At 49.2% G+C, this 57,671-nt stretch carries 53 protein-coding genes; 21 read left to right on the top strand and 32 right to left on the bottom strand.

From position 1 onward, the window contains the following. Positions 1–314: 314 nt before the first annotated feature. Both ACRJJO_RS12000 and ACRJJO_RS11995 read right to left on the bottom strand, forming a co-directional pair. A complete protein-coding gene (locus ACRJJO_RS12000) occupies positions 315–632 on the bottom strand; it encodes a hypothetical protein (RefSeq protein WP_431065969.1) in 318 nt (105 codons plus the stop codon). Further along, positions 629–964: a type II toxin-antitoxin system RelE/ParE family toxin gene (locus ACRJJO_RS11995; protein WP_431065968.1), complete on the bottom strand. Its 336-nt coding sequence runs from the start codon at positions 962–964 to the stop codon at positions 629–631. The genes ACRJJO_RS12000 and ACRJJO_RS11995 overlap by 4 nt, the downstream gene beginning before the upstream one ends. Positions 965–1,368: 404 nt before the next feature. Between ACRJJO_RS11995 and ACRJJO_RS11990 the strand changes: the two genes are divergently transcribed. The 7 genes from ACRJJO_RS11990 (at position 1,369) to ACRJJO_RS11960 (ending at position 6,296) form a co-directional block, all read left to right on the top strand. Beyond that, positions 1,369–1,623, top strand: a complete 255-nt coding sequence (locus ACRJJO_RS11990) for an AbrB/MazE/SpoVT family DNA-binding domain-containing protein (protein WP_431065967.1) — start codon at positions 1,369–1,371, stop codon at positions 1,621–1,623. Further along, positions 1,623–1,940: a type II toxin-antitoxin system PemK/MazF family toxin gene (locus ACRJJO_RS11985; protein WP_431065966.1), complete on the top strand. Its 318-nt coding sequence runs from the start codon at positions 1,623–1,625 to the stop codon at positions 1,938–1,940. Before ACRJJO_RS11990 ends, ACRJJO_RS11985 begins: the two co-directional genes overlap by 1 nt. A 312-nt stretch (positions 1,941–2,252) precedes the next feature. Then, on the top strand, positions 2,253–2,495 hold the full coding sequence (locus ACRJJO_RS11980) for a type II toxin-antitoxin system Phd/YefM family antitoxin (RefSeq protein ID WP_431065965.1): 243 nt from the start codon (positions 2,253–2,255) through the stop codon (positions 2,493–2,495). Further along, complete coding sequence (locus tag ACRJJO_RS11975; protein ID WP_431065964.1) at positions 2,492–2,737, top strand: Txe/YoeB family addiction module toxin; 246 nt, start codon at positions 2,492–2,494, stop codon at positions 2,735–2,737. The genes ACRJJO_RS11980 and ACRJJO_RS11975 overlap by 4 nt, the downstream gene beginning before the upstream one ends. Before the next feature lie 539 nt (positions 2,738–3,276). Next, positions 3,277–3,366 (top strand): DUF2283 domain-containing protein, encoded by a 90-nt coding sequence (locus tag ACRJJO_RS11970; RefSeq protein ID WP_431065963.1) that lies wholly within the window; start codon positions 3,277–3,279, stop codon positions 3,364–3,366. Positions 3,367–3,708: 342 nt separating this feature from the next. After that, entirely contained in the window at positions 3,709–5,454 is a 1,746-nt protein-coding gene (locus tag ACRJJO_RS11965) for a 2-oxoacid:acceptor oxidoreductase subunit alpha (RefSeq protein ID WP_431065962.1), read from the top strand. Further along, entirely contained in the window at positions 5,451–6,296 is an 846-nt protein-coding gene (locus tag ACRJJO_RS11960) for a 2-oxoacid:ferredoxin oxidoreductase subunit beta (protein WP_431065961.1), read from the top strand. Before ACRJJO_RS11965 ends, ACRJJO_RS11960 begins: the two co-directional genes overlap by 4 nt. A gap of 109 nt (positions 6,297–6,405) precedes the next feature. Here ACRJJO_RS11960 and ACRJJO_RS11955 read toward each other — a convergent pair whose 3' ends face one another. From ACRJJO_RS11955 to ACRJJO_RS11945, 3 genes are all read right to left on the bottom strand, one after another. Then, the gene (locus tag ACRJJO_RS11955; RefSeq protein ID WP_431065960.1) at positions 6,406–6,999 is read right to left on the bottom strand and encodes a DUF308 domain-containing protein; all 594 of its coding nucleotides are present in this window, start codon (positions 6,997–6,999) and stop codon (positions 6,406–6,408) included. A gap of 775 nt (positions 7,000–7,774) precedes the next feature. Next, entirely contained in the window at positions 7,775–9,484 is a 1,710-nt protein-coding gene (locus ACRJJO_RS11950; protein ID WP_431065959.1) for a GGDEF domain-containing protein, read from the bottom strand. A 365-nt stretch (positions 9,485–9,849) separates the two neighbouring features. Next, positions 9,850–10,656 (bottom strand): hypothetical protein, encoded by an 807-nt coding sequence (locus ACRJJO_RS11945; protein WP_431065985.1) that lies wholly within the window; start codon positions 10,654–10,656, stop codon positions 9,850–9,852. 166 nt (positions 10,657–10,822) lie between these two features. Between ACRJJO_RS11945 and ACRJJO_RS11940 the strand changes: the two genes are divergently transcribed. Beyond that, entirely contained in the window at positions 10,823–11,269 is a 447-nt protein-coding gene (locus ACRJJO_RS11940) for a sigma D regulator (RefSeq protein WP_431065958.1), read from the top strand. Between the two features lie 218 nt (positions 11,270–11,487). Here ACRJJO_RS11940 and ACRJJO_RS11935 read toward each other — a convergent pair whose 3' ends face one another. The 5 genes from ACRJJO_RS11935 to ACRJJO_RS11915 form a co-directional block, all read right to left on the bottom strand. Next, on the bottom strand, positions 11,488–14,139 hold the full coding sequence (locus ACRJJO_RS11935; protein WP_431065957.1) for a UPF0182 family protein: 2,652 nt from the start codon (positions 14,137–14,139) through the stop codon (positions 11,488–11,490). A 1,032-nt stretch (positions 14,140–15,171) separates the two neighbouring features. After that, positions 15,172–17,820, bottom strand: a complete 2,649-nt coding sequence (gene pepN, locus ACRJJO_RS11930) for an aminopeptidase N (RefSeq protein ID WP_431065956.1) — start codon at positions 17,818–17,820, stop codon at positions 15,172–15,174. A gap of 233 nt (positions 17,821–18,053) precedes the next feature. Beyond that, positions 18,054–18,431 carry a DUF423 domain-containing protein gene (locus tag ACRJJO_RS11925; protein ID WP_431065955.1) on the bottom strand — a complete coding sequence of 126 codons (378 nt, stop codon included), beginning with the start codon at positions 18,429–18,431 and terminating at the stop codon, positions 18,054–18,056. Between the two features lies 1 nt (position 18,432). Beyond that, positions 18,433–18,951, bottom strand: a complete 519-nt coding sequence (gene moaB / locus ACRJJO_RS11920; RefSeq protein WP_431065954.1) for a molybdenum cofactor biosynthesis protein B — start codon at positions 18,949–18,951, stop codon at positions 18,433–18,435. A 265-nt stretch (positions 18,952–19,216) separates the two neighbouring features. Next, positions 19,217–20,572, bottom strand: coding sequence for a DegQ family serine endoprotease (locus tag ACRJJO_RS11915; protein WP_431065953.1), 1,356 nt, complete (start codon positions 20,570–20,572; stop codon positions 19,217–19,219). A 269-nt stretch (positions 20,573–20,841) separates the two neighbouring features. Here ACRJJO_RS11915 and ACRJJO_RS11910 point away from each other — a divergent pair, with 269 nt between their 5' ends. Continuing rightward, positions 20,842–22,212, top strand: coding sequence for a cyclic nucleotide-binding domain-containing protein (locus ACRJJO_RS11910; protein ID WP_431065952.1), 1,371 nt, complete (start codon positions 20,842–20,844; stop codon positions 22,210–22,212). Positions 22,213–22,292: 80 nt separating this feature from the next. On the opposite strand, the gene rpmG is transcribed toward ACRJJO_RS11910, so the two are convergent. Next, positions 22,293–22,448 carry a 50S ribosomal protein L33 gene (gene rpmG / locus ACRJJO_RS11905; protein ID WP_014150284.1) on the bottom strand — a complete coding sequence of 52 codons (156 nt, stop codon included), beginning with the start codon at positions 22,446–22,448 and terminating at the stop codon, positions 22,293–22,295. A gap of 11 nt (positions 22,449–22,459) precedes the next feature. Continuing rightward, complete coding sequence (gene rpmB, locus ACRJJO_RS11900; protein ID WP_014150285.1) at positions 22,460–22,696, bottom strand: 50S ribosomal protein L28; 237 nt, start codon at positions 22,694–22,696, stop codon at positions 22,460–22,462. Between the two features lie 321 nt (positions 22,697–23,017). Between rpmB and gshB the strand changes: the two genes are divergently transcribed. The 9 genes from gshB to ACRJJO_RS11855 all read left to right on the top strand — a co-directional run bounded on the left by gshB (position 23,018) and on the right by ACRJJO_RS11855 (position 30,247). After that, positions 23,018–23,965: a glutathione synthase gene (gene gshB, locus ACRJJO_RS11895; protein ID WP_431065951.1), complete on the top strand. Its 948-nt coding sequence runs from the start codon at positions 23,018–23,020 to the stop codon at positions 23,963–23,965. Between the two features lie 402 nt (positions 23,966–24,367). After that, entirely contained in the window at positions 24,368–25,249 is an 882-nt protein-coding gene (locus ACRJJO_RS11890; RefSeq protein ID WP_431065950.1) for a TonB family protein, read from the top strand. Positions 25,250–25,434: 185 nt separating this feature from the next. After that, a complete protein-coding gene (locus ACRJJO_RS11885) occupies positions 25,435–25,998 on the top strand; it encodes a YqgE/AlgH family protein (protein WP_431065984.1) in 564 nt (187 codons plus the stop codon). Further along, on the top strand, positions 25,991–26,437 hold the full coding sequence (ruvX, locus tag ACRJJO_RS11880) for a Holliday junction resolvase RuvX (protein WP_404358454.1): 447 nt from the start codon (positions 25,991–25,993) through the stop codon (positions 26,435–26,437). The genes ACRJJO_RS11885 and ruvX overlap by 8 nt, the downstream gene beginning before the upstream one ends. A gap of 8 nt (positions 26,438–26,445) precedes the next feature. Beyond that, positions 26,446–26,964, top strand: coding sequence for a bifunctional pyr operon transcriptional regulator/uracil phosphoribosyltransferase PyrR (gene pyrR / locus ACRJJO_RS11875; protein WP_431065949.1), 519 nt, complete (start codon positions 26,446–26,448; stop codon positions 26,962–26,964). A gap of 3 nt (positions 26,965–26,967) precedes the next feature. Further along, positions 26,968–27,930, top strand: a complete 963-nt coding sequence (locus ACRJJO_RS11870; RefSeq protein ID WP_404358450.1) for an aspartate carbamoyltransferase catalytic subunit — start codon at positions 26,968–26,970, stop codon at positions 27,928–27,930. Further along, entirely contained in the window at positions 27,930–29,219 is a 1,290-nt protein-coding gene (locus ACRJJO_RS11865; protein WP_431065948.1) for a dihydroorotase, read from the top strand. The genes ACRJJO_RS11870 and ACRJJO_RS11865 overlap by 1 nt, the downstream gene beginning before the upstream one ends. Continuing rightward, on the top strand, positions 29,212–29,514 hold the full coding sequence (locus ACRJJO_RS11860) for a c-type cytochrome (RefSeq protein WP_431065947.1): 303 nt from the start codon (positions 29,212–29,214) through the stop codon (positions 29,512–29,514). The genes ACRJJO_RS11865 and ACRJJO_RS11860 overlap by 8 nt, the downstream gene beginning before the upstream one ends. A 4-nt stretch (positions 29,515–29,518) precedes the next feature. Then, on the top strand, positions 29,519–30,247 hold the full coding sequence (locus ACRJJO_RS11855) for a TIGR00730 family Rossman fold protein (protein WP_431065946.1): 729 nt from the start codon (positions 29,519–29,521) through the stop codon (positions 30,245–30,247). A gap of 167 nt (positions 30,248–30,414) precedes the next feature. On the opposite strand, the gene ACRJJO_RS11850 is transcribed toward ACRJJO_RS11855, so the two are convergent. The 11 genes from ACRJJO_RS11850 to ACRJJO_RS11800 form a co-directional block, all read right to left on the bottom strand. Beyond that, entirely contained in the window at positions 30,415–31,986 is a 1,572-nt protein-coding gene (locus ACRJJO_RS11850; RefSeq protein WP_431065945.1) for an FAD-binding oxidoreductase, read from the bottom strand. A gap of 969 nt (positions 31,987–32,955) precedes the next feature. Next, positions 32,956–34,971, bottom strand: coding sequence for a hypothetical protein (locus ACRJJO_RS11845; protein WP_431065944.1), 2,016 nt, complete (start codon positions 34,969–34,971; stop codon positions 32,956–32,958). Positions 34,972–34,999: 28 nt separating this feature from the next. Then, positions 35,000–36,241 carry an ATP-grasp domain-containing protein gene (locus tag ACRJJO_RS11840; RefSeq protein WP_431065943.1) on the bottom strand — a complete coding sequence of 414 codons (1,242 nt, stop codon included), beginning with the start codon at positions 36,239–36,241 and terminating at the stop codon, positions 35,000–35,002. Between the two features lie 561 nt (positions 36,242–36,802). After that, positions 36,803–37,495 (bottom strand): hypothetical protein, encoded by a 693-nt coding sequence (locus ACRJJO_RS11835; RefSeq protein WP_431065942.1) that lies wholly within the window; start codon positions 37,493–37,495, stop codon positions 36,803–36,805. 239 nt (positions 37,496–37,734) lie between these two features. Next, a complete protein-coding gene (locus ACRJJO_RS11830; protein ID WP_431065941.1) occupies positions 37,735–39,042 on the bottom strand; it encodes a sensor histidine kinase in 1,308 nt (435 codons plus the stop codon). Next, the gene (locus ACRJJO_RS11825) at positions 39,039–40,868 is read right to left on the bottom strand and encodes a DUF1295 domain-containing protein (RefSeq protein ID WP_431065940.1); all 1,830 of its coding nucleotides are present in this window, start codon (positions 40,866–40,868) and stop codon (positions 39,039–39,041) included. The genes ACRJJO_RS11830 and ACRJJO_RS11825 overlap by 4 nt, the downstream gene beginning before the upstream one ends. Beyond that, positions 40,861–41,406, bottom strand: coding sequence for a DUF2878 domain-containing protein (locus ACRJJO_RS11820; RefSeq protein ID WP_431065939.1), 546 nt, complete (start codon positions 41,404–41,406; stop codon positions 40,861–40,863). The genes ACRJJO_RS11825 and ACRJJO_RS11820 overlap by 8 nt, the downstream gene beginning before the upstream one ends. Further along, entirely contained in the window at positions 41,393–42,658 is a 1,266-nt protein-coding gene (locus ACRJJO_RS11815; RefSeq protein WP_431065938.1) for a class I SAM-dependent methyltransferase, read from the bottom strand. Before ACRJJO_RS11815 ends, ACRJJO_RS11820 begins: the two co-directional genes overlap by 14 nt. A gap of 16 nt (positions 42,659–42,674) precedes the next feature. Then, positions 42,675–43,442, bottom strand: a complete 768-nt coding sequence (locus ACRJJO_RS11810; protein ID WP_431065937.1) for a DUF1365 domain-containing protein — start codon at positions 43,440–43,442, stop codon at positions 42,675–42,677. After that, entirely contained in the window at positions 43,439–44,680 is a 1,242-nt protein-coding gene (locus ACRJJO_RS11805; RefSeq protein ID WP_431065936.1) for an NAD(P)/FAD-dependent oxidoreductase, read from the bottom strand. Before ACRJJO_RS11805 ends, ACRJJO_RS11810 begins: the two co-directional genes overlap by 4 nt. Further along, positions 44,677–45,615, bottom strand: coding sequence for an acyl-CoA desaturase (locus ACRJJO_RS11800; RefSeq protein WP_431065935.1), 939 nt, complete (start codon positions 45,613–45,615; stop codon positions 44,677–44,679). The genes ACRJJO_RS11805 and ACRJJO_RS11800 overlap by 4 nt, the downstream gene beginning before the upstream one ends. Before the next feature lie 353 nt (positions 45,616–45,968). On the opposite strand from ACRJJO_RS11800, the gene ACRJJO_RS11795 reads away from it, so the two are divergent. Together ACRJJO_RS11795 and ACRJJO_RS11790 are read left to right on the top strand one after the other, a co-directional pair. Further along, positions 45,969–46,517, top strand: coding sequence for a nuclear transport factor 2 family protein (locus ACRJJO_RS11795; protein ID WP_431065934.1), 549 nt, complete (start codon positions 45,969–45,971; stop codon positions 46,515–46,517). Next, positions 46,490–47,044, top strand: coding sequence for a chalcone isomerase family protein (locus ACRJJO_RS11790; protein ID WP_431065933.1), 555 nt, complete (start codon positions 46,490–46,492; stop codon positions 47,042–47,044). The genes ACRJJO_RS11795 and ACRJJO_RS11790 overlap by 28 nt, the downstream gene beginning before the upstream one ends. A gap of 334 nt (positions 47,045–47,378) precedes the next feature. Here the strand turns inward: ACRJJO_RS11790 and ACRJJO_RS11785 are convergent, their stop codons facing one another. The 4 genes from ACRJJO_RS11785 to ACRJJO_RS11770 all read right to left on the bottom strand — a co-directional run bounded on the left by ACRJJO_RS11785 (position 47,379) and on the right by ACRJJO_RS11770 (position 50,406). Further along, positions 47,379–48,191, bottom strand: a complete 813-nt coding sequence (locus ACRJJO_RS11785) for a hypothetical protein (protein ID WP_431065932.1) — start codon at positions 48,189–48,191, stop codon at positions 47,379–47,381. A 30-nt stretch (positions 48,192–48,221) separates the two neighbouring features. Continuing rightward, a complete protein-coding gene (locus ACRJJO_RS11780; protein ID WP_431065931.1) occupies positions 48,222–48,554 on the bottom strand; it encodes a hypothetical protein in 333 nt (110 codons plus the stop codon). Then, on the bottom strand, positions 48,538–48,771 hold the full coding sequence (locus ACRJJO_RS11775) for a hypothetical protein (RefSeq protein WP_431065930.1): 234 nt from the start codon (positions 48,769–48,771) through the stop codon (positions 48,538–48,540). Before ACRJJO_RS11775 ends, ACRJJO_RS11780 begins: the two co-directional genes overlap by 17 nt. 534 nt (positions 48,772–49,305) lie before the next feature. Continuing rightward, positions 49,306–50,406, bottom strand: a complete 1,101-nt coding sequence (locus tag ACRJJO_RS11770; protein ID WP_431065929.1) for a hypothetical protein — start codon at positions 50,404–50,406, stop codon at positions 49,306–49,308. A gap of 151 nt (positions 50,407–50,557) precedes the next feature. On the opposite strand from ACRJJO_RS11770, the gene ACRJJO_RS11765 reads away from it, so the two are divergent. Beyond that, positions 50,558–51,802: a mechanosensitive ion channel family protein gene (locus tag ACRJJO_RS11765; protein ID WP_431065928.1), complete on the top strand. Its 1,245-nt coding sequence runs from the start codon at positions 50,558–50,560 to the stop codon at positions 51,800–51,802. On the opposite strand, the gene ACRJJO_RS11760 is transcribed toward ACRJJO_RS11765, so the two are convergent. The 5 genes from ACRJJO_RS11760 to ACRJJO_RS11740 form a co-directional block, all read right to left on the bottom strand. Continuing rightward, on the bottom strand, positions 51,799–52,578 hold the full coding sequence (locus ACRJJO_RS11760; protein ID WP_431065927.1) for a methyltransferase domain-containing protein: 780 nt from the start codon (positions 52,576–52,578) through the stop codon (positions 51,799–51,801). The two genes, ACRJJO_RS11765 and ACRJJO_RS11760, sit on opposite strands and share 4 nt — an antisense overlap. Positions 52,579–52,600: 22 nt before the next feature. Further along, positions 52,601–53,329 carry a response regulator transcription factor gene (locus tag ACRJJO_RS11755; protein ID WP_431065926.1) on the bottom strand — a complete coding sequence of 243 codons (729 nt, stop codon included), beginning with the start codon at positions 53,327–53,329 and terminating at the stop codon, positions 52,601–52,603. Between the two features lie 62 nt (positions 53,330–53,391). Then, entirely contained in the window at positions 53,392–54,378 is a 987-nt protein-coding gene (locus ACRJJO_RS11750; protein WP_431065925.1) for a Tim44 domain-containing protein, read from the bottom strand. Between the two features lie 559 nt (positions 54,379–54,937). Further along, complete coding sequence (locus tag ACRJJO_RS11745) at positions 54,938–56,302, bottom strand: hypothetical protein (RefSeq protein ID WP_431065924.1); 1,365 nt, start codon at positions 56,300–56,302, stop codon at positions 54,938–54,940. Between the two features lie 128 nt (positions 56,303–56,430). Then, a complete protein-coding gene (locus ACRJJO_RS11740; protein WP_431065923.1) occupies positions 56,431–57,066 on the bottom strand; it encodes a BPSS1780 family membrane protein in 636 nt (211 codons plus the stop codon). Positions 57,067–57,671 lie beyond the last annotated feature (605 nt).

The raw sequence follows: 57,671 nt of genomic DNA, 5'->3' as shown, positions 1-57,671 counted from the left end.
TACATAGCCTTTTTTGAAAATCCCGGCACGGTAATTCCGCGCGCCCGGATTTATGAAAGGGAACTAACGGGTAACTGGCTGTTCTAACTTGATGATTAGAATGCAATACTTGACCCCGCTGCCCCCAATTAGACTCGCCCAAATTAGTTTGGCCGACTGAATGGGCAACGGAAATGAAACCAGCGAAACAAAAAGGTACGTTGGCTGATATTTTTTGTTTGTGAAGTCCGTAAATCGCAATTGGTAGGGCGTCAAACGGCCAAGCCGTATGGCGCCATAGGTTTTAACCAATCTCGGCCGGAAGTCACCGCGCTCTAGTGCACGGCTCTGACTTCAAGGTGAACGCCACTTTGGGTTTGAAGCTGAGAGATAACAGCAAAGAGATTTCTAGCTTGTGGATTGCCTTTCTGGCTAAACATGCGCATCAGGCTTTTGGGCGGGGTATTTGTAACTTCGCCAAGTCGTTCAAAGCCAATCGTTGCGTTGATATAGTCACGTAAAACGGCCTTGCCTGTGTCCACATCCCCGGATAAAAGACATTCAATTCCTTCGCGTAGCAAAGCGTCGCGAAACTCTGTGTCCTGCTCGATACGCGCTATTATGGTATCTTTGAAACTGCGTGTTAACGTCATTTGTCACCTCTCTGGCGTTTTCGCCGCTTGTAATCGTTCCATCTAGTTTGTGCATCCTCAATGTCGCGTTGCTGCCGTTTCTTTGTGCCGCCAGCCAGCAGGATCACAAGTCGCTCGCCGTCTTTGCCAAAATAAATTCTGTAACCCGGTCCAGAATCGATGCGAAATTCTAATACGTCGGCACCGACACCTTTTGCATTCGAAAAATTCCCCTGTTCCAGCCGAATAATCGCTGTTGCTATCTTGGCGGCACTAGATGCATCAAGATGATTAAACCAATCCGCGAAAGGGCTGCGACCATTCGTATCTGTATATTCATGAATCTGAATCATGCCTGATAGTAACCTATAAGTTACTGACGATCAATGACAATATTTTTCCTTCACGGTAAATGTCAACTTAGTTGTCGCATGAGTTGAAAATCCCGAATCCCGGCACGGTAATTCCGCGCGCCCGGATTTGTGTGTGGAGCTACCGGGTAACTGGCTGTTCTAACTTGATGATTAGAATAGAATACGCAACGGGGTCAGGTCTAGTGCGACAAGCTTCGCTTGTCGCACTAGACCTGACCCCTAGCCGTTTGCTAGCCGCCCTAGCCGGACCTGACCCCGTAGCCTCTCGGCTGGAAGCTTGCCGTTAGGAGCTCAAAAACCATCAGTCTCTCAAGTTTATGGAAAATTCGACGTAATTACATTATAGTTACGATAAATTCAGTAAATAATAGGAGTGCAGTCAAATGACTCAGCTAGTACGAATAGGGAATTCTCAAGGCATAAGAATACCTAAGCCTTTGATTGAACAGGCTCGTTTGGAAGGAAAAGAGCTCAAATTACAATTGGTTAACGGTGGCCTCCTCATAACTCCGGAGAATGGAGTTAGAGAAGGATGGAAAGAAGCTATAGAACAAACAATTTCGGCTCAGGGGCAAGAGTCGCTAGATGATGAATGGTTGGATTTCCCTCTCGACTCAGATGATGAGCTGGACTGGTAATGATAAAGCGATTTGAAGTTTGGCTCGTTGACCTTAATCCCACAAAAGGAAGAGAGATCAATAAAACACGCCCTTGCGTTGTAATTTCCCCCAATGAAATGTCAGCTCTGTCTACGGTCCTTATGGCTCCAATGACGACTAAGGGTTTTGAGTTTCCTTGTCGTGTTCCATGTAAGTTCAAAGAAAAAAGTGGTCTGATCCTGCTGGATCAAATTAGGGCAGTTGATAAATCAAGGCTTGTTAAAAAGCTTGGGGCAGTGAGTGCAAAGACACAAAAAGAACTGTGTTCGTGCTTAAAAGAAATGTTCGAGTATTAAATGTAGCTAACAATGCAAATTCACTCGGACAAAAGCAACGGGGTTTCGAGTAGGACAGGCACTCCCAGCGAGGTAGGGTGATGTTGGTTTTCTCCGTTTGCCGCCTGGTTTCCCGGCGGTGCCACAATATCTCACCCATAACGCAGGTTGATCCAGCAAAAAAGGGGTCACAAAAAAGGGGTCACACAAAAAAGGGGTCAGGTTAGTTTTATTACCGACTTCTTTTTAGCTGAAGCCATACATGGCGTTCGTCTTAACGTACGCACTAAAAAATGTACACTGGAGAGAATTGGAACACAGCCGAAACTGGTCATGACCGGAATAACTGCAACTGAGGCGCGCAGCAACCTTTATCGGTTGATTGATGAAACCGCCGAATCCCACCAACCAATCGTCATTACGGGCAAACGAAATAATACTGTTCTGGTTTCCGAAGAAGATTGGTCTGCAATTCAGGAAACGCTTTACCTGCTATCCGTGCCAGGCATGCGTGAGTCTATTCGAAAGGTTATGGATACCGCTGTGGGTGAATGCAATGAGGAACTCGGCTGGTGACATGGAAGCGGGTTTATACCAAGCAAGCTCAGAAGGATGCAAGGAAGTTGGCCGCCAGCGGCCGCCTGAAATTAATGAAATTAAAAGCGAAGGAATTGCTGGAGCTGATAGCAGAAGATCCGTATTGTAAGCCACCTCCGTTTGAGAAGCCTATCGGCGATCTTACGGGGACCTATTCCCGCCGGATCAATATTCAGCATCGCCTAGTGTACCATGTACTTGAAGACGAACGGAGTCGTTAAAGTTCTTCGGCTCTGGAGCCACTACGAATAATATATAACCGTAAATTCGGCAGGGCCGTCGGTCCGATTGGTGAAACGCAATCGGACGAACAAACTACACCTTTCGCACTTCAAATTTCGGCATTGCCCGAGGAGGCGCCGGGGTGTCCGGTCGGTTTTCGCTCCTGCAAAATCGACATTCACGCCATCCATGGCGTTCACAAAGGCTTTGCCAGCATGGAGCTGGCATAGAGTATACAGGGACGTATTCACGGCGTTCTTTGGCGGACACCCCTGCGCCGAATTTTGATCTACGACGGGTATAATTGTTTCTCAAAGCACGCTTCGCTATTTGGAGCTACGCGTACTGCTGGTGATCAGGGAGTTACTCCCTTTATACTCAAAAATTAGCTAACTTTATGAAGGTATGGGGTGTGGCTAACGAGGATGTCGGCAGCAGGAAGCTGCCGTCAAGCCCCCATGGAAGGGTTTACGGCGGTCCTTGATAGACACATCCCATATTATTCTTAGACGGTTTTTCAATCAAAAGGGAGTAACCAATGAAACTGAGTTACGACCCAAAAACGGACTCTCTTTACATTCATTTAGCAGACCGGCCTTCCGTCGATTCGGACGAAGTCCGTCGATAGCCTTGTTTTGGATCTTGATGAAAACGGCGCTTTGGTCGGTATCGAAGTCCAGCATGCCACTCAAAATGCTGATATTCAGAAGTTGTCATTGCGAAATAAAGGGGTGGGGGTTATTTTATAATTCAATCTAACTAACCCTTTTTCTCGCCTTTTTCTCCCGCTTGACGGCATTATTTCCCCAGATCATAATCAGATCGGAATGCGCGATTAGGCGTATTGGACTTCTTATGCGTAATCCCACACAGCAGTACCGCCCCCTCCTGCAAGCTGTCGGGACTCGCCATGCAGAGAATAAATCATGAACATTTTAAGAACGAATAAGCCTGACGGAGCCAACCTGCGATGATCGAGGCACAAGAAAAACCGCCCGTGGACAGTTGCTCGTTGGCTCTGATCGGCAGCGGCGGAGCCGGAGTAATGACCGCCGGGCAGATCCTTTTGGATGCTGCTGCCGAGGCTGGTTATTTCGGCTTGATGACTCGTTCTACCGGTCCACAGATTCGTGGGGGCGAAGCCGCCGCAGTGCTTCGACTCGGCGTGACGCCTGTCGGCTGCCAGGATGATCGCATCGATCTTTTAGTCGCGCTGGACTGGGGCAAGGCCGAGCACTTTTCCGATGAGCTGGTGCTGGATGCCGATAGCGTGGTTATTGCTGATTCTGCTGAAGGCGAGCCACCCGTTTGGGTGACGGATTCGGGTGCTCGCCACTACGCGGTAAGACTTAGCGAACTTGCGCGCGAACATTCCGGCTTACGCGCCAATATCATTGCTGTGGGCATCGTCGGGGCGCTTGTCGGTCTCGATTTCGAGTGCGTGAAGAATACTATCCGGCGCCGATTCATCGCCAAAGGGAATCAGTTGATCAATGTCATACAGGCTGGACTGCAGGCAAGCATTTCCGCGGCCGATTCGCTCCAATGTGCCTGCAAGCTCGCGCCGCCTCAACCGCAACCGCGTTGGCTGTTGACCGGTAACGAAGCCGTCGGCATGGGTGCGCTGCGCGGCGGGGTGCGGTTCTGTGCCGCCTATCCGATCACGCCTTCCACTGAGATTCAGGAATGGTTGGCTAGACGGCTCCCCGAGGTAGGCGGCTGCCTGGTACAGGCCGAAGACGAACTCGCCTCGATCAACATGTGCATTGGCGCCTCGTTTGGCGGGGTGCCGGCCATGACAGCCACCTCGGGCCCGGGGTTATCTCTGATGGTCGAGGCGCTGGGGCTGGCGGTGGCGACCGAGACGCCACTGGTTGTGGTTGACGTTATGCGTGGCGGCCCGTCTACTGGCATTCCCACCAAGTCCGAGCAGGCCGATCTCGCCATTGCCGTTTATGGCGCGCACGGCGATGCGCCTCGGCTGGTGTTGGCGCCCAACGGCATTGGCGATTGTGTGACAACTACCCAGTGGGCCGTATACCTGGCCGAGGCGCTGCAATGTCCGGCTGTGGTATTGAGCGATCAATTTCTGGGGCAGTCACGTGCTGCCATTACGCCGCCGAAGGATCGCGAGTGGCACGCCGAACGGCGCAGGGCGCCGGCGGATATCGCGGATTTCCAACGTTTCGGGGATTCCAGCGACGGCATCTCGATGATGGGCATTCCCGGCACGCCGGGCAGCGAATACACAGCTACGGGTTTGAGCCATAAAACGTCGGCGCGTCCCTCGGCCATGCCCGCCGACCATCGCCTACAGTTGGACAAGCAACGCCGTAAGCTCGAGCAATTCGATTACGGCGATGACTGGGCCGACATCGAGGGCGCTGGATCTCTTGGGTTGCTGACCTGGGGGTCCACCACCCAAGCGGCTCGAGAAGCCGTCGCGCAGGTTCGTGCCGATGGATCGGCGGTAAGGCTCGTGTCGCTAAGGCTGATCGCCCCGCTTGATCCTATCCGGCTCGCTAGAGCTTTGGAAGGTATAGATCGCCTGTTGGTGGTCGAACAAAGCCACGGAGCGCAGTTTTTTCGCTATCTGCGGGCCGTCTGCGAACTGCCGCCGCACACTCGCCGCCTTGCCGAGCCCGGCCCCCTGCTCTTGCTGCCGGGCCGGATCGCCGCTGCGCTTCGCGTACTAGAGATGGAGCAGGTCAAATGAGCAGAGAACATCAAGTCAAGCCCCGCGCCCTCGCGCACAAAGATTACAAGTCGAGCTACAAGCCCGTATGGTGCGCAGGTTGCGGTGATTACGGCGTGCTCAACGCGCTCACGAAGTCGCTCTCAGCACTGGAAATTCGCACTGAACAGGTTGCTCTGATCTCCGGTATCGGTTGCTCATCTCGGCTTCCGGCCTATACCCGGGCCTATGGTTTACACGGCGTACACGGCCGTGCATTGCCTGTGGCCGCAGGGCTAGCCATCAGCCGGCCGGAGCTTACGGTCATCGCCGTAGGCGGCGACGGGGACGGTTTCTCGATCGGCGGCAACCACTTCATCCATGCTTGCAGGCGTAACGCCAATTTTAGTTATCTGGTGATGGACAACGCGGTTTACGGCATGACGAAGGGACAGGCTTCGCCGACCACTGAGAGTGACTGGACCGGTTCGAAACTGGCCCCGCAAGGCACACATCAACCGCCCTTTCAGCCGCTGGAAATGGCGCTGGCTGCCGGGGCACCGTTCATCGCACGGGCCTTTTCGAATGCCCCCAACGAACTCGCACGGATCATCCGCGAGGCCATCGAATTTCCCGGTTTCGCTTTTGTGCAGATATTGAGTCCGTGCGTTACTTTCCGTCCGGAACAGCTTAACTGGAAGAAACAGGTACAAGAGGCTTTTTCGCCGACCGCCGACAAGCGCGAGGCCTATCTCAAACTACTTGACGATGATGGCATCGGCACCGGGATTCTTTATCGTGCCCCTCGACCCTGCTTTCAACCCGATACCGCCACGCCCCGAAGCCTGGCGGCGATCGCAACCGACTTCGAGGTCTCCGCATGAGTATGCTAACGACGGTCCTCGGTAGACACATCCCGTACCTTTTATTCTTTGACGGTTTTACGATCAAAAGGGAGTAGATGAAGTCGTGAGAACAATGCCTGTAGATCATTCATCCTGCTTTATTGAGTTTGTATTGGGTTTTGAGCCAAATGCCGAACCTAGTCAAAGCCCAGCCACGGGTCATGATGTCAACGCTCAAACAAAAACTAATAAACCACATTGATGTGCCGAGCCATTCCTGCCAAAGTATCAAGCCCATGAGTACTGAGACCAGGCCGCCAAAGGTGGCTGCGGTAAAGTGGGAAAATCGCACGCTATAAGCCGCGAATATCCGAAAAATACCTTTTATCAGCAAATACGCCGCGGCCAATAAGATGAGCTTATCCGAGGACTTATTTAGCTCGGTCAGGACGATTAAGCCAAACACGGTATCTAAGACCCCGATTTGCAAGTTTACATAGAATTCCTTGGTTTGACGCTGTAAAAAAGTATCGTAACAGGCCATAAAACCGGTTACCAAAATCACGATCGATACTATCGGCAGCCAGGAGCTGTTTTGATTCATGATACGCACTCCAGGGGCCAATGCGGACAAAACGGTCAGTAGTATGCCGGCAATCGACAATGCCAAGCCTCGCACTAATAGCGTATTGCGCTGATTGAGAAAATGGTCGAATTCGGTTTTCGATTCGGTTGAAATCATTTCTTTCTCCTTTTTAAAACAAAATTTTAGATAGGAAAATCACAGCCTTTCAATAATTTATGCCTCGAGCGGGCGCGCGTTGTTAAACCAGTTCGGGCAATGGCATAATCATATTGGTTTCCTTGGTTCGGACCAATAGTTATTGCTAAAACAAGATGCCCGGATTTCGGTAAAAAGGTTACCATATCATGAAAACGATCGGTAAAGGGGCATTAGCGCCTACTCTATGACGCATTTGAGTGGTTAACGTTCTCCGGTTCTGGAGTCACTGCGAATAAAACAGTAATAAACGGGGCAGTAATTCTATTCGCCCCCTAGCCCTTGTGATTCCAGCAATTCCCAATTTGGGGATAAAAAAGGGTGCGGGGTGTGCTTGGCGAGGATGTCGGCGGCAGGGCAGATTTTTGCTCCTGCAAAATCTGCATTCACGCCATCCTTGGCTTTCGAGCCGCCGTCAAGCCCCCATGGATGGGTTCACGGCGTTCCTCGACAGGCATACCCCGCATCCTGAATACGGCGAAATTTCTCAAACTGGGAATTGCTGTTGTGATTCTAATTTGAGACTTTAGCAGGAAGGGGTTGCAACTTTGCCCTAAACGTTTCGACCGTGGCCAAAGGAAATTGAAATGTTCGGGGCGGGTTGAATAACCCGCCCCACGAGAGTGACCGAAGCAAATAGTGGGAAAAACACTGCCAAGTTTTGCTGTCAGGCATCTATAGCTAAATTGGACGATTGCTATCTGTTTAAATATTCGAGTTAAATCAAGCCCGAAAATCATACAAAACAACATCTGTTTCGCCCGCTATGCTTGGCTTCATAAAGCGCACGGTCGGCTCTTCTGATCAGTTCATCGATAGACTGTGTTTCGGGGTTCAGACACGCAATACCCAAACTAGCGGTAATTGTTTGCTCGATACCGGGAAGACTCAATTCGGCGATAGTCTCACGAAGTCGCTCTGCAAATTTAAGCGCGCTATGCGAATCCGCCTCTTCCAGAAGTAAGACAAATTCCTCGCCGCCGAAACGCGCGGCAAAATCGCTGTCTCGGCAACTTTTTCGAAAACAATCGGCGATCATAACCAATACTTGGTCGCCGACTGCGTGACCATAGATATCGTTGAAGCGTTTGAAGTGATCGATATCCAGCATGATGACCGACAGGTTCCGTTTGTAACGCTGGGAGGCGCGAAATATCGGTTCGCCTTTTTGATAGAATGCGCGCCGGTTAAAAATATTGGTCAACGGGTCTCTTGTTGCTAATAATTCAAGCTCCCGTGTGCGGTCTTTGACTTTTTGTTCTAGCGTTGCGTTGAGTCGCTTTAACTCGGTTTGAGTTTGTACGAAGTGATGTAACGAAATGGCGATCAATGCCAATGAAAAGCTTAACAAGCCCCAGGCTAGCGGTATTCGCCGCCAAGGTAGAATGCTGTGTGCCACAGCCATGTCGAGCAATAACAATAGACCGAAAAAAGCAAATGTGACGATGATGACTTTTTGCTCATTGTTGACATGACGAAATCTCGAGAAAGCCACTGCAAACAATAGCGACAGGCTGATCGCAAATAAACCGTCAAAAACGAAATACATTCTGGAAATTGCGCTATAACCGAGCAATGGCAATATATTGGCGCCTACTGCATAGGCTAAATGAAATCGCCATAGCGCACCGATCAATTTTTGATACTTAATTCCGGCGCACCATTCCCCGAACAATAAAGCCATCGCGACCGGCAATAAAAAATAGCCGGTCGCAGCCAGATGATCCCAAAACAACGGTGCGTTGATCAACCACAATTTGACTTGGCTCTGACCGAAAACCATCAAGGCGGAAGCCAAGGCGAACAATGCTAGATAATAAAAACTTCTCCGTTCGGCTTGCAGTAACGCGAAAAAAAAGGCCAAACCGGCGATCAGCAAGGAAAAGCCGCTAACGACAATTTGTTCCACCGAATGATCGAGAATCAATTTGATCAAATCGAGTCGTTCCATCAACCTGACCTCGCCCCATAGGCCGATGTCGCTATAGTCGGAAAACACCCGAAAATAAAGAAACTTGCCCGCAAAATCGGCAGGCAGTTGGATCATGTGCCAAGGCCAACCTTCGAAACGTCCATGACCGTTATGATCGAAATAGCCGTACTGATAGATTTTTTGCCCATCCAGATAAGCTTGAACAATTAAGTCGACACTGTAGATATAAATGACCGGGTCGTGCCAATTGCCATTCGGTAAAGCAGTACGGAACCAAGCATTGGTCTGTCCGTCGCGTCCCGGAGGGTTGGAAGGAAAGTCGATTGCTTGCCATGCTTCGCTAGAGTTGTCTTGCAAAGCCCACTCCGGCCGTCCTTGAACATCGAAAGGCGAGTCGCCCCAGCGGTATTGCCAGTCGTTATGCAATTGCAGGGGTGATTCATGTGCTTGGAGACAGACCGTAAAAAGTGACAGGCAAAGCAATAAGCCGCCTTTCAGTCGGTGTTCCGTCACAAGATCTATGAAGTAAGCGACTAATCGTGTAAGCAACTGTATCAATCGGCCTGATAATAGAGATTGACGGGAAAATCGAAGATTGCGTTGGGTAGATAATTTATTTCACACCCGTTTTTTAACCAAAATGTATAAATAAGGCTTTGCATAAGTCTCATGGCCGAAGTATAGCAGCGTAACGCTTCGGAAAATGGTCATGTTTCACAAGCCGGTATAAGCGATTCATTAAATTATTCGAATCAAGGTAGTTTGTTTCTCCATCCGTGTCGGGGCTGCAATCCAGACACGAACGTTTCAAGCTAAGGTGATTTATGACAATCGTTTTGGACGGGTTGATAAAACCCGTCCGGCGGCGAGATGGTAGCCTAAAACTCATACTTTATCGTGCTAAGCCGGCTTTCCAAGGCCGCCAACAACTCTTTTCCGGATTTGACCGTTCCAAAATCGGCCGGCTCTAGGCTTTTGCCGGTTAATACCGAGAATCGTGATAACAAATTCTTTAGGCGGTTTTGTTCGCTAACGGTAAAACGATATTGCTGAATCCAATACTCGAAGTTAGGTACTTCGGGGGAGTTAACAAGCTTGGCGCGTTCTTCGAGCTTTTCGAGCAGGAGGTCCAGAAGGCCGATGTTGTCTCTTATCAATTTCTCGACGACCTTCGGATCGAGATTGCGTCCCGGCTCCAAACGGTTATCCGAAACGACTTTTAAACACTGGATCAATTCCCCAGTCGAAAATCGCGCCGCCGTCTCAAAGAATGCCGAGGCTTCCATGTCGCATAAATGCTCATGATTGTAATCGAACTGAGGTTTTGACGCCGTCAAAAGGGATGTCGTAGCGCATGGCAAGCCGTAGATAGGCATCGGATAGTAATTTCTACCGGTATCGGCATCGCTGATTTTATTGATTGTCCAAGCGCTACCGATATCATGCATCCTGTGACCCGCAACACCAACATTGACGAATAGCGCATTTTCAAGGCCGGCACTAACGGCTTGCGTATAGGCCAAACCTGCCGCCATTGCGCTTTTTCCCGGTCCCGTTACGGTTAAATAAACCGTTTCATTACGATACATAGCAAAAGCGCGCACCGTAGTGTCTTTTTTCAAATCGAAGTGCGCAACTAGCGGTTTCGCCTCGCAGGGCAGTGCCACCGCAAGAAAAATATTCACTGCCAAAATAATCAACCCTTCTGTATCTTTGTTGCAAAGATACAACAATTAAATGGTAAATCTTGATCGATTTCACAAGAAAGTTTCATAATAATTAATAGATTGTTGCATTATATTAAATTTTGGATTAGATTTGCATTACAACAACAAAAACGAGGATCGACTGATGAGCGCTGTTATGCAAACCTTTCCAGAAAGACGCCGGGGAACGGCAGCTTTAATCGATGAATTAAGAAAAGAACGACATGAAGTGTGGGCAATGTATTGCCGTATTGCCGAGCTGAAGCCGTTTTCGGCAGGTAAAAAAGTTCAAACTCGGCTGTCTGAATTTTCGCAATTACTAGTCGATTATGTGTCGCTGTGGCACTTCGGTATTTATGAACGATTACTGTCCGGTAACGAAAAACGCCAAGCGTTGTTATCTTTTGCGAACGAACTCTATCCCGAGCTATCGAGAACCACCGATGCGGCAATCGTTTTCAACGATAAGTACGAACACGCCAAAAACCATCTAACGCCCAGCTCTCTCGAGCAAGATTTATCCGTTCTAGGCGAGCATTTGGCCATCCGCATGTCCCTGGAAGACAAGCTTTGCAATATGCTGCTAAATTAATCCAGCTTTAACATTTGCCGGACATATAATATTGAAAATTAAGGAATAAAAAATTTATGGCATTACAATACCATTTTTGGCGGATTTTTTAACTCTTATACTTCAATGGTTTAGACCGTAGGCACTAGATTTGTTAAGGCTGGGTTAAATGATAAAAATTTATGCTCTATAAAAAATAAGCCGCTGTCGGGTAATTCGATAGCGGCTTTTTTGTCCTCTTATTTTGCCCTATCATTATCCGGATCGAAAGTGGTTCCGGTGTCGTCGTCTTGTACCTTAATAAAGCGCTCTCTCAATCGTGAAAATGCACTCCATAGCGTGGTGTCCATGACGACCTCATTGCCGATTGACACGATAACTCTAGCCAATTCCGGTATGCTCGTTTTATTTGCGATCAAATAAAGCGGCTGGACATACAGAATCGAGTGTTCCATCGGCAAAATAATCATCCGCCCCATTCTCACCCGAGAACCGCGCTGGTCCCAGAGCGTAAGCTGGGCAGAGATATCCGGGTCTTGCTCGATCAATGCCTCGACTTGTGCCGGCCCGTTGACTTGAACTTCCTTCGCAAATTGGTAAACCGTGATGCTTTTTTTGAAGGCGTCACCGCACTTTTCTCTATCCATCACGCTGGCGACGCCAACCATGCTCAAGTTCTGATTGTTGATCGGCGTCATCGGATTGATCATGACGAATTCTTCCTTGCCGCCGCAATGGCCTAAGTCTACCGTTTGGTAATAAGGCCTGACCTCTTTATCTCTCACTTCCGCAAAATTCCAAGTCTCGGCCTGTTGATAGAATAATGCGGGGTCACGCTGATGATATTTGGCATAGACTTTCATTTGCAAATAGAACAGGTCGCGCGGAAAACGCAATTGTCGCTTTAATTCGGTCGGCATTTCGTCGATATCGCGGAATACGCCGGGGTAAGCCCTGTCGTAAGCCTGAATGATCACATCCGACGGATCGGAAACATAAAAACGAGTTAAACCGCTGTAAGCATCGACGGTGATCTTGACCGAATTGCGGATATAGTTGAATTCCTTGCTACCGACTAAAAAATCATCCTCGGCCGATTTCGATACCGGATACCAATTCGACAAGGTATAGGCGTCTTGCACCCAATAGAATCGGTTTTTCGTGACGACCAGATAAGGGTCTTTGTCTAAATGCAGAAATGGCGCCAGGTGACTGATTCGGTCGACGACATTCCGACGAATCAATAAGCGGCTCTCTCGAGAGATATTGGTCGAGAAAAATATTTTTTCGTCTTTGAAAAAAAACGAAAACAATGCCTTTCTGAACAGCGAAGGAATAGGTATTCCGCCGCTGCCGGTATAAACCGCGTCGATCGCGGGATCCGGCTGAGTTCCCGAAAGCGCAACTACGTCGAGCTTATTCGGTACAATTGCGTACTTATAATTCTCCATTCCGTAATAGATATCGGGGTGTTTGACTTCTAAACCGACATTAGAGCTTAAATCCAAGTCCCGCAAAAACCAGCGAATCGGGTTGCCCGCATCTTGCGCCGCCGGTGTCACCACCGCTCCGTAACCATGTGTAAAACGCAAATGCGTGTTTTCCCAGTTTTGTGCCTCCTTAGGGAGTTTGGAGATATTCATTTCCCGTGCGGCAAGATTGACCTGACGCTTGAAACCGTCGATGAAATAACGGCCTTCGTCGACATCGAGAAAATGATAATACGGTCGGATGCTTTGAATTTGGTTGTAAACATCGCTCAAAAATTCGCGATCCCAAACCGGAATATTTTCGAAACGTCTACGGGTGCTCCATGCTTCGATATCCTTGGTCGGGTCGAGATTCACCGTAAAATCGACGATATCGATATTTTTTAAATCATAAGCATCGAGCGTCGCGACAATATTGTGATCGATAAACGGGCGCTGCGTCCTAACCGGATTAGGCTTGACGATAAATTTATCGATCAATTCAGGTATGAATTTGACTTCTTGCAGTCCTAACGCGCTGACAAAAACTACCAATGAAATCAAAAACGGGACTTTGGTCCGCGTCGTTTCGGAGAAATAATAAAACAGCAATGAAATCGCAGCAGCCAGAAACCCCAGAATCGAGAGCCAAATCAACGGTAGTTGATAGCGTATTTCGACGAAGCCCGGCCCTGAAAACACGGGCTCGTGTCGGTCGACATAAAGCAGCGAAAACCGGTACAGCATAAAGCCCCAAACGACGAACAACACGACAAAGCCGAATAATACCGCCAGATGAACTTTAGCGGCCTTCGGAAATTCTTTGGCTTGACTTGGGATAAACGTATGCTGTACCCAGTATTGAAAGGCGACCATTAATAAAATAATGACCGCGGTAGCTAGTAGCTCTTCCTGGATAAGTAAATAAATCGGATAAGACAGCAAATAAAAGCCGATATCCTGTCCGTAAACGGGTTCAACGACCCCGGATGACCCGCCAAAGAAATACAGCAGTCCCATTTCCCATTGATGGTAAAAGGGCATCGCAATCGCAATGGCTAAAATCAATGCGACCGGCGTCGAAAATTTGATCGACAAGCTCATGAACAGATCGGCTAGGCTCTCGAAGCGCTTGCGCTTGGTCGAATCTTGCAATACATCTTGATTAGGGTTGAACCCCAGATAACGGGCTGCCAACCAAAAATGCAAAAAGAAAATCGAAAAGAAAACTGCGGTGACCGCGCCCGAAAGAAAAAAGCGGTAAAGCAATCTCAGCCAAAAATAGCCTTCATACCTTAATGCTTGAAACCACCAATAATCGACGATCAGATCGAGAAATACGAAATAGAATGCGACATAAACGACAAGCAATATGCCGAGGGTTGCCGCAATAATCTTGGTTAAATGTCTCGGAATCCGCATAGTTTCCTCATTAAATCTATGGCTTTACGCATTGTGCTTGTCGAAATGCATGTATTCTAACATCCATCACCGAATTTGCCTCGTTATCGTGTCAAGGCCTAGGTATCTATATATCTCAATTTAACACAGCTCGGGCAAGCCGAAACCAGAGAGAAAATCATTTTCGTAAAGAGACTAATTGCTGGTTTTTCTGTCATTGGAAAAGACAGAGTATGAGCATCCATATTTTTGTTATTCCTATCGCGCTTCGAATTTCGGTATTAGCGCATGAAGGCGTATGCGTTGGCTCCCAAGGTCCTCCATGGATACCCATACCTTAGCTGCGGATGCAAGATCGGTATGTATTCCCACGCTGGAGCGGTGGGAACGAGGAAGAGTCTGAATGCCGGTAATCCTTCGTCATATAGCGGTTTAACTTAGGGTTTCGTGATAAATAACGTCCGGGAGCTATGAGCTTTGTTGAGGGTTCGGTAACTCGCTTGACAGGACGCCGTGAACCCAGCACCTAAATTATGCAAGATAGTTACTATAGCCAAAGGGCTATGGAATTTAGGTGCTGGGTGAATACGTCCGTGTAGGCTTCACGGCGGCGACTGATTGCCAAGGATGGCATGAATGCAGATTTTGCATTACGCCATGGATGGCGTGTATTAGGGCACCAACAGTAGGCGCTTTAGGAGATGCAGGGCAGAAAAATGCTCCTGCATTTTCTGCATTCGTTACATCCTTGTAACTCAGCAATTGCCGAGGAGCAAAAATCTGCAAACGCCATGGATGGCGTGAATGCAGATTTTGCAGGAGCAAAAATCTGCCCTGCCGCCGACACCTGCCAATCGAGCAACCGAACCCTCCGTAAAATAGGGAAGTTATTTACGACCAAGTCCTTATATCCATCGTAGATCTAAATCGGCACCTGGGGCCTGTCAAAGAACACCGTGGATACATCCATGTAGATTCTTTGCCAGCATTTATGCTGTAAAGGCTTGGCCGAGCAACCCGGAGCCGAAATTTGAGTCGCAAAGGGTCAATCTTTCATGCCAAGCTTTTGCTTGCTACTTCATACACATCCTTGGAAATCGCCTCGGTCGACATGATGCGTTCGAGCTCGCCTTTCATCAAAGCTTGCCGGGCATCGTCATAACGTCGCCATTGCGTCAGTGCGCCAACCATCCTCGATGCGACTTGAGGGTTGAGGGTATTCAACTCAATAATCCTGTCGGCTAAAAATCGATAACCTTGCCCGCTGGCTGCATGAAAATGTAATGGATTGGCCTGGCTAAAAGAACCGACCAACGCACGAACGCGGTTAGGATTCTTTAAATCGAAGTCGGGGTGTTTCAACAGGCGTTGCACCGCTTCGAAAGTATCCGGCGGAGTTGCTGTTGCTTGCAAGGCAAACCACTTGTCCAAGACCAGTGCTTCGTCGCGCCATTGCCGGTAGAAAGCATCCAAGCAAGTTGCGCGGGCCGGATGCGGCGTATTAACGATGACGCCCAATGCGGCGATTTGATCGGTCATATTTTTGGCCGTATCGAATTGCTTGAGCGACCAACGCTGTATTTCGGTATCGTCCAGCTTACTCAAATAGCCGAGACACACGTTTTTAACGCGGCGTCGACCGATAGCTTTGGCATCGAAACAACCCGATTCGTCTCGGTGATTATCCAGATATAAGCCTCTTAGATCGTCTTCAAGGTGCTTTGCAATTTGACCGGCAACAAATTCGCGTGCCGTATGAATCGCTTCAACATCAATGACTGGCATTTGTTCGGCCAGATAAGTTTCTGAAGGTAGACTTAACAACAAGGCGAAATACGACAAATCTAGCCAGCAGTTTTGAACGATTTTTCGATAGGCTTCGATCAAGACCGGATTAATCTCAAGCGAACGACCGTTTTGCAAATCGTCGATCAGTTCGGCGATGACGCGACCGGCCAATTGCTGCCCGGCTTCCCAGCGATTGAACGTGTCCGGATCATGGCTCAACAAGAAAGCCAGCTCCTCAAGAGAGCGTTGCATCTTAAGTTTCACCGGCGCTGAAAAACCGCGCAACAATGAAATCACCGGCTTTTGCGGCAATTGCTCGAATACAAAAGTTTGCTCTGTCTCGGTCAATTCGAGCACAATTTTATGACTGACTTGTTCGCTACCTTGCAATCGGCATTGCGCCAGATTACCGTCCGGCAGGATCAATCCGGTTTTAATCGGTATATGCAGCGGTTCCTTGCGAGGCTGGCCGGGTGTCGGCGGGTTGTCTTGCTTAATGGTCAGTGATAATGTTTGCGCGTCGCTATCGTAATGTTCCGAAACGGTCAATACCGGCGTGCCCGCCTGTGAGTACCAGCGTCGAAATTGGGTCAAGCCGACATCATTGGCCGCTTCCATCGCATTGACGAAGTCGTCGCAGGTCACAGCCTGACCGTCGTGACGCTGAAAATACAGATCGCAGCCCTTGCGGAAACCTTGTGGACCGAGCAGCGTATGCAGCATGCGCACGACTTCCGCACCTTTTTCATAGACCGTCAAGGTATAAAAGTTATTGATCTCGATATAGGCGTCGGGCCGGATCGGGTGTGCCAGCGGCCCCGCGTCCTCGGCAAACTGACGAGTGCGTAGCGCGTTAACGTCTTCGATGCGTTTGACCGCTTTCGAGGTTTGATCGCCGGTGAACTCCTGATCGCGGAATACAGTAAAGCCTTCTTTTAAACTCAACTGAAACCAATCCCGGCAAGTCACGCGGTTGCCGCTCCAATTATGGAAATATTCATGCCCGATCACGCCTTCGATATGCTCGTAATCGCTGTCGGTAGCTGTATCCGGGCGCGCCAGGACGAATTTAGTGTTAAATATGTTCAAGCCTTTGTTTTCCATTGCGCCCATGTTGAAATGGCCGACCGCGACGATCATGTACAAATCCAGATCGTATTCGAGTCCGTAAGTCTTCTCGTCCCAGCGCATTGCATTTTTTAGTGATTGCATCGCATGATCGCACTTATCGAGATCGTGGGCTTCGACAAAGATTTCAAGCGCTATTCTTCGCCCCGATTGCGTGGTAAAGCTATCTCTGACGCATTCCAACTGTCCCGCCACCAGCGCAAACAAATAACATGGCTTATTAAACGGGTCCTCCCAGGTAACCCAGTGTTTATTACCGGGCAATTCGCCTTGAGCCTTTTTGTTGCCGTTCGACAGCAATACCGGATATTTATCCTTGTCGCCGACTAGCGTGGTCGTGAAGCGGCTCATCACATCGGGTCGGTCGAGATAATAAGTAATCTTGCGAAAGCCTTCCGCTTCGCATTGCGTGCACAGCATGTTTTTGGAGAGATACAAGCCTTCAAGTGCCGTATTTGCCTTGGGATTGATCGTGTTTTCAATCGTGACGACGAATTTTTCGTGCTGCGGCACGTCGTGAATGACTAAGGCTTCGGATGTTTGCGCATAGCGATCGGGGTTTAATGTATCACCATTCAGCTGAACGCCGAGCAAGGTCAGATTTTCGCCCAGCAATGTTAAGGCACTGTCATCGGCTTTCGAGGCCGGATTTTTGCTCATCGTCAATGTGGCAACGACACGCGTGCTTTCATTATCCAGCGTGAAATTCAAGTCGGTATCGTGGATCAGATATTCCGGCGGTTTGTAGTCTTTGAGATAGATAGTTTGGGGAGAGGCGTCACGCATAATGTAATTCGATATTTTTTGTGAAGGGAGTTTACGGTAAAGTTTACCGTAAAAAAGCTAATTGATCCTTTGTTCGGTTTAGTCGCTTGCTTTTATTACCTTAAAGATAATGAAGGGAACGATAAAACAAGATCTTCATAGTGAAGTGAAAATTCCTAATTCGGCCGCGCAGGAGGACGAAAAAATAGACCGCACCCGTTTAATCGAATCCTCGGAGCTTTATTATTCGCCTTCTACCGCTGTTCTTTGGCGGCATATAAGGCCAACGTTACCCAAGCGACAATGAATGCCAGACCGCCAAATGGCGTAATTATGCCCAACCATTTTTGGTCAAGCAAAGTCAAAAGGTACAAACTGCCCGAAAAGAGCACGATGCCGGCAAACATGAGCCAAGCAGACAATGACAACAGCGCTTGCCGAGGATTTTGCCTATCCAGTAGGCCGATTGCACACAAACCTAACGCATGCCACATTTGGTACGTTACGCCGGTTTTGTAAACTTCGAGCATATCGGGGCTTAGCACCGTTTTTAAGCCGTGGGCGCCGAATGCACCTAAGCCGACGCCAATGCCGGCACATAGCGCGCCGACGACTAAAAAATCCCAACGCATGTTATCGCTCCTTTAAACGCGGCATTAATTGCACTAGATTACATGGCTTGGTCCGAAAATCCAGTTGAGCTTCGATCAATTCATCCCAAGCCGTCTTACAAGCATTCGATGAACCTGGCAAACAAAAAACGTAGGTTCCGTTGGCGACGCCAGCGACTGCGCGCGACTGTATCGTCGAGGTTTTAATCGTATGATAGGAAATCATTCGGAATACTTCGCCGAAACCGTCTAAGGTTTTATCGAGCAACGGCTCTACCGCTTCCGGCGTTCCGTCTCGACCGGTCACGCCGGTGCCGCCGGTGGTTAAAACCGCATCGATTGAGTCATCGGCGATCCACTTCGAGAGCGCCGCTCTGATTCGATAAATATTATCCGGAACGATTTTTTTTTCGGCAATTCGATGACCCGATGCCAGCGCTTTGTCGACCAGGATCTTACCCGAAACGTCATCGGCTTCGTTACGGGTATCGGATATTGTCAACACGGCAATATTGAGCGGAATAAAGGTTCGTTCGGTCATTGAGTTTGTCGTCAGTGATTTAAAAAAATGGTAATTATTCAGCATAAGTCATGTATGAGAAGGTGTCAGGCATTGATTTATAAGGCTGTCTGCAACAGGACGTTGCAGTCAGAGCTTACAGGGATGTATTCACCCAGCACCTAAATACCATAATCCATTTGCTATGATAAACAATTTTGGATTATTTAGGTGCTGGGTTCACGCGTCTTTAGAAATCAATGCCTGACACCAACCTACCGCATGCGCTGAATAGTTACAAAAAATGCTATTTCAAAACCAAGAAGAAGGCTTCTTCGCCGCGCTGTATATTGATCAACAATGCGTTGTTGGGATTGGCAACTTGAGCAAGTTCCTCTATTGTGCGAATCCGATAGCGATTGGCTGAAACGATAATGTCGCCCGGTCGTAATCCGGCTCGCCAAGCGTAGGAGTTTGTTGCTATCTGTTCGAATAAAACCCCTTCGATTTGATTTTTTTGCGTCGAGCTTAACACGGTGCCGTCGAGACGAGGATGAATCGTTTTTCCGGCTAAATGAGGCCGCTGCGGCTTTCCGATTTCAGCCTGCACGAGCATTTTTTTATCGTCACGCATAAAACCGATATCGACTTTGGCTCCGATTTTCATTAAACCGATCATATTCCGAATATCGTGACTGCCTTTGATTTTTTGTCCATTGACTTCAGTGATAATATCGCCCGGTTCGAGTCCGGCTTTTGCCGCGGGAGAATTTCCGGCCACTTTGCTGATTACGGCGCCATGTTTGGTTTTTAAATTGAAGGCTTTAACCAGTTCGGGAGTCAAGTCCTGAGTCGTGACCCCTAGCAAGCCGCGCCGCACTTCGCCATGAGTGACCAGAGACTCCTTGATCGTCATCGCCATATTGGCCGGAATCGCAAAGCCGATACCGACGTTGCCGCCGCCCGGCGCCAATATCGCGGTATTCATGCCGACAAATTCGCCGCGCAAATTGACCAACGCTCCGCCGGAATTTCCCGGATTGATCGACGCATCGGTTTGAATGAAATCCTCATAGCCTTCGATGCCCAAACCGGATCGACCCAATGCACTGACGATACCCGAAGTCACCGTCTGACTCAGTCCGAATGGGCTGCCGATCGCAATGACGAAATCGCCGACTCTCAATTCGTCGGAGTTGGAAATAGGCAAGGCAACCAAGTTATCGGCGGCAATTTGTACGACCGCCACATCGGCTTCAGGGTCGGTACCGATCAATTTGGCATCGAGCTGACGTCCGTCGTGCAATGTCACCATGATTTTATCGGCTTTGTCGATGACATGGTTATTAGTCAACACATAGCCTTTCTCGCTATCGATAATGACTCCGGATCCCAAGCTGTTGCGTTGTTGCCGGCGAGGTCGGTCCGGTAATTGAAAAAAATGCCGGAAAAACGGATCTTGCAATAACGGGTTTTCTCTAACCTGAATATTGGTTGATGTCGATATATTCACGACTGCCGGCATGCTGCGTTCGAGAATGGGCGACAGCGACGGCAAGGGCTGTCCCTCCACCGCAACCGGCAATCCTGCCGATACTTGCGTGACGGCTAAAAACCCGAATGCTAAGGTCAATATTAAATGACCGAATAAGTGATTCTTCATGAAAGTCCTCGACAGGCTTTAAAGTCAACGTAGACAATATAAGGCAAAAAATGTTTAAAACAAGTCAAAAAACTGAAAATGTGGCCGCGCGAAATATGTGATCACCAGGCCCTCGTTATCCTAAATTCGGCATTTTAACCATGAAGCACATTAAGTCTTTCAACGGCTTGCCAAACTTACAAAATGCACGTTCCTTATTCTTCATGGTGAAATGCTTTATCTAGGATAATGAGCTATATTAGTAACTTTAATCCTTCCAATGAATTTGAATGGCTGTAGATATCAGCTCCGCAGACGCACAAGCAATTCGTAAACTTGTTCCACTATCCACTCTGCCCGGACCTCATTTCGAAGCATTGTGCGCCGAAATCACCATCGAAACGGCAGAGCGCGATTCGGTATTATTCAAAAAAGGGGACACGGAGGCGGACTTATTTTATTTATTGAGCGGCCAAGTTTCCTTGCAGTCTCAAGGCCTAGAAGTCGAAATAATTGACGCGGAAAGCGAATCGGCCCGCTTCGCCTTAGCTCATCAATTACCCAGAAAAATCGATGCCGTGGCCTGCAACAGCATTCGTTATTTAAGATTGCCCACGGAAACACTGAATTATTTATCGTCGCTTAGTTATGAAGAGGAAAGTAGTTACATGGTTATAGTCGAACCGGAAGACAACTCTGATGACTGGATGACAACTTTATTGAAGTCTCCTATCTTCCAAAGATTGCCGCCGGCCAACCTACAAAAAATAATAATAAGTCTCGAAGAGGTCGTCTTTGAGAAAGGCGAAGCCGTTTTCCATCAAGGCGATCCGGGCGATTATTATTATTTGATCAAATCCGGCCAGTGCTTGCTGACTCGCAAGCCTTCCGAAAATGCCAAGGAGATCAAGCTAGCGCTCCTAAGAACGAGCGATACGTTCGGAGAAGACTCTCTCTTATCGGATAAACCCAGGAATGTCACGATTACAGCCATCAGCAAGCTGTCTTTGTTACGTCTTTCCAAGCAGCATTTTATAACGCTAATTAAAGAACCTGCGCTGAAATATATCGATTTCGAGCAAATGCGGCAAGAGCAAGCCAATGGAGCTCTATTGCTGGACGTGCGCTCTACCGAAGATTATAACCAATTCCATTTGAACGACAGTATTAGCGCGCCGTTTTTTACTCTGCGAATGCAATTGAAAACGCTCAATCGCGCCCGCTCCGTCGTGGTCGTTTGCGGTAATGGCAAGACAAGCGAGGCGGCTGCTTTTTTATTGCTCCGCAATAAATTCAAGGCGCTTATTTTGGAAGGCGGCATGCAAAAGGTCTCGCCTGAACTTAAAAATACGGCGGCTCTATTCACGATCGACGATGGTTTTGAAACCACTTTTCGCAATAGCGAAAGCTCGGAAGTCGCCCCAGATAAAGAAGACGCTCAGACCGTGACGCATAAAACGAATCCCGCTGACGAAGTATTACTCGAGCAAGTCGAACGGCTAAAAGCGCAAAACGAGGCCCTATCGGATAGAAATCAGGAGCTTACTGAAAGATGCAAACAGCTGGAAGCTGCCAAGGAAGATGCAATCAAGCAATACCGAATATTATTCAAGCAAACGGAAAAGCTGAAAGAAGTTTTGGATAAACTGAAAAAACAATGATTACGGCGTTAGACGAAAAAGCCACGGCGCTGTATGCGTAACCGCGGCTTTCCGGGCAACGAAAGAAGTGTCGTCAAAAATTATTTGATTTTAGCTTCTTTGTACATCACATGCTTGCGAACAACAGGATCGAATTTTTTGATCTCCATTTTCTCAGGCATAGTGCGTTTGTTTTTTGTCGTGGTATAAAAATGTCCGGTGCCTTCAGATGAAACGAGTTTGATTTTATCGCGCATGGTTGATCCCCTTATGCCTTAATGCCTTGTTTACGCAAATCGGCCAAAACGGCATCGATGCCTCTTTTGTCGATAACGCGCATGCCTTTCGTGGAAACACGCAGGCGAACCCAGCGATTCTCGCTTTCCACCCAAAAACGATGGTGTTGTAGATTGGGGCAGAAACGTCTTCTGGTTTTATTGTTTGCGTGCGATACATTATTACCGGTTACGGGACGTTTTCCTGTAACCTGACAGACTCTGGACATGATTAACCTCTTTGTTTGCCATTATTCAAAAATTAGCCCGCTTTTATACCAAAATTTAGCCGTCAGGTAAACCTTTTACTCCTATCCGAACGAAAAACGATTGTTCAATAAAAGCTGGCATTTCACTTCTTTTGGGTTTTTCGTGACTATGATGGAGCATTCGTAAACCGAAAAGTAGATAGATTTGCATGTGACATAGATCATTGAAGCCTCATTACCATCGCATGACAAGCTAAAACATTCTTTCCCAAGGCTTCTGAAACCGCTATAGTTGACGACTTATTGCCACCCCTTTTTAATTTCGGATTATTGAGAGTTTTTATGTCTATAAAATTCGGCATGGTCATGGACCCGATCGATCGCATTAACATCAAGAAAGATACAAGCTTTGCAATGCTTCTTGAAGCTCAAAGCAGGGGATGGGAATTGCATTATATGGAACTTAACGATCTTTATATGCGGAACGGACGCGCCTATGCGCGTACCCGTTTATTGGAAGTTCAAAGAAAACCGGAGCGTTGGCATCGATTTTCCAGTGAACAGGATATCGCGCTGGATCAACTCGATGTCATCATGATGCGCAAAGACCCGCCTTTCGATCAAGAATACATCTATGCGACTTATCTGCTCGAGCGAGCCGAAACCTTAGGCACTTATGTCATCAATAAACCTCAATCCTTGCGTGACGCCAATGAAAAACTGTTTACCGCATGGTTTCCGCAATGCTGCGCGGAAACCTTGGTGGCCCGCGAGCCGAAACGGATTCGCGATTTTTTGGCGGAACAAGGCGAGATTATTTTAAAACCGCTGGACGGTATGGGTGGTACGTCGATTTTTCATTTGCGCAAGGACGATCCGAATTTAAGTGTCATTTTGGAAACCATGACGCAATACAATTGTCGGTATGTAATGGCGCAAAAGTATCTACCCGAAATAAAAAACGGCGATAAGCGTATTCTGATCGTAGACGGCGAGCCGGTACCTTACGCGCTGGCCAGAATTCCGGCTCAAGGAGAAACTCGTGGCAACCTAGCTGCCGGCGGGAATGCGGAAGGCCGTGTGCTTACCGCTCGAGATTCTTGGATTGCCAAACAAATCGGGCCGACCTTGCGTGAAAAAGGTTTAATTTTTGTCGGCCTCGACGTCATCGGCGATTATCTAACCGAAATCAACGTAACTAGCCCGACTTGCGTACAAGAACTGGATAAACAATTCGGACTGAACATTGCCGGCCAGTTGATGGACCATATTGAATTAAAGCTTCGCTGAATTTCTCGAAAGTTTATCGAGCTCATTTTCGACACTGGCGCGGGACGGGTTATTCAACCCGCCCCGAACGTTTCGGTTTGCTTTGGGTAGGGTCGAAACGAGCAAGACTGGGTGACCAGCCCCGTCCCGCATAGATACTTCCTTTAAAATTAAGTTTGTAGCACGAAGCATGCAGCCCGGATGGAGCGTAGCGGAATATGGGAATGGCGTGGCTTCGAACTTCCCGGATTGTGTTGCGCTCCATCCGGGCTACGCTGCTTAGACGGTTTTTCGATCAAAAGGGAGTAGCTTGATGCGTATAGGTTGCAAACCCATCCTGCATAGAGACTTCCTTTAAGTTAAAGTTTATAGTTTAATGAAAACAAGTACAGTTTCCGTTTAGTCTTTAGCAATCAAGAGATTATGACAACATCAAGAGCTTTCTTGGGCGGAGTTTCCAACACATCGGAAAATGATGCCTTAATGATCACCCTATTTATTGCCGCTATACTGCATATTATGGTTATCCTAGGCATTAATTTTTCAATGCCTAAACAAGAAGAGACTCATCGTGCAATTGAAATCACGTTAGCCACGACGCCGGCACATAAGGCTCCTAAAAAGGCGAGCTTTTTGGCTCAGGAAAATCAAATCGGCGCCGGTAAACAAAAAACCAAACCAACCCCGCCTAAACAAAAGCTGCCTAGCCGCGGGACCTTGCCTAACAAGCAACCGCAAAGCAAACCGGTTCAACGTCAAGCCGCAGCCCCCAAAAAAATAATCAGCACGATTCGCCCCGCCGAAACAAAAGCACCTCCCGTACCGGTTAAAGCCCCGGTTCAACCGCAAAGCAAACCGGTTCCGAAAATTACCGCCGCAGCTTTGCAACAACAAATTGCGCAACTGGGAACGGAAGTTCGGCAACAGCAACTCAGCGCCGATATCAGCAAAATCAAGCATGTCAATGCGGTGAGCACTCATAAATATGTTGCTTCGCAATATGAGATGGACTGGAAAAAAAAGGTGGAAGCGACCGGTAACCTTAATTATCCTGAAGTCGCACGCAAAAAAAACTTTTTCGGCACGTTGACGATGGAAGTCGGCATCAATCCGGACGGTACGATATATAATATTCGAATTAAACGTCCTTCAGGCAATGCAGCCTTAGACGAAGCCGCCAAAAGAATCGTTCGTTTAAGCGCGCCGTTTCCGCCATTGCCTCAAGAATTGCTCAAGGAATTGGATGTATTAGTGATTACCCGGGTTTGGAAGTTTTCGGACGAATCGGGAATGTCAGCACGTTAACCCAGCTTTAACATTTACTGAGCATAAGTTTTTGAATATTATAACAAAACCAATGTTACGGCACTACAAGCCCATTTAGGCGCGTTTTTTAATCCTTATGATTCAATAACATAATCCGTATACACTACATTTGTTAAAGCTGGGTTAACTCATTAACTCGCATATCCATGAACACACTTACCGATATGACCGATACGACTTATTTAAACAATCAATTTCTGATCGCGATGCCCAATCTGACCGATCCGGGTTTTTTTCATACCGTGACCTACTTATGTCAGCATAACGCCGATGGCGCATTAGGTATTGTGATCAATCGGCAGATCGACATGAAGCTGGGCGACATCTTCAAACAAATGCAAATTAACGTGACCTTCCCCACCGCTGCGGAAGCTCCGGTATTTTTCGGCGGGCCGGTACAACAGGAACGCGGTTTTGTGATTCACAACCCATGCGGAAGATGGGATTCCTCGATCTCGATATCGGATGAAATCTCGCTAACCACGTCGCGCGATATTCTCGAAGCCATCGCGATCGGCGAAGGCCCCGAGCAATATCTAGTTGCCTTGGGCTATGCCGGCTGGGGCGAAGGCCAATTGGAACAAGAAATTGTCAATAATGCTTGGCTGAACACGCCTAGCGGCAATGACATCATCTTCAATACGCCGGTCAATCAACGCTGGCAGGCCGCTGCTCATCAAATCGGCATCGACATCAATCAATTAACCGCGCCGGCAGGACATGGCTAAACACGACCCGCTAGCTCCTCGCAATCACGATACCTACCTCGGTTTCGATTTCGGTAATAAAAAAATCGGCGTGGCGGTTGGACAAACCACGACCGGAACGGCCAATGCCTTATCGACTTTACGCTCGGTTAATCAAGCACCGGACTGGACGGCTATCGGCCGGCTTATTCAAGAATGGCAACCGGCGGGCTTAGTCGTCGGTATTTCCCGGCAGAGCGATGGCCAGGATAATCCGATTACCCCGCGTATGCTCAAATTTTGCCGGCAATTGGAAGGACGCTTTCAACTACCGGTTTTTCAGCAGGATGAAACCCTGACGACTTTTGAAGCCAAACAAATGCTATATGATGACGTGCGAGTCAGCGCCGGCAAGCTCTGGGAAGTGCAAGACAGGCTTGCCGCCCAGCTCATATTACAAACATGGCTCAATACTCAATAACCCGACATATGACCCATCAACAACTCGATATTACTGAATTATTGACTCGGCTGGAATCGGCTATCGGGAATATAATTACTACCAGAAAGCTTGAAAATCCTTTGATGATCGGCATTCGCACCGGCGGCGTCTGGATTGCCGAACGTCTCCATCAACGCCTGGGTTTGACAGAGCCTTTAGGGCTATTGGATATCACGTTTTACCGCGACGATTTTTCGCAAATCGGTGTGCATCCGAATGTCAAGCCGAGCGCCTTGCCGAATACGATCGAGGGCCGCGATATTATTCTGGTCGACGATGTCTTTTACACCGGACGAACGATTCGTGCAGCGCTCAATGAAATCTTCGATTACGGCCGACCTAATCAAGTCGTGTTGGCGGTATTGATCGAGCGCGACGGGCGGCAAATTCCGTTGCGCCCGGACTGTATCGGCTCATCGATTTGTCTTGACGCCAATCAACGCATCAAATTAACCGGCCCGGACCCTTTGGGCATCGATATTCAAACTCTTGACGTAGCGGCTTAAGGCATGAGTCACAATTTACAATTAAACGCCGAAGGTAAATTGAAGCACTTTTTGACGATTGATGGACTCGACAAAGCGCTGTTGACCGAAATTCTCGATACTGCCGAATCGTTTGCCGAGATGTCGGGGCATCATGTAAAAAAAGTTCCCTTATTGCGGGGTAAGACCATCGTTAATCTGTTTTTCGAAAACAGCACGCGCACCCGAACGACCTTCGAACTCGCGGCCAAGCGACTCTCGGCCGATGTCATCAGCATGAATATCGCGACTTCGGCCACCTCGAAAGGCGAAAGCCTACTCGATACGATCCGCAATCTGGAAGCAATGTTTGTCGATATGTTTGTCGTACGTCACGGGACCAGCGGCGCCGCGCATTTTATCGCCGAACATACCGCGCCGCATATTAGCGTGATCAATGCCGGCGACGGTCGGCACAGTCATCCGACTCAGGCAATGCTGGATATGTTCACGATTCGGCAGTTCAAGCCGGATTTCAGCACATTGAGAGTCGCGATCATAGGCGACATTCTGCATTCCAGAGTTGCACGCTCGCAAATTCTGGCACTCAATACCTTGGGTGCGGCCGAAGTTCGGGTTATCGCACCGAAAACCTTGCTCCCCGCCTATGTCGAAACGCTCGGCGTCACGGTCTGTCATAACTTGACCGAAGGACTCAAAGACATCGATGTCATCATCATGCTGCGTTTACAAAAAGAGCGCATGACCTCGGCTCTGCTACCCAGCGAAAGCGAGTACTTCAAATGTTTCGGTTTGACGCCTGAAAAACTGGAAATCGCCAAGCCCGATGCGATCGTGATGCACCCGGGGCCGATCAATCGCGGCGTCGAAATAGATACCCGCGTTGCCGACGGTCCGCAATCAGTTATATTACGGCAAGTCAGTAACGGTATCGCGATACGTATGGCTGTCATGTCGATGGCGATGCAAACTCAAGGAGCGACCTGATGAAAAGAATTCTGATTGAACAAGGACGCGTGATCGATCCAGCCTACTCGATCGATCGAACCGGTCCGGTTTATGTTGCCGACGGCAAAATCCTTGCCTTATTCGAAAAACCCGACGGCTTTGAGGCCGATAGCGTCATCGACGCTTCCGGTCAAATTGTCTGCCCCGGCTTTATCGATATTAGCACTCGCTTGCGTCAACCGGGCCAAAGCCATAAAGCCACTTTTCAAACCGAAACAAAGGCGGCTGCGGCCGGCGGCATTACGACCTTAATTTTACAACCCGATACACGGCCGGTCATCGATACGCCGGCAATTACCGAATTGGTCAAAGAATTGGCCGAAAACTCCAATTACCGGCAAATCCTGCCAATCGGCGCGCTGACGCGAAACCTTGAAGGCCAAGAGCTCAGTTCGATGTTGGCGCTACAGGAGGCCGGCTGCATAGCAGTCGGCAACGGCGGCAAACCCATAAGCAATCTACTGGTATTGAGGCGCGCAATGGAATATGCCGCCAGTCATGATTTATTGTTAATCTACCGGCCCAATGAGCAAAGCCTGAGCAATGAAGGTTGCGCGCATGAGGGGGCATTTTCGACCCGCTACGGCTTGCCCGGCATACCCGAAACCGCCGAAACGATCGCGTTGTCGCAATGTCTCGAACTAGCCGAACTGACCGGGTGTCGCGTGCATTTCGGACAAATCAGTTGCCGCCGTTCGGTGATCAAAATCCAGCAGGCCCAAAAATACGGATTATCGGTCAGTGCCGATATCGCGGCGCATCAGTTGCATCTGACCGAAAACGACATGAAGCCTTTCGATAGCGTTTACCATGTTTTACCCCCGTTACGGAGCGAGCAGGATAAACTTTTTCTAAGAAAGGCATTGATGCAAGGCACTATCGGCACGCTGTGTTCGGATCACCAACCGCACGACCTCGATGCTAAATTAGGCGCGTTTCCGGAAACCGAACCCGGTATATCGGCGCTTGAAACGTTATTGCCGCTAATGCTGAAACTGGTCGATGAAAAATTGATTACCCTCTCCCAAGGCATTGCCGCGTTAACGCAAACCCCCGCCAAGGTGCTGAGATTGGAAAGCGGTACATTGACACCAGGGAAATCCGCCGATATTTGCATATTCGACCCCGACCGTCGATGGCAAGTCGACCGTTCGACTTGGTATAGCAAAGGTATCAATACGCCTTATTGGGGAGAACAATTAACCGGCCGCGTCAGCGCCACATTGCAATCCGGTAAAATTATTTATCAAGGAGTGTTTCATGATTAAGATCCTGCTCGTTTCGGCCTTTTTTTTATTAGCGGCTTGTTCGCGCGACTATACGCCGGCGTCCTCGGCGAACGGCGAAAGCATCTTCAAAGAAGCCTGTGCGGAATGCCATCAACCCAAAGACCCGGCAGTCCCGCAAGTCGTTTTCTCACTCAACGAGAAAAATGCTAATGAAAGGTATATCACTCACAAAGTGCAGGGCGGCTCGCTGATGATGCCCAAGTTCCCGAATATCACCGGTAGCAAAATGCGCTCGCTCAGTACTTACGTGCTCAATCATAGCGTAGCCAAATAAAGCGATGAAAACCCCAAACAAGCAACACGATACCGCCAGCATCATCGATGATGTCAAAGGCGATCAATCTTGGCGAATCTTTAGGATCATTAGCGAATTTACCGAAGGTTTCGACCGGTTATCCGGTTTAAGCGATGCGATTTCTATTTTCGGTTCCGCGCGCATACAACCGGATCATCATTATTATTTGAAAACAGTCGAAATTGCCGAATTACTCGGCCAGCATAATTTCGCGGTTATCAGCGGCGGCGGTCCCGGAATCATGGAGGCCGCAAACAAGGGGGCAAAATCCCAAAAACCGCCCGCGATCGGCTTGAATATCGAATTGCCTATGGAGCAACACCCGAATCCTTATCAGGATATCTCGCTGAATTTTCGCTACTTCTTCGTCAGAAAAGTCATGTTCGTGCGCCATTCGATGGGCTATGTTTGCATGCCGGGCGGATTCGGCACGCTCGATGAGTTTTTCGAATCGCTGACCTTGATGCAGACGCATAAAATTTATCCGTTGCCTTTAGTGTTATTCGGTAGCGATTATTGGCAAGGTTTAATGGATTGGGTGCGGACGACGATGATCGAATACGGTACGATTTCGGAAGAAGACCTCAATTTCATCACGCTAACCGACGATCCGCAGAAAGTCGTCGATATCATGGTCAGGCACCGCGAATGGAAAAATCAACAGCGAAGACAAAGCTTAGGGTCCAATAGTATCGACTATAGGTACAGTTGACCGCGCGAAGCGCATAGCCTTTGCTTTTAGCAGCAGCGGGGCGGATTATTCAACTCACATCCGCTCTTTCCCAAGCTCTCCGGCGTGGGCAAGAGCGTGATGTGGGTTGGCCTTTTTTAGCTTGAAGCGCATGGGTGCAAACTTCGTCCTGTCATGTTTGCATATCATTATCTCGCCTTTTCCAGTTTCCTCATTTCGACCGGTGCAACCCTGCCTTTCGAGGAAACTTTATCGTAGACTTCATCGAAGGCTTGTCGGCAGTAGGGCAAATGCTCCCGTATCCGATCGTAACTGCTATGATCGAACATGCTTCTAAAATCTTCTCGGTTCATGAAGGTTCTCGCATAGAGTGCTTGATAACCATGATGTTCGATCACGAATTTTTCCAACAACGGGAGGGCTTCGGCATTATCGAAACCGCTCTTCGCCGGCGTACCGTAAGCGCCGATGTCGACATAGAGCTCGTCAATTTCGCCATTCTCAGCCTGATAAGGCTGCACAAATCCGCCTTGCCCGCCGTTGTCTTTGATCGCCATCGGCGATAGCCACAAAGGGTATAGATTGAAATGTTTATCGAAATAATCGATGGACGTTTCCAGAAAACGCATCGGCACCAGCATATCCTGAACGACATGATATTTTTCCCTTAGCCGCTGAGTAGTTTGTGTTTCGGTATACTTCAATAACTCGATCCGGGGCGGCAAAGCCCAGCCCAACAAAGCCCTGAAAATAGGATGATTGCCGAAGGGTATGATTTCCTCCATCGCCCAAAAATAACTGCGCGTGTGGCGATGGTAATAATCCCGCACCGGCAGATATTCGACGCCTTCCTTATTGCTCTGCAGATAGCCTTGAACATGCTTAAAAAACCAAGACTTATACCACTTTCCGATGGCATTCAAATGGCCGTCCTGTCCGACGGCATCGGCGAATTTACCGGTCATGATCACCGCCTCGTCGCGCCCATAGACCAAAGCTTCGACGAAATCGTTGTTTTCGGTATCGCGCGAGGCTTGCTCGAACACCCGTACTAGATGATCCAAGCTATGAACAGGCTGGTAATGAACCCTGACAAATTTTTTGACCGGGATGATTTTCAACTCAGCAGCCACCAGAAAACCCAGTGTGCCATGACTCCACGGAACTTGATAAAAAAGCTCGGGATTTTTCGACGCGCTGCATTTGACCAACTTACCTTCCGCCGTCACGATTTCGATGGCTTCGCAAATATGCTGAAACAAGCCGTATTTATGGCTGCTGGTTTCGACGCCGAAGCCCATGATCAAACCGCCTACCGTTAGGCTGTCCAATTCCGGCACCACCGGTAGGGTCCAGCCTTGCGAGATCAACGTTCGCGAGAGCTGACCCATGCTAACGAGCGGCTCTACCCGGACAATACTGCGCTGCGCGTCGATTTCCAAAACATCGTACAGTCCGATATCGATCTTACGATGAGACAATTTGTACTTGGGCACCAGTTCGCTCATGGTTTTCCAGCCCGACCGTGCCGTACACAGTTTTTGCTGGGCTCCTTGTGCTTTCCAATCTTCAATTTGCCGAATGACCTCGGCAACGCGGGTATCGTGTTTTGCCGGGGCGCTGCTGAGGCGAAATGACAACCAATTGCGAAATCCGGAATAGGCGCCGTAAACAGCCGAAATCGGCAACAAAAAAACGGTGGCGAATTGCCCCCGGTAATGGGTCAATAGGTGTTCGAAAACGGTATCGATTTTGATCATAGGGTTAACTGGAATCCAAAATATAAAAACATCAAAGCGTTCATCGCTTGACTCTGCGTCGATCCGGCGACATGCACAGCAAGTCAAAAATCTCAATTTTAGCTTTGTTGACCACGAATAGCGAACGTCATTCGGTGAAACTGCTTGATACTATCGCGGTCAGTGGGCCTGGTCTGCAGGGACGCATGCTCGATATGAATCGATATTCCTTATGTCGTCAGCTAAGGTCGGTGAAATTGACAACGAAAATAATACCGCCTAAAGTCGGTTGCAATTTTATAGACAGGTTTATTTGTCTGGATTGTTGGTTAATGGCAAGTTATCGCAAGCAATAGGCAATAGGGGGCAGGTGTTCGCAGTAACAGTAATTTAGCTAGCGGGTTAAAGTTCCGCCCAAGGAGTTGTCCATACGCCTTGGTAGTACGCAGGAGCGGCGTTTGAGCAATCAAGGGTCGTGAGTTCCTAAACGGCAAAGATGCAGGCCGTAACGCAAGTGAACCTAGATGTAGTCTCGTAAACTTAATGCGGTTGCCGACTTCGTGCCTGTAATAGGGAAGGCCGTTGTGCGGGTATGTGGAGAATGGAAGCCATGCTCGCGAACCGTCGGGGTAGCAGGGTTGGCATGTATCGGCAGTTAACTTACCCAGTGCTGGAGATCCATAACAATGACGGGGAGGCCGTCGACTACTGCGTATAAGGTAACGAAATCGCAGTAGATTGTTATGGAAGTCGGAGGGGCGAATAGTACCGATTGAAGACAATGACAACATAACCTTGTTCGAGGGAAGGCGCCCTACTTTGTTCACGCAACTGAAGAGTGGAGGAAAAGGGGATTGCCATGTTGCTACTACCCCCTGAGAAAATCAGGACACTACAGAGGAAGCTAGTTAGATCAATAAGACTCGAATGTCAAATGTAAGGCCTGACCCTATGTCCCCTGACCCTATGTCTTCCAATCTCGCATGCTCTCTAGTATTGCGATGCGCTGGCTTGTATGGGATCGGCAGGCAGGCGGTTGGCGCCCCAACTCTGGTAAATATGATTTTTGACTCTGTTGAGTTCCTCGGCGCTCACCTGGGCCAACTCGCCCCTTTCCAAAGGGTCGTAATGGAAAATGTATAGCCGGGAAGCGAATTGTTCGAAAGGCAGTGACGCCTCGCCAAAACGTTCACCATTGCCCGAGGTGTCAACCTTTACTCCATTGCCCCAGTTCTGGCCGCTGTCATTATTGGGATTGTAGAAATAGACACGCATCTCCTCTTTGGGGTCCAGCGCTACTCGCAGGATGGTGATGGCGTGCCAGCCTACAAATCGCCCCGCGCTGTCGGTAACGGCAATACCGGCGGGTTGAGGGTGGATCAGCGGTTGATTGCCGTTGTAGTAGGGGTGGTAGCTGGCATAAAAGTGGCGCAGAAAATCTTCTAGCTGGTCCAGCTTTCCGGTTTTCACATCCACATTGATGCGAAAGCCCCGGCCCGACCACCAGCCATGAAACTCTGGGTTAATCCAGCGGTGTGGATCGCCTTCCCGTTCACTGCAGCGCCGCCCCATTTCCGCATATATGCGATCCAGGTGCGGTACCACCAGAAGTGAAACCGGATCCAGATCCAAGGGAAGTTCCTGGGCAACCCCGGAAACACTTTCCCGCGAGGAAATCGGTTGCCCCTCAAAGTGAATAATGATTTCGTCGTCTCGGGCGGCCCAGACCACCATTTGCAGCATATAATCAGGGTCGTTGTAGGCCCACATGGAGAGGGCTCGAGCCGATTGGCAGGTGGGGTTATTGCCTTGTCCGACCCCCAGGGGTAGGCCCAGCATACAGAGTACGCCCTGCATCAACCAGGCTCGAGCCGTGGGTTCGGGGCCAAAGGCCTGTATCAGGCGCTGTTCACAGTGAGATGAAATGGGTAATGACAGTTGGCGCCAGAGTGCCGGTGCCACAGGAGGTTGATACAAAACCCCTCGCTCCAGAAGCAATGCGAGGCCGTAAATGGCTTGGGCCGTTTGGGAATACACAGTTTCATTGATCATAGCGCGCACCAGATCACCATAACAGAGCAGGCAATCGCGGCCAGTACTGGACAATCCTAGGGCCTCGGAAAGCAGGTGGTCGCCGTGTTCCTGCAGGTAACGCAACAGTACGGCGTGATAAGGCGAAACCAGGCCGGTATCGTGCATGGCCCGGGCAAAACCGGTGGCCTCGTACTGAAGAGCGCTGGAATCCATACTACTCAAGCGCTGACGGTAAACTTCGACGCCGGGATCCTCCCGGCATGCCTGGGTGGCGCCATAAAGGCTGCTGATCAACCGATCCGCGCCCTGACCGCTGATTCCGAGGTCGATATCCGGGTTGGCCTGACAGATGGCAATCTGGGTAATCATCTGTTTTACGCTATCCACCTGTATAGGCCGCTGTTGCAGAATGCGCCAAATCTCTTCAATCAGTTTATCGATCACATGCTCGAAGCCGATGCGCTCGGCTAAGTGACGAAACAATTTTCGGGGCAGCAGAGACAGTTTGCCCTGCTGTTCCCGTTCGGCCTCACTGGGGTTTGCAAAGAGGAAGCCTAGATTGATGGCCATTACCTGAGTTAGATAGTGATGCGCCTGTTCTAGGGACATGCTGGGGTGAAGGTAATCACCCATGGCAATAGCGAGTAGGCGCAGCTCATTCAAGGCCTCAACCACCACCGTGTCGGAATTGGAGCTTTTGAGCGAGTGGCTGGTCAAGCTGGCAATCAGAAGCTGGGGCTCGTCCCAATCCGAGCCTAAAAACACCCCCGCTTCCTCAATCTGCTGAGCACGGGCCTCAACTCTGGCACACCCGCCCTCCAGCAGCATCAGTAGTCGCGCCGTGTCGAAAACCCGGCGAATGCGAGTGATTTTTGCAAAGTCACTGACTTCGGCCTGGGCTTGTAGTGCCTTGTCTAGTTTTTCCGACAAGTTGTCTAGCCTGGCAATATCGAGCGTGTCAGAATCAGTCAAGCTGCCTCCTTATAATCGTAGAGGCAGATTATACATAAAAATCGAGCTCTTCCTGATGCTTCAATAAGTCTCTCATAACGTGAGGATCGTGACCGAAAAAGTAGACCAGTCCCCAGTGAGTGCCAAAGGCGGTGCGTTTGGTCACGGTTTCTTCCAGAGGTGGTGTCAATTCGTGAGACTCGAAATACTCGTGCTCTTCGGTCTCCTCGGGGATCTCCAGTCTACTAACAACGCGGCGCCGTGGATAGACTCCAAAACAGCCGGCAACACCTTTGGCATCTACTACTTCTTTGGGGAAAAATGCCGTGATTTCTTCTTCGGTGGTTTTCGGGTCGAAGGACAAGATCAGGCCCTGATAGGCATTGAAGCCATAGGCCCGTTCAAGTAGCTCGAATACCTTGAATCCGGGTGGACGATAGGCCACCTCTCCGAAGTACATTTCGCCATCGTTGGTTACAAAGTACTCAGGATGGACAAAGCCGAAATCGATATCGAATGCCTTGATCAGTTTTTCAATTTGGGTGGTAATCTGGGCCCGGTATTTTTCTAGTTCAGGGGTGGCGGGAACAAACACCGAATAACCCAGGGTCACGTACTCGGAAATATTCAAAAAATGAATTTTGCCGTTATGAATCCAGGCTTCTACTGCGAATTCCCAGCCGTCCAAGTGGGATTCCATGAGCACGGGGAATTCTTCATCGGGAATGGTATCCACCTCGTCGGGCGTGCGAATCACTCTGTGCCCCAAACAACCGGCCTTGTCGAAGGCTTTGAGATGAATGGGGTCGTTGGGGTCACCATCCAGTTTGAGAAGGGTTTGGTTCACGCGTTTGAGAAAACGTACCACATCCTCTCTATCGTGTGCCTCCTCGAAAATACCCACGCGGATACCGCCCAGTTGAGCGCGCCGTTTCATTAGCGCCTTATCGCGCAATAACATGGCCTGGCCGAAAAGGCGAGGGTTATCCAGCAGTACCGAATTGATCGCGCCGGCCCATTCCACCGTTTCCTCGAACAGCGGAATTGAAACATCCACTCCCATGTCTTTCAAGGTTTGCGCAATTTCCATGGAGCGATCGTTAAGCCGCTCAAAGTTCCAGGGAATATAGGGAATATCGTGTTCTTTGCAGTAATTCTCGGCCCAATCGGGAGCCACCACCACATAGCGTCGGTCAAAACGGTCAGCGGCTTCAATGGCGTTAATGCTCCAGCCAAGAAGCGCTACATAACCTTTTTCGGGATTAAAGTTTTCTTTTCGATTCGTATTCATAAATGATAGCCTTTGCATTCATTGGCGTTTATACACTACTCTTTTTTTTCCACTTTGACTAATTGGTGCCCCTATGGGACCTGTGCCCCTGCGTCAGGATAGTTGTCGCATGAGTTGAAATTAATGAACGGTAGTTTCGGTGTTTTTCAGCGCACCCTCTCCACGCGTTTCGAACTTTTATTTGCAGGGGAGATAACCTGGCCTTCATGAGCGTTACTTTAAAAGCCAGGTATCAGAGAAAGCGGTTGAGGAATTTAATGATAATGTGGAAAAAGATAGTGTCTTGGGTAATAAAGATTCCCATGTACATATTGCCAAGTTAATCGGTCGATCAACAACTCTATTTTCTTGAAGTCCGAAGCTTGCTTGCTGAGATTCCTATTTATACCTTTCGCACTTTAAATTTCGGCAATCCTTAAGGAGGCGCCGGGTGATCGGCCCCACACCTAACGCTAGGAGAGGGATCAGCATGGATGCTGGCATAGAGCCAGCATGGACGTATTAATGTCGTCCTTTGATGGTCACCCCGGTGCCGAATTTTGATCTACGATCGGTATAATCTCAATTACCTGAGCCCCGTTTTATAAGGTCTAGAAGCGTATTTTTTTCCCGAATTTGCTTTTCAAGTTCGGCAACGGTGCTTTTGGCGGCTTTTAGTTCCGATTCCAGCGCCTTAATTTCAAGCGCCAAGGCTTCGCTTTGGTCCATCTCATCCCGTGCTTGGCTGTATAAGGATCTGAGTCGGATAGATTGAACATTCTCAGGCTTTGAAGGAGAAGGCTTAGGGCGGATCGGCTCCGGCACGGGTTTTTGCGGTGTTTCTGTTTTTCTTTCGGTTGGAGCTCGATAGATCGATCCGGTAATTCCTTTGAATATATCGGAAACAAAACTCGACTCTTTCGATTCGTCGGCTGCGTAAGCCGAAGCAATGATCGACCAAGATATCTTTTCGGTCGTATCGACTGTTGCCGTTGCCGTCGCACTTTGCGCGGTGATTAATGAAGAAATTAGTGCAGGTGCGGCAATGCCTATTTCGAATAGCTTGAACGGCTTTATTTCGTCTTCATGTAGGTATGCTATAAACCCGCCGATCAGAAATAATATGATATAGCGAATGAAAACACCGATGATATTACCGGTTGTGAGAGTGCTTTCGTCATCGAATATTGCGCCGATATCGATTGCCAGTAATGAAACAAGCACAGGCATCAGTGCCCCGAACCCGCCGATAAAAAATCGTTTTTTGGGACTCATAAGACACCTCTGAAATAAAGACAAACCAATGACTTCAAGATACTACTCGGCATGTAAAAAATTGTCGAGCGCGAAAACAGAGGTTTGATGATTAGGGCAGACACTCCCTGCCCAGTAGGGTAATGTTGGTTTTCTCTGTTTGCCGCCCGGTTTCCCGGCAGTGCCCGGCCAAGAGGTTTTTCTCTTGATCTTTGCTCGCCTCTGCTAATCCGGCGATTCTTTGCAAGCAGGAAAAACTTTTAATTTCTTTTCCCCCCGACCCGGCGCGCTTTCGGAAAAACCACCGATATAGCCGTGCCTTCGCCGGGTTTACTGCGAATTTTGAGTTTCCAGCCGAAACGATTGCAAAGCCGCTTGACGATCGTCAACCCTAAGCCGTGGCCGTTTTGACCGTCTTGAGCGCGATAGAAGGGTTCGAATACCTGCTTGAGTTGTTTTTGCTCCATGCCGATGCCGGTATCTGCGATTGTGACGCGATTTTCGTCGATAGTAATGCAAACCGTGCCTGCCTGGGTATAGCTAAATGCGTTGCGCAGTAAATTGGTCAATAAGATACTCAAGACTTTTTCAGCGGCCGGCACCGACAACAAACAATTTTGTTCGACTTCGACACTGATTTTATCGTTGGTGACCGCCCTGCCGACTTGCTCAACCAGATTGCTGAGCAGATCGTTAATCAACACATCATCCTCGGGCAGCGGTGAACACTCCTCGCGGGCCAGTAATAACAACGTATCGATCAAGCCTTCCATGTCGCGTAGCGTATTTTCTATCGTTTGCAACGATCTTTGTTCGTTAGGCTGGTAATCCGAGCGCTTATGCAACAAGGCTAACGAGCTTTTGATGACGGCCAGCGGCGTTCTGAGTTCGTGGCTAGCGTCGCGGGTAAAATTTCGTTCGCGTTCGATGAACAATTCCAAGCGCTCGGTAAAGTGGTCTAAAGCATCGACCAGCTTGGCGACATCGCTGTCGGTAGTTTGTCGAAATTCGCTCAAATCCAGTTCGGCGAGTCCTTGTTTTTTGAAGTCGAAACTTTCGACGATATGCGCGAGTGAGATCACCGGCGAGATCGCGTCCCTCGATTGGCGATAGGACATCCAGGCGAACACGTAAATCAGAACCAACACTAAGCTCAGCGGCACGACACCGAAATAAAACGACAAGGCTGCGACTTGCTGTTCATCGAAGACTAAATACAGCCGCGAATCGTCATTATCCTCGATATACACGATCGGCTGCCGTCCATCTATTAAAGCACGACCGAAGCCGGGCTGCAGCAGTCGTAATGTTTCGGGAACCTTAGAAAAATCGCCGTTGGAAGCCAGATAACCGCTCATATTGAGCGTATCGGGTGCGGAAAAATTCGGGTTTTGTCGGTAGCGTTCCCAAAAATGATCGGCTTCGCCTTGCAAGGCTTCGCGAACCAGAACATCTTCGACGATTTTAGCGGCGGCAAATACACCCATTAGCGTCGCAACACTGATCAACAGAATCTGCAGTAAAAAAGCCTTAATCAGTTTATATTGCAGACCTTGCTTTCTCATCATTCACTCGGCCTGATAAAGAGATAGTGGGTAACCAACCATTCGTTCCCGCCCCGATAACCGAACAATTCGGCACAGGCCATAAAAAACAAGCGCCAACGCTGCCGCCAAACGGCTGCTTGTTCCTGCCCGTAGGTTTCCGCAAAAATCCGATCGATTTCGGACGGGTGTCGGTCCATGTTGCTCAACCAGGCTTCGGACGTTTTTTGATAATGTTGGCCGGAAACGTCCCATTGGCATTCTATCTGCAGCCGGCCTTGAAAATGCAGTAGGGTGTCCCGGGCCGGCATCAATCCGCCGGTGAAAAAATAGCGCCCCATCCAATTGTCGTCGCCCTCGGTTTCGAACGGATAGGCCAAATAACGGTGACAAAAAATATGTACGAACAGCTTGCCGCCGGGCTTCAACCAGCTGGCGATATTGCTCATTAAATGCTCGTAATTACGCATATGTTCGAACATTTCCACCGAAACGACGCGATCGTACTGTTCAGTCAATGACAAGAGATTCACGTCGCAGGTGATTACATCGAGATTACGCAATCCCCTTAGCTTCGCCTGTTCGAGGATATATTCGCGTTGACTATTCGAGTTCGATACTGCCGTAATTGTACTACCGGGATAATGCTCGGCCATCCATAAAGTCAACGAACCCCAGCCGCAACCCAACTCAAGTATTTGCTGGCCGGCCACCAATTCCGCCCGTTCGCAAGTCAGCCTTAGCATCCGCGCTTCGGCTTCATCGAGTGTTTGAGTCGTTTCGTCCCAGTAACACGACGAATATTTCAGATGCTTGCCCAGTGCATGTCGATAAAAAGCTGCCGGAACTTCGTAATGTTGGCGATTGGCCGCATCGGTTTCTATCGCGATAGGGCTTTCTCTCAGAGTTTGTAGCAACGATAGGTAACGCAAGCTTTGCTTTTCGACATCATTCGCGCATTCGTCTTTAAGACGTTGCCTCAACAAATTTCGGATACCGATTCGCATCAATGCGTCCGGAATTAAACCTCGCTCGGCCAGTTCGATCGCATTCAACATAGAAAATCGATTTTGCAAAGGAGAGGTCGATTTCGGGTACCATGGCAAAAATTTGCTGGTGGTTTGTTGATAGCGGCGGTAATCATCGCCGCGAGAACGCAAGGCTTGTTGTTCGGTATAGGGGATACCCGTCAAAAAATACAAAAAGCAAAACATCACGACCGGCGCGAGCCATAGCCAGTATTGATATTCTCCGCCCCAGCCCATCAACGGGTATGCGAACCAGTGCAGCCATTCAAAAAAATAATTCGGATGCCGGGAATAACGCCACCAACCCGTTCGGCAAGTCAGTCCGCGATTATCGGGATTTTTCCGAAATTCGGCCAATTGCCGGTCTGCCGTGGTTTCGCCCCACAAGGCCAAACAGGCAACCACTAATGCGCAAAAAACCATGACAGTATTAGGGTCGCGAGTATGCGCGACCGCCCAAAAAGGAAGGGACAACACCCAGATAAAACCGGCTTGCAATAAAAAAAACTGCAAAAACCCGCTATCGGCCTTATCCTGCATCGCTGCCCGCATCGCTTGGTAACGGCCGTCTTCCGGCTCTCCGAATACCCGTGCAGACAAATGACTTCCCAATCGCAAAAACCAGGCGAACGTCAGAAAAGCCAGGCTGAGCTGTAAATACAGAGGCGCGGTCCCGGTCAACGCATACCATGGCCCCGCCAACATCATCCCGAATGACCAAATCACATCGACGATACCGGCGTTCTTATGGTTTTGCTGCCACACCCAGGCCATTAACATCGCGACGGTACTTAGTAACGCGATTACGATTAAACTAAACATGTTTCGTCTCCAGTGGATGATTTTTTTGTCTGATTACACGCGCCATCCATAACAAAAGCGGTAGCGCCGCTGCCCAACTCAAAGCCAGGCCGAAGATCCAAACTCCGGAGTTCTCAGTGATATTGAGCGCACCGAGTCTCGCCGCCGCCCAATAAGAAAACGGACACGTAATGCCGCCGAGCAGTCCGGCTAACCAAAGACGCGACTGCAACCAAGCCAAAGAATGATTCAAGGTTAGCGCCAAGCCGAACCAAAGCAGTAAAATCCATAAAGGCGCGTAATCGGTATCCGGCCAAGGAGACGCATATTGAAGCCAACCGATCCGAATCCAGGCGCTATCCAAAATCATGCCGAGCACTAACGCAGCCGGCACCAAACGAAAATCGCCGGCGACATGAATCGCAGGGCGGGTATGCCACAACCCGAACAACAATAAAATAACCGGTGCCGGCCAAAACTGGTTTGACGCCGCCGACAAGACCGCGGCAAACCACAAGCCTTGCATCCAAGCCATATTAATGAGGTTATTGCGATTCATAACGAGGCAGCCATTGTTCGCGGCGATTGCTAGGTTTGGCCAGCAGCAATTGCACGTTGGAAATCGATTTTTCCCAAAAGCCGCCTTCGCAATAACACAAATAAAACTCCCACATCCTGATGAATTGTTCGTCGTAGCCTTGTTCCCGAACCTTATCGAGCGAAGCCATGAAACGTTCGCGCCAGGCTTTTAATGTTAGTGCATAACTTTCGCCTTGATCTTCTAAATTGATCAAGCGCAAATCGGTGCTCCGCGACGCGCTGGCGATAATCGCGTTGATGCAAGGAATGAAACTGCCCGGAAAAATATAGCGTTTGATAAAGTCGACACTCTTCAAAGCCTGTTTATAGCGCTGATCTTCGATCGTAATCGCCTGAATCAAGGCCAGGCCGTTCGGTTTTAGTAAGTTCGCGCACTGCTTGAGGTAAGTATCGAGATAATGATGTCCAACCGCTTCGATCATTTCTATCGACACCAGCTTGTCGTAAACTCCGGTCAAATCCCGGTAATCCTCCATCAGCACTGTCACGCGATCGGCGACTCCTTCATCGTCGATGCGTTGACGCGCGGCCTCGAACTGTTCTTTCGAGATGGTCGTAGTCGTTATGCGGCAGCCGTAATGCTTGGCGGCATAAGTGGCAAAGCCGCCCCAACCTGTGCCGATTTCGAGGACATTATCGTTGGGCTTTAAATCCAATTTTCGGCAAATACGCTCCAACTTGGCTGTCGAGGCTTCTTCGAGGCTTAGCTCCAAGTCGTGATAAGTTGCCGACGAATACATCCCGTGCTTGTCTAAAAACAACGAAAACAAATCATTACCCAAATCGTAATGCGCGGCGATATTTTTGCGCGAGCCATGCTTGGAGTTTCGGCGCGCGAAATGCCAGAATTTCAACAGAGTATTGGTTAAGGTTGCCAGCCCGCCTTCCATGCTGTCTAACAGGTCTCGATTGCGCACCAAAATTCGGATCACCGAAGTCAAATCGTCGGTTTGCCATAATTTGTCCATATAGGATTCGGCGGCGCCGATCGAGCCGCCTAACGATATCTGCCGGTAAAAACTCATATCGAAGACTTCGATCTCGGCGCTGAGGCCATCTTGACCGGGACTACCCAACACGACTTTGCCGAGCGAGTCGGTCACCGTTAATTGGGAATCTTGCAAATGACTGAGTTTATTCAGTAGCGCTTTGCGCAGCAGCAAATCGAATCTAGCCGGGTTCTTGCTTATTTCGGCGGTTGTGGCATTCATGCTTATCTCCTTGATGTCATTCGGTTTGTTTATCGGGATGCGAATAAAACGGTATGCCTTTCAGCCAAAGCCGGAAAGCATGCCAATAAATCCTAAAAACGATGGCGCAAGTGATGAAAGGAAATCGCAACGGCACCGAGCGCATCATTTTCGGGGATGGGTCGAGCATGTCCAGTTGCAGGGTAGCATCGAAACAGCATTGCGCCAGGCGGTACAATTGCATGTGTATCGTCAACTTATCGCCGGAAAAGGCGAACCGCCATCGGTAATCGATGTCCATCGGCATGAACGGCGATACGTGAAAAGCTTTGCCGAACTCGAAGGTCCATTTACCGTTTTGGGCCGTGCTTTGCCGAGTATCCAAGACATAACAAAACCGTTCGCCCCAGGGTGTATTGGTAATTTCGGCGAGAATGAAGCGAGGCTGATCCTCGCTTTTGGGAAAACAAAAATAAAAACTGACCGGATTGAATGCAACGCCTAAGTATCTCAGATGCGTAAGCAAGCAAATGCGTCCTTCAAACATTTCACCGGTTTGTTGTTCAATTCGGGTTTTTACCGCGTCTCGCAAATCCGAATCCGTAGGCCCAAGATAGTCTTCGCGATAATAGGCGACCAGATTAAAGCGTTGCTTCGACCAAAAACGGCTTTTATCGATGACCTGATCTAATTCGTCGAGATCGAGCCACGACATGAACAAGGGATAGCGGAAAGCATGCGGTTTCGGCAAGTGGCGCCGGTGGCGCACCCAACCTTTGCCGATGCGGCTGTGCAGCGCGTTCATGATGGCGCGTTCAGTTTATCGATCGCCAACTGCGCACTGGCCGCGCCGTCTTCATGAAAGCCCCAACCCCAATAGGCGCCTGCATAAAACGTGCGGTTATGGCCATTGATATCGGCATGTCTTTTTTGCGCGGCCAGGCTTTCCGGGGTGTACACTGGATGTCGATAATGCCGCTGCATCAAAATTTTCGACGGATCAATACGGTCCGTGCAATTCAGCGACACCAGCAACGGCTCAGGAGCGTCTAGATTTTGCAGCAAATTCATATAATAAGTCACAGTACAATTCGCCTGAGCCCCAGCAGGTTTCAACGCATTCCAACTTGCCCAGGCCTTCGGATGCCTCGGCATCAACCCCGCATCGGTATGCAGTACCGTATCGTTGTCCTGAAATGAGAACGCACCGAGTATTTCGGTCTCTTCCGGGCTCGGATCGGACAAGAGCCGAAGCGTTTGATCGCCGTGACAAGCCATGACGACGTGGTCGAAACGCCGCTCGCCACTCTCGCCGATGATCGTGACGCCGTTATTGTCCCGTGCGATCGATCGTACCGGACTATTTAGCCGGAGTTCGCCGCCGAAGCGCTGCTTGAATGCTTCGACATAGGTCGACGAGCCGCCTTTGACCGTGCGCCATAGCGGCCGGTCATCGATTTTCAGCATGCGGTGATTGTTCATGAATGCAACGAAATAGCGTGCCGGAAAGTTTTTCAGACTTTCCGGCGGCCCCGACCATAAGGCGCAAGCCATCGGCAAAATATGGTCGTCGATGAAGGCTTCGCTGTAACGGTTTTGTTGCAGGTACTCACCCAAGGTCAGCGCATCGTCCCCGCTTTTCAATAAGGCCGGCGCTTCGCGGTAAAAGCGGAAAATATCGGCGATCATCCGGTAAAAGCGTGGACTGAACAGATTGCGACGTTGACAGAATAACTTGTCGACCGTCGTAGCATTGTATTCGAGGCCGGTTTTCGCATCGGCCACGCTAAAGCTCATATCCGAAGGCTGCGAAGCCACGCCCAATTCGTTCAGAAAGCGGCAGAAATGGATGTAGTTGTGTTCGTTGAATACTATGAAGCCGGTATCGACCGAAAATTGGCGGTCGTCCAAGACGATATTGTGCGTATCGGTATGGCCGCCCAGGTAAGTATTGGCTTCATACAGCGTAACCTCATGCTGCTTGGCCAGATAATGGGCCGCATAAATGCCGGAGATCCCGCTGCCGACGATCGCGATGTTCATGCTTTGTCTCCTTCATCCCAGCGATTCGAATTCAAGCGTGAAACCGGAACCGGTTGCAGGTCCCAGATCAAACCACACCAAGACATCAGTTTCAGCAAGTAATAGCTAATATCGATCTCCCACCAATAAAAGCCTTGGCGAGCCGAGACCGGATAATGGTGATGATTGTTGTGCCAGCCTTCGCCGAGCGTGATCAGTGCCAAAAAACCGTTGTTGCGGCTGTCGTCGCCGGTTTTATAACGTTGGTTGCCCCAGACATGCGACAGCGAATTGATGAACAGCGTGCAATGGATCAGCACTATCGTCGACACGAAATAACCCCAAATCAACATTTGCCAGCCGGTCGTACCGAGTTCCGGAAAAGCGATTTCGAGCCATTTACCCAGACCCCACAACGCGACTGCATAGAGCACAGGAATCACGATGTCGAAGCGGTCCAGGAATCGTAGCTCGGGAAACTTAATCAGATCGCGCACCCATTGCTCGCGGGTAACAAAGTGCTTGGTGCTCATAAACCAGCCCATGTGGCTCCACCAGAAACCTTTACGCGGGCTGTGCATGTCGCGATCGGTGTCGGAATAACGGTGATGACGGCGATGGTGCGACGCCCACCAGATTGGGCCGCGTTGCGTCGCGGTTGAACCGAGCAAACCGAAAAGAAACTGGCACACGCGGGTGGTTCGAAATGCCTTGTGCGAGAAGTAGCGATGATAGAATGCCGTAATCGCGAACATGCGAATGAAGTAGGAGAACAGCGCCACGACAATCACGATCGGGCTCCAGCCCACTACGAATACCAACAGGCACGCGACATGCATGAGTATGAACGGAATCACGCGAAACCAATCGACGGCCTCGCTGGCGTCATTGCTGGTTTCGACACTACTGCTGTCGAACCAGGCGAAAAATTTTGTTAATGCGTTTTGTATAAACATTTTAGTAATCTCATAAAACTTACTCTTTCATTTAAGGATTCGGTCATAAATAAATTCCCTATTTTTAATACGCGGTAAGCAGGTTCGGTTGCTCGATTGACAGGTGTCGGCGGCAGGGAAAGCCGCCGTCAAGCCTACACGGACGTATTCACGGCGTCCTGTCAAGCGAGTTACCGAACCCGCTACAAGACTCATAGCTCCAGGAAGTTATTTTTCACGAAATCCTAAGAGTATGTTGGTCATTAGAATACTAAGCGTGTGAAAAATATGTGAACGCCTGCGTGCGATTTGTTCACACAATAGTGCATAGAGATCGGTAACACTCTGCAGAAAATTGAATAACGGAGTGGACGATGAAAAAAATGACATCATTATTCGGCATATTACTCGCGCTGACCGGCTGCAGCAGCGTCGAACCGAATCCGATGCGCGAGTATTTAGCGATGGCTCCGGCCGAACAGAATGCCGGAAAACATCCTAAAATCAGGCATTTTGTCGAGTTATACGACAACTTGGAAGTATTGCCGATCAAGACTAAGGTTGAAAATACCTATGCCGAGCAGCTGTATTTTAACGATACGCTTGTAACCCTGCATGACCGGCAAGCCCTACAGAGTTATCTAGAACAAACCCAGAAAAACCTCGATTCGATCAGTATTGAAGTTATGTCGGTATTCGAACAAGGCGACGATGCGTTTGTGCGCTGGAACATGCGAACTCGGTTCACGCTGTTGGGTCGAAGCAAGGATGTCACGACGATAGGCTTTAGCCATTTGCGTTTCGACGATCATGGCAAAATCGTCCTGCATCAAGACTACTGGGACAGCACGCAAGGCTTTTTTCTACAGGTTCCGATTATCGGAGGAGTATTACAATGGATAAAAAACGGTTTACACGACTAGCGATCTTGTTAGGGTTTATGTCGTTCGGCAATATATACGCCGAAGACTTACTGTCTTCGAGCATCAATAATCAGCAGGCCGAACTACCGCGTTGCAGTAAGGGTGAATTGAAAGCTTTCCGCTGGATTCATGTCGGTTATGCCGAACTTTATCTAAACAATTGCAAGAACCCGATCGATGTTTTCAACGATTCTCCGAAACAATTACGCTTTATTTACGAGCGCTCGATTCCGGCCAAGGCCTTCCGCGAGGCTTCCGAGGAATATCTAAAAGCGAACTTAGGCGATCGATACCAGGCCTGGCGTAACGCTTTCGATCGGTTCAATCGGCAATATAAGGACATTGATAAAGGCGATTTTTACGATTTAATTTATGATGCCGATAACGGTTTGAGACTTTTTCTGAACAATGAGCTGCTCGGAGCCTTAGAAGACCCCGAACAGGGGCTGGCTTATTTCAATATCTGGTTCGGCAAAGACCCGTTCTCAAATGCACTGAAAGAAGCTTTACTGACGCCCGAAATGTAATATCTGCCGCCACACTCTTGTGGTGAGTATTCAGTTCCCCGGCTATTCTCGTTCCCACGCTGGAGCGTGGGAACGATAGGGGGATGTGCATAATTACCTCTTGTGAATGCCGAGCTTAAAAAGCTCTATTTGCGTTAATCCAAATTCGTCAGTTTGTCTCGCTCCAAGTTCCTGGAGCGCTACCAAAATTGCTCGCTCCCAAACGCTTGTTTGGGAGTGTCTACCGTCAAGCTCAGATTGGCGTACGATAAGCAGAGCTTAAAGGTAGGCATTCCCAAGTAGAACTTGGGAACGAGACAAACATAGAAAAATAATGAACGAAAGTGGGCGCAGGCTAAAACGACAAATCCCACTGTAACCAAAACCGCTGATCCGATTGGCTGATTCCTTGCCTCGGTTCTTCCACGATCAAATGACTGACTTGAAAATTCACTTTATTGTTATGGCCATTGAAGAAATAAGTCATTACGCCGCTGAATTCTTGTTGCCGGTCGTTATCGACGTCGACATTGGGATCGACAAAGGCATAACGTCCGGCAAATTCCAGGTTCTTCGGCACGATCGCCAAAATATAATGCGGAAAATAGCCGGCTTGGATTAAGCCCCCCATGAGATTCGTTTCTCTCCCGCCGGCGCCTTTGGCTTGGAATGTATCGATAACTTCCTTCCAGTGCATTTCATGTTGAATCGATAGGCCTTGCCATTTGAAACGGGCTTCTTCCATCATTTGATTGATTCGGTATTGTCCGTCTTCGCCTACGCTATAGCCGGGTAGTACGCGGCAGCTTCGGTTATCGGTTTCGAAGGCGGTGCATCGACTTCGATTGGTCGCCGCCGCGAACGCGAAATTGAGAGCCGGATTTTCATGATATTCGAGATCGGATTGAGAAAACGGCATCTCCCCACCCAAGGCATTCCACTGCAAGCGGCCGGAATACATCATGTTGTTATCGTCATTGTTGCGCTCGCCGACGCCGAGTCCGGTATAAACGCCGGCATAATAACTGATATCGTGCCAGCTGCCGGGAAATAGATTGCCGAATATTTGTACCCCTTGTTGCCGGTCTACCGTAAAGATGTCGTTAACAATCGACCGGTTGACGAATTGCTGATTGCCTGAAGAGGTCACCCGTTCGTCGTTATACAAAACCTTACCGCGACCGAACCATAATTTAGCCTATGGATATTTGTCCACGGTCAAATTCAAATCGCGCAAAACCGGCTGGGACCAGTCGTATTGCAAATAGTATTTCAACCATGGCCAATAGGCATGACCTCTGAGCTTGGTTCGAGCACGGCGGATCATGAAGGTGCTTTGGTCGCGTTCGAGATCGTCGATCGAGCGCGGATCGCTGTCGAAAGGATTGGCATAGCGGGCTTGTATCCGGTTTTGGATGGACAAGGCGAATTTGCCGTCATCGGTCTTGAATTCAAAGCCGTTCTTGCCGTAACTGACGCCGGAGGGCAGGTTACTCTGGGTTTTAGGCTTCGGTTCATCCGGCTTGGGCAAGCGCAGTTTGCACGTCTTTTTCCGGTAGCGCATGCTCCGATTGACTAGCTGTGGCGGCTTGCGCTGCTTCTAGTTGCTCGAGCCGTTTTAGTTTTTCATCCAAGGCTTGCAGCTTCGCGTCGAGTCGTTTTTCAACGGCCAGCAATTCCTGCATATAACGTTCCGGGTCTTTGGGTTCTGCGGCGAGAACGACTCCGGAAAAAAATAACCCGAGCACCTAAATCCATAGTCCATTGGCTATGGTTGACTTCCTCGTTCCCACCGCTCCAGCGTGGGAATGCATACCGATCTTGCCTCGGCTGACAAGGTATGGGTTCCCACGGAGGACCGTGGGAACCAGAAAAAAATTACTGTTTTGCAATCTTAGCCAATGAGGCCTCGATACCATTTTTTGTCGCCCAACGTTCCCGACTTTCCCTCACCTAGCGTTAGGTGAGGGACGATCTGGGGATCGCTCCCACAGAGCATCCGCCCCCTTGTGGGAGCGACGCCTTCGTCGCGATTTCGAAGCCACTGATGTTCAATATCCGCAGATTTATCAAACAACACCGTTTCCAGGTATACGATGATCTCTGTTAGCAAGTTTACCGATACTTGTGTATAACGGCGAGAGCTGGAGCTTGGGTAACAGCATATTTTAGTTTTTGCGACTATGACTGGCCCCTACTCGGACACTTGGCTTCGGCAAGCTGAAGCATCTTGCTAATCAGGAAAAGATATGGGCTTGACGAGGATGTCGGGAGAAGAATCTTTAATTCGCGCCGGCCTGCTTAACCAATAGCATACGGCCCAAACGGCGCAATCCGTCGGACGATATGTCCAAGCCGAGCGGTGAGCCGATGGCTTCAAGTTCGTACAGCAAATCCGTTGCGGTGATAAACGTCAGAAAGCGCAAGCTCTCGGCTCCGGGTACGTCTTTGGCTATCGTTCGCAGCACCGGCGTAACTTGATCCCATGAATCGTTGAAAAACATCCGGACCGGATCGCCGCCGCTCGTGTCGTTGCTCGTCAAACCCTTGTGGAAGGCCGATTTAGCCGCAAGTAAAGTCTCCAAAAGCGTATCGCGCACGTCCGAGGAAACCCTATCGTCCGCGGCTCGATCGATCGCTTCAAATAATGAAGCGTTCCAGCGTTGCCAAGCTACATTCCATTGTTGCATTTCGCTTTCGTTGAATACCGGCGCGGGTTGCTTGTTTGTTCTTGCATTTGCCTGTGGAACCTCAAAAGCGACTTTTACGCTCAAACCGGTTTCACCGGCCTTGACTTCGCTGAATCGGAGCGAGCTCAATAAGGCTTGCACCGCCGCTTTATTTTCCGGAGTCGTGACGGGTGCCAGCGTTTTTTCGATGTCGCCTCGCATTTCTTGAAGGTCGAGTTTAACCGATGCCAATTTCGGTTCGGCAAAACGCTTGAGTAAATCCTGCAACTGATCGATTCTCAATGCTTGTCCGCCCGGATCGTAAGCAACCGCCTTGTCGATCGGAAAGCGTAAAACAGTTCCGCCGTTCTCCAGTACCGCGCGTTGAAAAGTTTCGAGCTTGCCGGTCCAATCCAACACGGTTAGACATTGGCCGCCCATGGCGGTGCCGATGCGCGCATGTACGTCATTGACGATTCGAACGAGGTTTTGTTGCCCGTCGATTCTAGGGTTGGACATATCGAGTAAACTACAGCCGCCTTTATCCTTCCATAAATGGGCAGTCTGATTGGCGCCGGTGTAGATCTGTTCGACCAGTGCATTTCGAATCAAGCGGTAATCGATCGGAAGCGGTATGGTCTTCTGATTTGCGCTAAGGCTTCCCGAATAGGCGATTAGGATTCCAAGATAAACGCTTAGCAAAGTGTTTTTCATAGTATGACTCATATAATCGGTTATGCCCCATGCGGCTTAAGTAGGTTACCATTATTCCCAGTGATATCGTTTTAGTCCAATCATGACTTTCGACGTATTTGTTCAGTCAAATGCATTTAGCAGTTTAATGAATTTCTTTTAGGAGTAATCAGTGTTTGATACGGCTACACAATGGCTGCAAGACTTAAATCTGGAGCCTAGCACCAAAGTGGCAATCGCTTTGGCGGCTATCGTTGCCATAGCAATATTAACCCACCTCATTTTGCATTATGTCTTTCTGCGTTTAGTCGAAAAACTGGCCTATCGCAGCAAATGGGTTTGGAAGCGCGCCTTATTCGAGCAAAATTTATTCAATCGCATTGCATTCGTATTTCAGGCCATGTTGGTCCGCTGGCAAGCCCAGCTATGGCTGGCCCAGGAGTCATTGTTTTTATCCGGTATCGAATTAGCCGCTAAATTGTGGATATTGTTTTATCTACTCTTAAGCTTGTTTTCTTTGCTCGACACCTTGCTGTACTTGGCGCATCAATACCGCGTCGCAAGACATTGGCCTTTGCGCGGCGTCTTCCAAAGCATCAAGCTGATTGCATCCGGTTTTGCCTGTATCTTATTTGTTTCGATCATCACCGACAAATCGCCGGTGATTTTACTCAGCAGCTTGGGCGCGATGACGGCAGTACTGCTCTTAGTGTTTAAGGATTCGTTATTGGGCTTGGCTGCCGGCATTCAACTGTCGGCCAACAAAATGTTGAGCGTCGGCGACTGGCTGGAAATGTCCAAATACGGCGCCGACGGCGATGTGATCGATATCGGCTTGACTACCGTCAAGGTGCAGAATTGGGACCGAACGATTACCACGATCCCGACTTACGCCTTGATATCCGATTCGTTTAAAAACTGGCGCGGCATGCAAGAATCCGGCGGCCGGCGCATTATGCGCAGTATTCGCATCGATGTCGCTAGCGTTGCGTTTTTATCCGAAGAAGATATCGTTCGTTTGCGTAAAACTAAGCTGCTGACCGATTATATCGAACGAAAACTGGCCGAAATCGACAAGGCCAATGCAGAGGAGCGTGCCGATTTATCTTGTCCTGCGAATGGCCGGCGGCTGACTAATTTAGGTACGTTCCGCGCCTATTTGAATGCCTATCTCAAGGCACATCCCGGTATTCATCAAGCGATGATTTTGATGGTGCGCCAATTGGAACCCGATGCGCACGGACTGCCGATTCAGATCTATGCGTTCAGCAATGATACGCGCTGGGTCAATTACGAAAGTATTCAAGCCGATATTTTCGACCATATATTAGCGGTCGTGCCGGAATTCGGCCTGCGCGTCCATCAAATGCCGAGCGGCCAGGATTTGCAAGCGTTGTTGAAAGCGACAGGGAATTAATCGTTATCGCTTTGCCGGCGCGCCAATAGATGGATATAGCGCCCCATGTCCCGGTAGGTCGGCATTCGGCAATAACGGTATTCCAATTCGAATAATTCGGCCGGATCGCTGCCGTCTAAAGTGTCTTTGCTTACATAATCGTGAAACACGCGAATGCCGGTATGCGCCGTAATGCTAAATCCGTGGCTTTGCAATCGATCGATGACTTCGTGGGGATATTGAGGATTGGGCGGCGTTAGTTTTTTGCCTTTGCCGAGATAGGCATCGTTAAGCAGATTTCTCCAGCGCCAATGGCCTTTCAAGGCATTGGTATACACCATCGCGTTACGGTTATAGAACAATAGCGACAAATAGCCGCCGGGCTTGACCTTCTTCATGACGACTTGTAAGGCCGGCAGCGGATCGCCGAGCCATTCGATTACCGCATGAAATAAAACCAAATCGAATGGGGGAAGTTTGGCCGCGAGCGTTTGCGCGGGTTCATGATGAAATTCGGCGATCAGGCCGGCTTCGGAAAAGTGCTGTCGCGCCCGCACCAGCATCTTTTCCGATATGTCGCATAGCGTCAAACGGTGGCCTTGCTCGGCTAGCCATTGGCTGATTTGCGCAAAACCGCATCCGGCATCCCATATCGACAGAGGTCCGGCAGCCCGGTAAAACTCGTCGAGGTCTTCCTTCAGCAGCTTGAGCCGCCAATCGCCTTTGGGCGTGCCGTAGACTTTTTGTTCGAATTTTTCGACAAACGGGTCGAAATTGCGGTCTTTCAGTGGTTTCATCGGGTAGGAGCGGCAAAGACGATTAATTCGGTGCGACTAACCGATAACCGATCCCCGATTGGGTTTCGAGTAAGGGCACATCGAACGGCTTGTCGATTTTTTTGCGCAGTTTGTATAAATGGCTTCGGAGCGTATCGCTGTCCGGGATTAGTTCTCCCCAGAGTTCTTGTTCCAATTGCTCCCGGGTAACCAGGTTGGGCGATTCGCGCATCAAGATACGCAGTATCCGCAAACACGTCGGCGACAATTGAATAATCCGGCCTTGGCGCATGACCTGCATTGTGCTGGTATTGAAGGTTAAGTCGTGAATTTGATAAACGGACTCGTCCAATTCGCCGCGTTCTCGGCGGATTAGGGCATTGATCCGGGCTTCGAGCTCCGGCATTTCGAACGGTTTCACCAAATAATCGTCGGCACCGCGTTGAAACCCTTCCAGCTTGTCTTGTAATTGATCGCGAGCGGTCAGCATTAATATCGGCGTCGACAAACGCGCGTCTTTACGCAGTCTCCGACATATTTCCAAACCGTCGATGCCGCCGGGTAGCGTGATATCGAGAATGATGGCGTCATAGCGTTGCGTTGCGGCAAGATGCAGTGCGCACAATCCGTCGTAGGCGTAATCCATCGTAAAGCCGCTGCTTTCAAGATAGGCACCGACTGCTTGAGCCAGGTTTTTATGATCTTCGACCAGCAGCAAAGAGGCGTTCCTCTGGCTCGGTTGGTTTTGAGGATTGGCTGGAGAAATGTCCATATTTTGGAAAGTGCGAAGGTTCGGCGGAGGCCCCGCCGAACCTTGTATCGCTAGAGTTAAGGTTATTCTTCGACTTGCTGAATGCCGTCCAGGTACCATTTCGGCTGCAGGCTATTTCTCGGCTTAACGAAATGCCAAACTTCGCGAACAGCTTGCTCCGGTCCGTAAATGTCTTCGCGAAGTAAGGAATCGAACAAAACGGTCGCTTCCAGTTCGCTGCCGGATTCGCGGACGTCGAGCAATTCGGCTTGAACACTGACGACCTCGGTTCGGTTGTCATCGGTTGAGGCCTTGAGTTGATCCTGTATTTCGGCGAACACGCGGTCGGTAGTCAAGCCTCTGATTTCGGCTAGATCGCGATCGTCCCAAGCGGTTTGCAAAGCTCTAAACGCATTTTCGGCACCGTTCAAGAAAGCATGTTCGTCGAAACCTTCCGGCAAGATCAATTCACGATTTTCGATAGCGGGCTCGAACCCCGAATCGTTATTGGCTTGAGGGCCTTTCTTAAACAATAAGTCGGTATTGAAACCCGTATTACCTACCGAAGCGCGTGATGTCTCTTGGGCTTGAGGCGCTTCATAATCGTTATAAGCTGAGGATGAGCGCTGTTGCGGTTCATAGCTTTCGCGACTATAAGCCGGTACCGGTCGCGCGGCATTTTTGGCGCGGGCGGCAAACAGTTTATAGAGTAAAAACGCGATACCGCCGAAAACTAAAATATCCATGAAATTGAAGTTCTCGAAGGCGCCGCCGAACAACATAGCGCCAAGCAACCCGCCCAAAGCCAGGCCGCCGAGCATGCCCATCAAGCCGCCGCGACTAGCGAGCTTTTGTTTGGCTGCTTGGTTTTGGGCCTGGGCTTGTTGCTGTTGCCGTGTTGGTGCCGCTTTTGCCGGTGAGGCAGAGCGTTGGTACGGTTTGTTGAACGAGGATTTGCCGCCGAACGAGCCGCCTCCGCCGAATCGCTTGGCTTCGGCATCCGAAACGCTGCCCAATCCGAGGGACAGTCCGATGATCAAGGTTGTCACTATGCTGGTTAATTTATTCATGGATAAGTTTTTGAGTTTTGTTGATAAAGGCAAGAAAAATAATTGGGCTGTTCATTGTATAACGCAGTCTTTCGCCCTATTAACTACGCATTAAAGATTCTCGTTTACGACACGGCATGACCTGATTGAGTTCCATCGATAGATTGTCGGCAAGCAGTCAAAAATCCCATCTTTCTTAGTATGAAGTGAATTAAGCAATATGTGGATTAAAATCTAACTGTGCGGGTTGAGTAACCATACGCATCAAGCTAAAAACGGCCAACCCGCACCCCGCTATTTCCCAAGCTCCAGCTGCCTGAGACCGACATAACCTCAATCAACCCCGACTCGTTCGTTCACAACTACCTCGATCGTTGGGAAGCCAGAGATGCCTGAACAGGCTCCCCAAGCTCAAGCTTGGGGAGCAGCATTAGGTGCGCGATGCGTTCTAAACTGTTTATGCAGGGCAGGGTTAGCGACCCTGTCCTGAATGTTTCAATCATGTCCAGTGCAAAAATAAGACCTTCCGGGCGGGTTGAATAGCCCGCCGCCGCGCCTCAATTTTTCAGGTAACGGCGCATTAAAACTCCTTGACCACAAAGAAAGTAATGTCGCTTCCGCCACGTTCGTCATCCCTTAGTACGTTGAAATTATGGGTAACATCCACGACCAACATCGATTCGCCGAGAAAACCGGTCGCGAGCCGACCGCCCACCGCGCTATAAAACGTTTCTTTTCTCTTGAATTCGCCGCCGATATTGCGTACCGGATTCAACCAACCCGCAGTTCCGTGCAAGCTCAAGTAACTGAAAAAAATCGGCTCCCAGCGGTATTCGGCGTTACCGATCAAATAGTGTTCGGGATAATATTCCCATACCGAAGCTCCGGGGAGCACGGGCATGGCCGTCGAGGCAAAATCCCAACCCATCGGATTGACACCGCCTCCGATGCGTTGCGCCGAAAATCGGTCCAGATTGGCGCCCGTACCGCCATGGACGGAGCCTAATAGCCGGTGTCTATCACTATTGATAAACGGAACGCCGGTGGCGCCTAACGCATAGGCGTCGAATCTCAAATGATCCCGAGAATCGCTAGCGCGGTATTGATTGCCGTCAAGCCCCCAATCGCGCCAATTCACGCGGTGTCCGTAGACCAGGTTTCCGCCGGCGGCAAAACCTTCGTGAGCCAGCCACAATATATTCCGTTTTAACCCGTCGTATTTCACTTCCAGGCGTGAACCGAGCTCAACGGTATCGCGAGGCGCGAGTAGATTATCGGCGGCTTCGCTGCCTTTGCTGAAATATAAAAAACCCGGCTCGAAATACAGATTGGCCATGAAGATATTATCGTTATAACCGGGATCGACTTGAGTTCGATAGCCGAGACCGATATCCCATTGCAAACGGCCCCAATACATTTCTTCATCGAGTACGCTTCGTCCGTCGACGACTTCGCTCATCGCACTCGGCGGCGTAAAATTCCTAAATGCTAATGCATATTGAAAATCGCCCCAATCGGGCAATTGTTCGCCGTAAAACAAATCGTTATATGCTCCGGCAATATTCGCATAAAACAACTTGCTTTGTTCGGGCTGTCGCCAAAAATACAGACTGCCAATCGGAAAAATATCTCGGTCGTCGGGTCCCGGCGTGTTGTATTGAAGACCCAGCATCCAGGCATTTACCGATGTTCTATCACGCGGATCGACGATAATTTCTTCGCCCAGAAACTCGGTTTTGAAGCCTTCCCCGGCCAATGGAGTTTTATAATTTTTCGAATCCCGGTCCAGGTAAGGAAGTTCTTGTTCAATAGCGGATTGAATAGCGTCATCTGACGCTACTGCTTCATATTGCTGCGCCATAGCCGATGAACTAAAGCACAACAATCCGAACAAGGTGATGGATAGTGGGTAGAGTTGCCGAGTGATCAGATCATAGCTAGCCATTTCATATACTCCAAAAAACACGCACTAGTTCGTACAGCAATTTAGGATATAAGGGTTACCCCATATCCAACATGAAACATGACTCAATATTCCGCCAGGAATTACCGAAAAATACACTTGATTTTGTGCTACCGGTAAATCGCTTTATAGCTGATATAAAGCGAGCAGAATGTTACCGGTATAATTAAAATCATCGCCAAACCAATCGTAACGACAGACAGCAGAGCAAAGAGTATCAAGAACAGATAAACCGTGATCATCGCCGAAATATGACGCCCGCAGTTGTAATAACTACTTTTGATTGCATCTACAGGCTTGCTATCGATGAACATCACTTGGGGCACCGAGTACAACAATGCTGAAATGATCAGGATGCCCAATGGCGCTGCTAGTATCAGTGCCGTAAAAGGTCCGAGTGTTACCGTTAATCCCGCTTCAATAATTTCGAAGAATACCATTAACAAGCCGAGAATCAACAAAGGTTTCAGCTTGGGCGAATCGATGAAGCCTTGGAAAAAATGGCTGATTTTTATCTTTCGCTGTTCGTCGACTTCTCGAATTGCATACAAAAATCCGCCATACATCACCGGAAAGATCAAACCGTCTAATATCTCACCGATTACTGGAAGTAGTGCTAGCAGGACTTCCAGAAGAATCCAGATCACGGTACCGAGAATCAGCAACAGCGGGCTTTTAGTAAACAGCTTCCAACCATCGACAAACCATTGTCGGCCGTCTTTCATTGTATATCCTGTATCTTCCATCGCGCGCTCCTAAAATTATTATTGTCTATCGACATCTATTTTAAGACGATTCAATCAATCATACCTTTCGTATACCTTTCACACTTCAAATTTCGGCATTGCTTAAGGAGGCCGCCGGGGTGTTCGGTCCCTCACCTAACGCTAGGTGAGGGACCAGCAAGGAGCTGGCATAGAGCTTACATGGACGTATTCACCCAGCACCTAAATTCCATAGCCCATTGGCTATGATTAATTTTCTTAGATAATTTAGGTGCTGGATTCACGGCGTCCTTTGACGAACACCCCGGTGCCGAATTTTGATCTACGATGAGTATGAATTTGAAACGAAAGTTTAGGAAAACAAAAGGCTTACGCTTCAGTATACCGACAACCCGGGATCGGTCCAAATTCGGCACACTCCGTTTAATAAAAAGATTCGTCAGCATTAAATGTGTAATTATTCACACCCCCCTATCGTTCCCACGCAGAGCGTGGGAACGATAATTGCCGGGGGGACTGAATAGTTACTTAGGAATATACATAAATTTACTTCTACAAGTTTTAGGCATTGTGGTGGTTCGGCGACTCGCTTGACAGGACGCCGTGAACCCAGCACCTAAATTATC

The organism is Methylotuvimicrobium sp. (assembly GCF_050611805.1).
Lineage (GTDB): Bacteria > Pseudomonadota > Gammaproteobacteria > Methylococcales > Methylomonadaceae > Methylotuvimicrobium.
This window is presented reverse-complemented; position numbering and strand designations above follow the sequence as displayed.

What these genes read in the sequence shown, in the direction of transcription:
- ACRJJO_RS11790 (WP_431065933.1), top strand. Translation starts at nt 46,490, where the DNA reads ATGGATAAAAAACGGTTTACACGACTAGCGATCTTGTTAGGGTTTATG.
- rpmB (WP_014150285.1), bottom strand. Translation starts at nt 22,696, where the DNA reads ATGTCCAGAGTCTGTCAGGTTACAGGAAAACGTCCCGTAACCGGTAAT.
- ACRJJO_RS11995 (WP_431065968.1), bottom strand. Translation starts at nt 964, where the DNA reads ATGATTCAGATTCATGAATATACAGATACGAATGGTCGCAGCCCTTTC.
- ACRJJO_RS11760 (WP_431065927.1), bottom strand. Translation starts at nt 52,578, where the DNA reads ATGAAACCACTGAAAGACCGCAATTTCGACCCGTTTGTCGAAAAATTC.
- ACRJJO_RS11955 (WP_431065960.1), bottom strand. Translation starts at nt 6,999, where the DNA reads ATGATTTCAACCGAATCGAAAACCGAATTCGACCATTTTCTCAATCAG.
- ACRJJO_RS11810 (WP_431065937.1), bottom strand. Translation starts at nt 43,442, where the DNA reads ATGAACGCGCTGCACAGCCGCATCGGCAAAGGTTGGGTGCGCCACCGG.
- ACRJJO_RS11985 (WP_431065966.1), top strand. Translation starts at nt 1,623, where the DNA reads ATGATAAAGCGATTTGAAGTTTGGCTCGTTGACCTTAATCCCACAAAA.
- moaB (WP_431065954.1), bottom strand. Translation starts at nt 18,951, where the DNA reads ATGACCGAACGAACCTTTATTCCGCTCAATATTGCCGTGTTGACAATA.
- ACRJJO_RS11825 (WP_431065940.1), bottom strand. Translation starts at nt 40,868, where the DNA reads ATGTTTAGTTTAATCGTAATCGCGTTACTAAGTACCGTCGCGATGTTA.
- ACRJJO_RS11990 (WP_431065967.1), top strand. Translation starts at nt 1,369, where the DNA reads ATGACTCAGCTAGTACGAATAGGGAATTCTCAAGGCATAAGAATACCT.
- ACRJJO_RS11745 (WP_431065924.1), bottom strand. Translation starts at nt 56,302, where the DNA reads ATGGCTAGCTATGATCTGATCACTCGGCAACTCTACCCACTATCCATC.
- ACRJJO_RS11980 (WP_431065965.1), top strand. Translation starts at nt 2,253, where the DNA reads ATGACCGGAATAACTGCAACTGAGGCGCGCAGCAACCTTTATCGGTTG.
- ACRJJO_RS11770 (WP_431065929.1), bottom strand. Translation starts at nt 50,406, where the DNA reads ATGAAAAACACTTTGCTAAGCGTTTATCTTGGAATCCTAATCGCCTAT.
- ACRJJO_RS11800 (WP_431065935.1), bottom strand. Translation starts at nt 45,615, where the DNA reads ATGTTTATACAAAACGCATTAACAAAATTTTTCGCCTGGTTCGACAGC.
- ACRJJO_RS11860 (WP_431065947.1), top strand. Translation starts at nt 29,212, where the DNA reads ATGATTAAGATCCTGCTCGTTTCGGCCTTTTTTTTATTAGCGGCTTGT.
- ACRJJO_RS11865 (WP_431065948.1), top strand. Translation starts at nt 27,930, where the DNA reads ATGAAAAGAATTCTGATTGAACAAGGACGCGTGATCGATCCAGCCTAC.
- gshB (WP_431065951.1), top strand. Translation starts at nt 23,018, where the DNA reads ATGTCTATAAAATTCGGCATGGTCATGGACCCGATCGATCGCATTAAC.
- ACRJJO_RS11885 (WP_431065984.1), top strand. Translation starts at nt 25,435, where the DNA reads ATGACCGATACGACTTATTTAAACAATCAATTTCTGATCGCGATGCCC.
- ACRJJO_RS11915 (WP_431065953.1), bottom strand. Translation starts at nt 20,572, where the DNA reads ATGAAGAATCACTTATTCGGTCATTTAATATTGACCTTAGCATTCGGG.
- ACRJJO_RS11840 (WP_431065943.1), bottom strand. Translation starts at nt 36,241, where the DNA reads ATGAATACGAATCGAAAAGAAAACTTTAATCCCGAAAAAGGTTATGTA.
- ACRJJO_RS11870 (WP_404358450.1), top strand. Translation starts at nt 26,968, where the DNA reads ATGAGTCACAATTTACAATTAAACGCCGAAGGTAAATTGAAGCACTTT.
- ACRJJO_RS11965 (WP_431065962.1), top strand. Translation starts at nt 3,709, where the DNA reads ATGATCGAGGCACAAGAAAAACCGCCCGTGGACAGTTGCTCGTTGGCT.
- pepN (WP_431065956.1), bottom strand. Translation starts at nt 17,820, where the DNA reads ATGCGTGACGCCTCTCCCCAAACTATCTATCTCAAAGACTACAAACCG.
- ACRJJO_RS11795 (WP_431065934.1), top strand. Translation starts at nt 45,969, where the DNA reads ATGAAAAAAATGACATCATTATTCGGCATATTACTCGCGCTGACCGGC.
- rpmG (WP_014150284.1), bottom strand. Translation starts at nt 22,448, where the DNA reads ATGCGCGATAAAATCAAACTCGTTTCATCTGAAGGCACCGGACATTTT.
- ACRJJO_RS11740 (WP_431065923.1), bottom strand. Translation starts at nt 57,066, where the DNA reads ATGGAAGATACAGGATATACAATGAAAGACGGCCGACAATGGTTTGTC.
- ACRJJO_RS11935 (WP_431065957.1), bottom strand. Translation starts at nt 14,139, where the DNA reads ATGCGGATTCCGAGACATTTAACCAAGATTATTGCGGCAACCCTCGGC.
- pyrR (WP_431065949.1), top strand. Translation starts at nt 26,446, where the DNA reads ATGACCCATCAACAACTCGATATTACTGAATTATTGACTCGGCTGGAA.
- ACRJJO_RS11850 (WP_431065945.1), bottom strand. Translation starts at nt 31,986, where the DNA reads ATGATCAAAATCGATACCGTTTTCGAACACCTATTGACCCATTACCGG.
- ACRJJO_RS11835 (WP_431065942.1), bottom strand. Translation starts at nt 37,495, where the DNA reads ATGAGTCCCAAAAAACGATTTTTTATCGGCGGGTTCGGGGCACTGATG.
- ACRJJO_RS11820 (WP_431065939.1), bottom strand. Translation starts at nt 41,406, where the DNA reads ATGAATCGCAATAACCTCATTAATATGGCTTGGATGCAAGGCTTGTGG.
- ruvX (WP_404358454.1), top strand. Translation starts at nt 25,991, where the DNA reads ATGGCTAAACACGACCCGCTAGCTCCTCGCAATCACGATACCTACCTC.
- ACRJJO_RS11830 (WP_431065941.1), bottom strand. Translation starts at nt 39,042, where the DNA reads ATGATGAGAAAGCAAGGTCTGCAATATAAACTGATTAAGGCTTTTTTA.
- ACRJJO_RS11755 (WP_431065926.1), bottom strand. Translation starts at nt 53,329, where the DNA reads ATGGACATTTCTCCAGCCAATCCTCAAAACCAACCGAGCCAGAGGAAC.
- ACRJJO_RS11750 (WP_431065925.1), bottom strand. Translation starts at nt 54,378, where the DNA reads ATGAATAAATTAACCAGCATAGTGACAACCTTGATCATCGGACTGTCC.
- ACRJJO_RS11890 (WP_431065950.1), top strand. Translation starts at nt 24,368, where the DNA reads ATGACAACATCAAGAGCTTTCTTGGGCGGAGTTTCCAACACATCGGAA.
- ACRJJO_RS11940 (WP_431065958.1), top strand. Translation starts at nt 10,823, where the DNA reads ATGAGCGCTGTTATGCAAACCTTTCCAGAAAGACGCCGGGGAACGGCA.
- ACRJJO_RS11855 (WP_431065946.1), top strand. Translation starts at nt 29,519, where the DNA reads ATGAAAACCCCAAACAAGCAACACGATACCGCCAGCATCATCGATGAT.
- ACRJJO_RS12000 (WP_431065969.1), bottom strand. Translation starts at nt 632, where the DNA reads ATGACGTTAACACGCAGTTTCAAAGATACCATAATAGCGCGTATCGAG.
- ACRJJO_RS11805 (WP_431065936.1), bottom strand. Translation starts at nt 44,680, where the DNA reads ATGAACATCGCGATCGTCGGCAGCGGGATCTCCGGCATTTATGCGGCC.
- ACRJJO_RS11925 (WP_431065955.1), bottom strand. Translation starts at nt 18,431, where the DNA reads ATGCGTTGGGATTTTTTAGTCGTCGGCGCGCTATGTGCCGGCATTGGC.
- ACRJJO_RS11970 (WP_431065963.1), top strand. Translation starts at nt 3,277, where the DNA reads ATGAAACTGAGTTACGACCCAAAAACGGACTCTCTTTACATTCATTTA.
- ACRJJO_RS11910 (WP_431065952.1), top strand. Translation starts at nt 20,842, where the DNA reads ATGGCTGTAGATATCAGCTCCGCAGACGCACAAGCAATTCGTAAACTT.
- ACRJJO_RS11960 (WP_431065961.1), top strand. Translation starts at nt 5,451, where the DNA reads ATGAGCAGAGAACATCAAGTCAAGCCCCGCGCCCTCGCGCACAAAGAT.
- ACRJJO_RS11815 (WP_431065938.1), bottom strand. Translation starts at nt 42,658, where the DNA reads ATGAATGCCACAACCGCCGAAATAAGCAAGAACCCGGCTAGATTCGAT.